Source organism: Ruegeria sp. SCSIO 43209, from assembly GCF_019904295.1.
GTDB lineage: Bacteria > Pseudomonadota > Alphaproteobacteria > Rhodobacterales > Rhodobacteraceae > Ruegeria.
The window spans coordinates 115,343-173,013 of record NZ_CP065362.1 but is presented as its reverse complement, the minus strand read 5'-3'; the positions used below and the strand labels follow the sequence as shown (position 1 = coordinate 173,013).

Here is a 57,671-nt window from a genome sequence, read left to right as displayed (position 1 = left end):
ACACTCTGGTTGAGTACGAGCGTTCTACCGTAGTCTTCGCCCGCCTGAACATTCAGCATGGCCCAAATACCGAGCAGGTTCTGCGCGAACTTGATCTTTCAACACCTGCGGCGACTGTAGATTTTGATCTGGCCCATCTGAACGTGAATGAGCGTCGAATTGAAAAACTCTGGCTGGATCTGATCATTGATCAACCCGCGATGAACCGTGTGGTGTTTCGTGACCTGACATTCTGCCGTTACCACCGGGCTGATCTGTAAAGGGTACTCAATGTCTCATACCACCCTGACACCAATCCGCTTCGAAAACGGCCTGTGGGAAGGCCATTTGACCAGCGAAAGCCCCCCTCAGATCAAGGTGCTGTTTCTTGGTGAGCCTTTGACTGATGTTGAGTTGGAACCAGCAACAGATGGCTGGGCCTTGCGCATCCCTGTGCCGCCCGCCGCCCTGTCGGAAGGTGTCCATACTGTCGTGATTCACGATGGAACAACAGGCCATAAGCTGGGGGATTTCACCATCATCGCCGGTTCACCCGCCGCAGATGACTTGAGGGCCGAAGTCGCTTTGTTGCGCGCCGAGTTGGACATGTTAAAGCGCGCGTTCCGCCGCTCTCAGGCATCTCAAAGCGAAACCTGACCACAGTACCGATAGGATTGTCCCTATCTTTTCAGGTCCATACGTGCATCATTGGATTGGCCTATGGATCGCAACAGCATCATAAAGGTCATCGCGCTGATGGTGACGGGTTTCGGGATCGGGATCGATTTTACCGGTGCCCTCATGCTGGTCCCGGCAATCGAAAACAGCTTTGACGCCGACATCACCAGCACCCAGTGGGTTCTGAATATTTACGCTCTGTTCTTTGCCATGACGATGGTGGCCGGAGGTCGCCTGGGTGACATGTATGGTCATCGCAAGATGATGATCATCGGTCTTTCGATCTTTCTGTTTGCGTCGGTTTTATGCTTTGTCTCACCCGGATTGGACTACCTGATCGGCGCACGCGCCTTGCAGGGGATCGGGGCGGGATGCGTGTGGCCCTGCACACTGGCATTTGGAGCCACCAAAGTGTCGAAAGAAGAACACCGCGCATTGGTGATGGGGCTGATACTGGCGGGTGTCACCACGGGTAATGTCTTTGGACCGATGATTAGCGGCGCGGTGGTCAATCTGGGTGATTGGCGGTTGTTTTTCCTCGCCAATGTGGTGTTTTCCAGCATTTCGATGACGACTGCGATCCTGCTGATGGAGCGTGAGACCGAGCATAAGAAAGGTGAACACATCGACTTTGCCGGGATGGGCATCCTTTCTTTTGCAGTTTTGCTCTTGCTTTACGGTTTGGATGTTGGTGCCGATTGGGGCTGGACTTCGCTGCCGCTTTTGCTGCTGTTTTTTGTCAGCGCCGTTTTGTTCTTCCTGTTTCCGAAAGTCGAAAAGAGGGTCAAGGAACCCTTGCTAATGCCTCAGTTGATGCAGAACCGAGAGTTTCTGATTACCTTGGGTCTGAATATGTTCAACGTCTCGGCAGCTTTTGTCGGGCTGCTATATTTTCCGCAGTATATGCAAAAAGTCTTGGGATGGTCTGTGTTCCAATCGGCGCTGGGTTTGGCACCGCTGACGGTGTTGCTAGCGGTCGGATCAATCGTCTCGGGTACGCTGTATAACGATTTTGGGCCCAAGCGACTGCTGTTTTGGGGATATATTTGCGCCACAGTCGGGGCGGCAAGCGTTGTCATCATGCCTTCCGGGACCGGATATTTTCAGATTCTGCCCGGAATGGCGCTGATTGGTTTGGGCGCAACGCTGACGGTCGGGCCTTCGGGAACAGCCGCTGTATGCGCGGTCAAGCCGGAACGCGCCGGACTGGTTGGCGGCCTGAGTTTCATGACCCATCTCGTCTATGGGGCAATCGCGGTCGCCTGTGCGACGGCGGTCATGTATGTGACAAGCCTGTCCAGCCTGAAAACCCGATTGACCGCGTCAGGCATCAAAATGTCCGAGGCTGATCAGAAAGCGATCAATGGTGGAACGCTGAACACAGACTCGGCAAAAGCAGTGCTTGAAAAGTTGAATTCAGGTGAAACTGAAAAGGTTCAGGCCGCCATTGCGGCGGCCTTTGATACCGGAATGAATATGGCTTTTGTATTCGCCACGATCTCAGTCGCTGCTGGAATCGTCCTAGCGCTGATGCTGGATGAGAAAAAGCTGCACAAGGTCGAAGGGTAACCCGTACAGGTGTAAGTATGGGGCCGCTGGTGGCGGCCCCTATCCTTTATTGTGAAGGTCCAGTCGGATTGAATGCGGACAGGCCCTTGAGAATATCGATGGCATAGGCCAGTTGATAATCCTCTTCCCGCAGCTCCGCGGTGGCTTCGGCCTTGGCGCGATCCTCTTCGATCTGGCGAATCTCGTCCTCGCTGAGGCTGTCATTGTTCAGGCTGCCACGCAGATCGGCCTCGGACCGGGTGCGGGTGTTTGTATCTTCCTCTTCCTCGTCAACCGGGTTGTTGCGTGGTTGTTCGACGATGATGTCCGGGCTGACGCCAAGCGCCTGAATCGAACGACCCGAGGGCGTGTAGTAGCGAGAGGTTGTCAGACGCATAGCCCCGTCACCCCGAAGCGGCATGACCGTCTGCACCGATCCCTTGCCGAAGCTCTTAGTACCAACCACGATGGCGCGATTGTGATCCTGCAAGGCGCCCGCGACAATTTCCGACGCCGAGGCCGAACCACCGTTGATCAGCACAACGATGGGCTTGCCTCCGGTCAGATCGCCGGGTGTTGCGTTGAATCGCTCACCATCTTCGAGATTGCGACCCCGGGTCGAGACGATTTCGCCCTCATCCAGGAACGCGTCAGAGACCTTAATGGCCTGTGTCAATAGCCCGCCCGGATTGTTACGCAGATCCAGAACGATGCCATTGACGTTTTCGATGCCTCCGGCCTCTTCGATCTGTTCTTCCAGTCCTTCCTTGAGGTTCGGATAGGTTTGGTCATTGAAGGTCGTGACACGCAACACGACACTTGTACCTTCGGTACGTGCACGAACTGCGGTCAGCTTGATCGTGTCGCGAACGATCGTTACGTCGAATGGCTCCTGCTCGCCTTCACGCACGACTGTGATCACGATTTCCGATCCCACCGGGCCGCGCATCAGGTCCACGGCTTTATCCAGCGTCAGCCCCAAAATGCTCTCGCCATCCACATGAGTGATGAAATCGCCCGCTTCGATACCAGCAGCATCCGCTGGGGTGTCATCGATGGGCGATACAACTTTGACAAAGCCTTCTTCCTGCGTGACTTCGATACCGAGCCCGCCAAACTCGCCACGTGTCTGCACGCGCATCTGCTCGGCATCATCAGGCGACAGGTAGCTGGAATGTGGGTCTAGCGAGGTCAGCATCCCATCAATCGCAGCCTCGATCAGCTCGTCGGTTTCTACCTCTTCGACATACTGGGCGCGAATACGTTCGAAAATGTCACCGAACAGATCAAGTTGTTCGTAAACACTTGCCTTGTTCTCGGCCTCTTGCGCAAGCAGAGGGCCTGCGATCTGTGTTGTTGCGACTATCCCTGCCACGGTGCCGGCCAGTCCGGCCATCACAAATTTCTTCATACTCGTTTATCCATCCTTGTCCGTCCGGAACCATGATTCCGGGTCCACTGGGCTGTTATCCTGTCTTACTTCTATATAGAGCGTTTCTGACCAGTCAGTTCCAGTGCCATCACCGCTTGTTGACATAATAGCGCCGATTTCCGGAGTTTCACCCGGCATCAAACCTACCGGAGTACCCTCGGGTATCACTTCCCCGGTCAGACCATATACCTCTTGCAGACCTGAGAACACGAATAGCAATCCGGGCTGGGGTTCAAGGATCACAAGATTCCCGAGATCCAGCAAGGGCCCGCGGTAACGGATCGTGGCAGCCGTTGGCGCGGTGACCAATGCGCGGGGTCGCGTGCCCAGCACCAGCCCAGGGCGCCTTACCCCCGCTGCGTCCGTTTCACCCGCCCGGTGCAGCATGACCCCTTGTGCGGGCAACGCGATTTGACCTTTCCGGCCCGAGACATCTGCATTTGTATCTTCAATCTCACCATCGGTGATCTCGGATAACCCACTGGCAAACCCATCCAGCGTTTCGGTCGAGGATATCAGGATCGCTGTACGCACAGGATCTTCTACGAAACGGCGCGGCAGATCGGTCCGGTCCGCTATCGCCTCACTAAGCTGCGTGCGGGCATCCTGAACACCCTCCAACCCTTCGGTCAGCGTATTGGCAGCGTTTTGTTGAAGCTGTCGCAGTGTCTGTACCTCTTGCAATTCGTTTGCAAGCGCCTGAGCCTGCGCGTTCAACCCAGGCGTGACTTCGGACAACATCATACCAGTGCGCGCGGCCCCAAGTGGGCCGGACGGGTGCAGCATAAGTACTGGAGGCGCGGTGGTTTCGATCGTCTGCAGAACACCTAACAGCTGCGCTACCTCCTGCTCTTGTACCTGCAATTCTGCAGTCAATTGCGCCTCGCGCAAGGCCGCGCGGCGCAGGCCGTCGCGCATAGCGCTCAGACCAGCCTCGTAGGCTTTTATGGTTTCGGTCAGAGCTTTGACCCGGTCGCGGGCAGATTCGGCCTCAGTCAACGCGATCGAGGCTTGCTCCAGCATCTCGGCCGCTTCTAGTGCCGCCTTTGACGGGCTGGTTTGGGCGACGACAGGGGTGGCCCAAATCAGCGCTGCAGCAACGATCGGGCGCAATCTCATGTCAGCAAGCTTTCCCCTGTCATTTCAACGGGTTTCGGCAATTCCATAAGCTGCAACAAAGTTGGAGCAAGATCGGCCAAGCGCCCATCGCGCAGGCTTGCCCCTTCGGGGCCGCCGACCAGAACAACAGGCACGGGATTCAGCGTATGCGCCGTATGTGGACCGCCCGTTTCCGGGTCAACCATCATTTCACAATTACCGTGATCTGCGGTCAAAATCATCGCACCCCCGACCTGCTTCAGCGCTGCAACCACCTGCCCCAGCCCTTGATCAACAGCTTCACAGGCTTCAATCGCAGCTTGCAGATCACCGGTATGACCAACCATATCTGGATTGGCGTAGTTGGTGACGATCAGATCATATCCGCCGTGGATCGCCTCGACGAACTTTTCTGTCACTTCGGCCGAGGACATCTCGGGCTGCAAATCATATGTCGCCACTTTGGGCGATTTGGGCATGAAGCGATCCTCGCCACCCTCGGGCTGCTCTTTGCCACCGTTCAGGAAGAAAGTGACATGAGGGTACTTCTCGGTTTCGGCCAGCCGGAACTGGCGCAGGCCTTGCTTAGCAACCCATTCGCCCAGCGTGTTCACGATATCCCGCTTGGGAAATACGGTCGTCATATAATCGCTGTGGCCATCGGAATACTCAACCATGCCCAGTAACGCCGACAACTGCGGGCGCGGACCGTTGTCGAACTCAGCAAAACCGGGCTCCCCAATTGCCCGCAGGATTTCTCGGGCACGGTCGGCGCGGAAGTTCAGGCAAAAGAACCCATCACCGTCCTTAATACCGGAATAACCAGCAAGAACCGTGGGCGCGATAAACTCGTCGGTTTCGGATTGGGCGTAGGCATGGTCGACGGCCTCATGGGCCGAGGCCACGGTGCGCCCCTGACCTTTGACTATTGCGTCATAGGCCTCGGAAACGCGTACCCAGCGATTATCGCGGTCCATGGCAAAGTAGCGCCCACAGACGGTGACGACCTTTGCGCCATCGGGCAACCGGTCTTCGAGTTCGGCGATGTAGGTAAAGGCCGATTTCGGGGCCACATCGCGCCCGTCGGTGATCGCATGTAGCGCCACAGGCACACCCGCATCGGTAGCCGCTTTGGCGGCAGCTACGATGTGATCCAGGTGCCCGTGCACGCCCCCATCCGATACCAGCCCCATCAGATGCGCTGTCCCGCCTGCAGCTTTCACCTTAGCGATGAAGCTCTGCAGCGCCTCATTGTGAAAGAAAGAACCGTCTTCTATGGCTAGGTCAATCTGCCCCAGATCCATCGCAACCACGCGCCCAGCCCCGATATTGGTGTGACCAACCTCGGAATTACCCATCTGACCACTAGGTAGACCCACATCCGGCCCGTGCGTTATCAGTTGCGCATGAGGACCTTCAGCCATGAGAGCATCAAAGGTTGGCGTATTTGCCAGATAAGGCGCATTGGCCTTGGTGTCGTCGGATAGGCCCCAACCATCAAGGATACAAAGGACAACGGGCTTTGGGGCGGTCATGAAAGCTCTCCGATTGAGGCGGCGTTGCTGTCTTCTACCCCCTGCCCGCTCAAGGTTGAACCGTCATTAGGGCCGCGAATGAAGAATTAATCTGTCTTGTAGTCCCCAAAGGGTCGCGCTTTGCGGTTGCGGTATTTAACGGTCAGCTCAAGCGGCATCTCGTTTTCGTCGTAAATACCGATCACCACGCCTGTTCCTCGGCTTGATCCACGCATGTTTAGCAGTTGTTCTTCCGACCGGGTCGTGCGCTGCGACTGGCGCCGCGTCCAGGTGAACAGGTGATCATACATCTCGGCGATGATGTCTGCATGCTCATCGCTTACGCCAAGGTCCGTCAGCTCATTCGGATCATTCTCCAGATCAAACAAAAGCGGGCGATAGCCCCCTTCACAATGGATCAGCTTCCATTTCTCGTTTGCAACCATGAACATGACCGCATCCCGAACCGAGGCGTTCAGTGTCTGCGCAATGGGGGATGCGGAGTAGTCGTACTCACAAATCACCACATCGCGCGGAGTGCTTTCGGCCTGACCGTGCAGGATGGGCAGCAACGAATGCCCCTCCAAAATGTGCCCTGCGGGTTCACCGCCTGCAATCTCCAGAAACGTGGGCGCTAGATCGATGGATTCGACCAATGCATCGCATGTGGTGCCGCGTGTGGCATCAGCCTCGGGCGATGGATCAAAGATGATCAGCGGCATTTTGGTCGAGGCGTCATGGAAGAAGGTCTTCTCTCCCATCCAGTGATCGCCCAGGAAATCCCCGTGATCCGAGGTCAGCACGATCATCGTGTCCTGCATTCGTCCGGTCTGATCCATCCAGTCAAACAGCCGCCCCATTTGGTCGTCAGCCTGCTTGATCAGGCCCATATAGGCTGGGATCACGGCCTCGCGTACATCCTGACGCGAGAAGGTCTGGCCGATTTTCGTATCCATGAACGCTTTCAGCACCGGATGAGCGTTCTGCCGTTCAGCTTCGGACCGAATGACAGGCAGAATATGTTCGGGACCATACATCGAGGCGTAGGGTTCCGGCACAATATAGGGCCAATGCGGTTTGATATAGCTAAGGTGGCAGCACCACGGCCCGTCATGGTTTTCCATGAACTCCATGGCGCGAGAGGTGAGATAAGGCGTTTCGCTGTCTTCCTCGGCGATATTCGCGGCCTCTGACGAATTCTTCAGGAACCAACCCGAAAGTACATTGCCCTCTTCATCCAGCCCCGAATTGGCGAAGTCGTGCCAGGGGTTGTCACTCTCATAGCCTTTGTCTTTCAGATACTCGTTGTACCTTTTGGCGCCATCCGGGTCATAAAACCCATCCGGCCCTTCGGGGCGCATCCCGTCATCGCGCTCAAAGACATCAAACCCGCATTCAGCGACGCGTGCCCCGATCAGGCTGTCGGGCTCAAGCCCCAAACGAGCCATGCCCTCGGCGTCTGCGCGCATATGAGTCTTGCCAACCAACCAGCAATCCATCCCTGCCTTGCGCAAGTGATCGCCCATGGTGACCTCACCAACTTTCAGCGGGATTCCGTTCCATGACGCGCCGTGCGAATGCACATAGCGGCCGGTATAGGTCGACATACGGGAACTGCCGCAGATCGGAGACTGGATGTAGGCCCGCGTGAACCGCACACCCATCGAGGCGAGACGGTCAATATTTGGCGTATGCAGATGTGGATGCCCGTAGCAGCTGAGATAGTCCCAGCGCAATTGGTCGAACATGATGAAGAGGACGTTCTTGGCTTTGTTCATGCCAAGAGGGTTATCCTAGCCTTCCATCTGTTGCAGCATCTTTTTCGCACGCTTGCACTGCAACTGGTCGCGCAGAGGGCTGTCGGGATCGATATCCTTTTGGCAGACCACACATTTATCGGCACCCGAGATCGCGTTCAGGCCACCGCAGCTGCCTTTGATGGTTTTGCCCATCAACATCACACCCAGCGCCATGCCAACCATGACGATCAGCAACAGGAAAAAGGCCAGAATAAAGGTGCTCATAGCGGTTCCTACCGGTCAGTTGGTCCCCAGCGCATCCTTGAAGGCGCTGCTTTGTACGGTGATATAGGCTTCTTCTCCGCTTGTCACATCCCGCGAGATGAAGAACACGGCAAGTTTATGCTCTTCGGCCAGTTCCAGACCCTTTTCCAGACCCAATGCCAGCATCGCCGTTGCCCACGCATCCGCCATCATGGCGTTGTCTGCTATAACAGTAACCGAAGTGGTGCGATGAGTAATCGGGCGGCCCGTCGTCGGGTCAATGATATGCGAATAGCGCACCCCGTCCTGTTCGAAGAAGTTCTTGTAATCACCCGAGGTCGCCATTCCCAGATTGTCGAGCGGCACGATCAACTGGATTGATTGCGCGCCAGTCTCGGGTTTTTCGATCCCGATCCGCCAGCTTTCGCCTTTATCATTCTCGCCCATGGTCACCAAATCACCACCGATCTCGACCATATAGTTCTCGATCCCGGCCTCGCGCAGCTGTGCGGCAACCGCATCGATGCCATAGCCTTTGGCAATCGCAGACAGGTTGATTCCGACTCCGGCCTCTGACTTGGTCAAAGTGCCCGCTCCGCGATCCAATTCTAACAACCGCGCTTGTCCCACTTGCCCAAGCGCTGTCGCGATCTCGTCATCTGCCGGAATTGGGTCTTCAGGTTTTCGCGGTCCAAACCCCCACAATTCGATCAGCGGACCAAGGGTAACATCAAACGTACCACCGGATTTCTCGTGAACCTCATTTGCGGCCTCGATGACGAAGGCAAATTCGTCTGACACTTGCATGGGGTCCGTGCTGCCTGAGGCCGAGAAGGTCGAGACCTCGGATTTCGGGTCCCAGTTGGACATCTTGGCATTGACCTGCGCCAGGGTCTCCTGAACCGCTTGCCCCAGCGCTGCTTCGTCCAAATCATCGCCGATTGCGGTGATGTTGAACGTGGTGCCCATCGTCTCGCCGGACAGGCGTACCACGTCAGGCTCTTTGCCAAACAAGCAGGCCGAAACAGTCAAAAGTAAGGCCAGTGCGATCAGTGGGCGCATGGTGCAATCTCCCGGGAGTGTTCTTGCCCGGCATATGCCAGTGAGCCTGTTCAGAGTCAAACCGGCCTCAAATCTTGAGCGGCAAAAACGCCAATGTAAAAAGCCCGATTGCTGCCGGGACGCCAAACAGCCAAGCGCGCTTTTGCCAACCTTCCGGTTGCTGTTTCCAAGCCATGCGAAAATTATGGCCGCAGACCACCACGATAAAGAATATCAGCGCGGCAACTGGTGGCGTCAGATACAGGTTGCTCACAAGCAATTTCCTTTTGAAGTGGCCAAGTTACGCCGGTTTTCGAAATTGCACCCTATACAGGGCCGGTCCCTGCGGTAAGGTAGGTTGTAAGGACAATACCGGTGAAAGAGGAGACCGCCCATGGCCCCAAGCTCTTACCAGCCTCCGACACGCGGCGACAAGGCCGCGGCGACAACCCGCAGTCAATCAGTTGAGACCAATCTGTCGCATACCCAGACAACGGTTGCGAAACTGATGGAAGGCAAAGGGGATGCCGTTTTTTCGGTGCGGCCCAACGACACGATTCACTCGGTCGTGGATATCTTGCGCGAAAAACGCATCGGGGCCGTTGTTGTGACGGATCAAAATGGTGCCCTGCAGGGTATCCTGTCCGAACGTGACATCGTGCGCCGTATGGCGGAAACGCCCGGCCAGACCCTACCCCAATCAGTGGCCGATCTGATGACGACCGAGGTCAAAACCTGCAGCCCCGAAGATTATCTGAACGATGTGCTGAAAACCATGACCGAAGGCCGGTTCCGGCATATGCCCGTGCTGAGTGATGGAAATCTGCGCGGGGTGATCACCATTGGCGATGTGGTTCATTTCCGCTTGAAAGAACTGGAATACGAAGCACTTAGAATGAAGCAAATGATCGTCGGCTAGCGACTTACGCTGATACGCGCGCGATTCCGGTGTGCGTTGTCGAGATAAATCGGACAGAACCAGGCGAGATTTCCGCAGCCGTCAACTGATCGGTGATGAACGCACCTGTATCGATCGAAATGACATCATGCTCGACCCGAGCTTCGTCGACGATGGTATGGCCATGCACCACCCATTGCTCGTCTTTCCTGCGTTTCTTGCGGAACTGAGGATGCCCCCAAAGGCAAGTTCTGTCCTGTTGCCGATCGACCGGCTGCGAAGGATCAAGCGCGGCATGAACAACCGTTACATTCCCGCTCGTCCAGGTCAGCGGCCGATCTTGTAACCAGTCCAGAAGCGGTTGTCCCATCGCTTGCTGCAGTTGTTCGGCAACGGCTTGCGGGTTGGACTGGTCAATATCCGCAAGCCCAAACGAAGCCAAAGTCTGAGCACCGCCATTATACAGCCAGACACGCTCCATCCGGGTTGGATCAGACAAAAACCCAAGCAGCATATCTTCGTGATTGCCTTTCAGGCAGATCGCCCGGGTTTCGGGGTTCGTGTCGAGGTGATGTAGCTGACGCAACACCTGCGCGCTGTATCCGCCCCGGTCAACATAGTCGCCTACAAACACCACCGGACAGTCGTTATCCAGCGCAGGCAGGAGCCGTTGTAAAAGATCCAACCTCCCATGTATGTCTCCGATTGCGTAGAATTTTTCTGTAGGCGCCAATGAATGCAGATTCACCGTCTGATCAGGCGGTGTTTGAGATGCGATAAGCCTTTTGATCCATCCGGTTAACATAAGACCTGCTGCCCAATGCGGCAAAATATGAAGCGGAATTCGCCAAATGCAGACGTTGATATTGGCAGCCTGCCCAACATCAGACCCAAAATGAAAATGGTCGGTCCCAAGGGTTGGAACCGACCGATTCTGTTTATCCGCCGAAATCGTCGAGCATGATGTCTTCGCGGTCCACGCCCAGATCCAGCAGCATGTTGATGACCGACTGGTTCATGATTGGCGGACCACACATGTAGTATTCGCAATCCTCGGGTGCGGGGTGGTTCTTCAGATATTCCTCAAACAAAACGTTGTGGATAAAGCCAGTGTAGCCTTTCCAGTCATCCTCGGGCTGGGCGTCCGACAACGCAACGTGCCATTCGAAATTGTCGAATTCCTTGGCCAGCGTGTCGAAATCTTCGACAAAGAACATCTCTTTCTTCGACCGCGCTCCATACCAGAAGCTGATCTTGCGGTTGCGGTTTTCAAGGCGTTTGAGCTGGTCAAAGATATGGCTGCGCATTGGGGCCATACCAGCACCACCACCGATGAAGACCATCTCTTTTTCTGTCTCGCGAGCAAAGAACTCGCCAAAGGGACCTGAGATCGTGACCTTGTCGCCCGGTTTCAGGTTGAAAATATACGACGACATCTGACCCGGAGGGATACCTTCGGACCCAGGAGGGGGCGAAGCTACGCGGACGTTCAGCATGATCATGCCTTTTTCATCCGGATAGTTTGCCATGGAATAGGCGCGTTCGATCGGTTCGGCGACGACGGATTTGTACTGCCATAGATTGAAGCGATCCCAATCCTCGCGATATTCTTCTTCTACGTCGAAATCCGTATAGGCGAGTTGGTGTGCAGGCGCTTCGATTTGGATGTAACCACCAGCGCGGAAATTCACATCCTCACCTTCCGGGAGGTCCAGCGTCAGGGCTTTGATAAAGGTCGCCACATTCTCGTTCGAGCGAACTGTGCATTCCCATTTCTTGACGCCGAAGACCTCTTCGGGAACTTCGATGTCCATATCCTGCTTGACTGCAACTTGACAGGATAGCCGGTCACCACAAGACGCCTCTCGCTTGGTGATATGGCTTTCCTCGGTCGGCAGGATCGAGCCACCGCCGGAATGCACGCGCACGCGACATTGCGCGCAGGTGCCACCGCCACCACAAGCGGAGGGCACGAATAGCTTCTCTGCGGCAAGCGTCTGCAGCAGCTTGCCACCCGCCGGAACCGAGATTGTTTTCTCACCATTGATGGTGATGTTCACGTTACCGGTTGAAACCAGCTTGGACCGCGCCGCCATGATGATGGCAACCAGACCAAGAACGATAACGGTGAAAAGGGCTACACCTAAGCCAAAGGTTTCCATTCCGCCCTCCTTACAGTTTCACGCCCGAGAAGGACATGAAGGCCATCGCCATCAGTCCAGCGGTGATGAAAGTGATGCCCAGGCCTTGCAGACCATCGGGAATGTCCGAATACTTCAGCTTTTCCCGAACACCCGCCATCGCGGTAATCGCCAGAGCCCAGCCAAAGCCAGAGGACAGACCGTAAGTCGCCGCTTCGGCAAAATCGTAGTCACGTTCCACCATGAACAGTGAACCACCCAAAATGGCGCAGTTCACTGTGATCAGCGGCAGGAAAATCCCCAGCGCGTTGTAGAGTGGGGGGAAATACTTATCCAGCACCATCTCTAGGATCTGAACCATCGCTGCGATCACGCCGATATACGAGATCAGTCCAAGGAACGTCAGGTCCACATCCGGGAAACCTGCCCAGGCCAGCGCACCTGGTTTCAGCAGATAATTCAGCAGTAGATTGTTGGCCGGCACAGTGATGGCCTGAACAACCATGACCGAGATGCCCAGACCAAGCGCGGTCGAGATCTTCTTCGAAACAGCGATGAAGGTACACATCCCCAGAAAGAAGCTGAGCGCAAGGTTTTCGACAAAGATGGCCTTTACGGCCAGTGAAATCAGACCTTCCATCAGTGGGCCTCTACCTGCTGTATTTTGTATTCACGCTCTTCCACCTGGTTCGGCTTCCATGTGCGGAAGGCCCAGATGATCAGACCGATGATGAAGAAAGCCGACGGCGGCAGCAGCAGCATGCCGTTGGGCACATACCAGCCGCCGTTGTTGACGGTCTCCAGAATGGTGACACCGAACAGTGACCCGGCGCCAAACAGCTCACGAATGAAGCCGACCAGCAGCAGGATCAGACCATAGCCCATGCCGTTGCCCATACCGTCGATAAAGGACGCGACCGGGGGGTTCTTCATGGCAAACGCTTCGGCCCGGCCCATCACGATACAGTTGGTGATGATCAAGCCGACAAAGACCGACAGTGTTTTGGAAATCTCGAACGCATAAGCCTTGAGGATCTGGTCCACCAGGATCACCAGCGAGGCGATGATCACCATCTGCACGATGATCCGGATTGAGCCGGGGATCTGGTTGCGCAGGCACGAGATGAAGAAAGACGAGAACGAGGTCACGAAGATCACCGCCAGCGCCATCACCATAGAAACCTGCAGTGACGAGGTCACCGCCAGCGCCGAACAGATGCCCAGCACCTGCAGCGTGATCGGGTTGTTGTCGACAAGCGGGTCGACCAGCATCTCTTTCTTGGTCTGAGACATCAGAGCTCTCCTGCTTGCAGTTTGGCCAGGAACGGGGCGTAGCCCGCGTCGCCCATCCAGAATTTCACCAGGTTATCGACACCAACCGACGTCAGCGTGGCACCAGCCAGCGCATCGACATAGAAATCGGGGCCTGCCGCAGGCTGCGACTTGGCAACGGTGATTTGCAGATCGCCTGCATCATCGCGCAGCTTTTTGCCATTCCACAGCGCCTTCCAGCGAGGATTGTCCACCTCGGCGCCAAGGCCCGGTGTCTCACCGTGCTGATAGAACTGCAGGCCGTAGATATCGTTGCCGTTGTTTTCCAGCGCGATGAAACCATAAAGCGTGGACCACAGGCCATAACCGTGAAGCGGCAGGATTACCTTGTCGAGCGCGCCTGCATCATCACGCAGCAGATAGATCACGCGGTACTTGGACTTGCGCCCGATCCCAGCCGGGTCATCGTCCAAAGCGACGCTCAGATCTGGATCGCTGGCAGCAGCGATATCATCAAAGGTGCTCGCGTCGAACTGATCGTCAACGAATTCACCTGTAGACAATTCCAGTACATGCGGCTCAAAGGCAGCGAATGCCTCGGTCACATCAATGCCTGGTTCGTAGATGCCGGCAACTTGCAGAACGTTGACTTGCTTATCCTTCAAACGGTTGATTTCCTGCACCGGGCGCAGGCTGACCGCAGCAGCAGACACGACCATCGAGGCTACAAGGCAGACGGCAACGGCAACAAAGATAGTCTTGCCTACCGAATCCGGCGAAGCAGCCAGAAACTTGGCAATCGCTCCCTTGGGTTCATTGGATTGCGTATCAGACATGGCGACGCGCCCTCCGTTTGATGTTTGCCTGGACGACGAAATAGTCGATCAGCGGCGCAAAAACGTTTCCGAACAAGATTGCCAGCATCATACCTTCTGGGAAAGCGGGGTTAATGACGCGGATCATCACAACCATGATACCAATCAGCGCGCCATAGATGTAGCGGCCCATATTGGTGTGGCTGGCCGAAACGGGCTCAGTTACCATGAACGCCAGACCAAAGGCGTAGCCCCCAAGCACGATATGCCAGTACCAAGGCATCGCGAACATCGGATTTGTGTCCGATCCGATCAGATTCAGCAGAAGCGTGAAGCCTATCGTGCCCGCAAGACAGCCCACAATCAGGCGATAATTGGCAATCTTGGTCGTCAGCAGGAAGGCCAGGCCGATCATGCAAGCCAGCGTCGATGTCTCTCCAAAGCTACCCTGAATTTGCCCGAAGAACGCATTGGCCCAGGTGATCCCGTCGGCCGCCAGTGCCTGAACGCCTTCAGCGGCGGAGATGCCCAATGCAGTCGCACCGGAAAATCCATCCACCGGGGTCCAGACTGAATCCCCCGACATTTGCGCGGGATAGGCGAAATATAGGAAAGCACGCCCGACCAGCGCCGGGTTGAGGAAGTTCTTGCCCGTGCCGCCAAATACTTCCTTACCGATCACGACACCGAAAATGATGCCTAACGCGACCTGCCACAATGGCGCTGTCGCAGGCATAATCAGTGTGTAAAGCATGGAGGTTACTAGAAAACCCTCATTGACCTCATGGCCGCGCACAGTGGCGAAGATGACCTCAAAAATACCGCCCGCAACCAGTGTGGTGATGTAGATCGGAAGGAAATACATCAATCCATGCATCACATTGGCGAAAATGCTGTCAGGGTTCAGCGAGATGCCGAACACCTGCAGGATCGCAATCCGCCAGCCTGTTGCCGAATCCGGTCCCAACGTAGCAATGGCCGAGTTTGCCTGATAGCCGGTGTTATACATCCCCCAGAGGATTGCGGGGATCGTAGCAATCACGACGTAGGTCATGATCCGCTTCATATCCACGTAAGAGCGCGCATGCGGCGCGACGGTCGTGACGGTTTTCGGAGTGTAGATAAAACTTTCCACCATCTCGTAGATGGGGAAATATTTCTCGTACTTGCCGCCCTTGGTAAAGTTCGGCTCGATCCGATCGAAGAAGCTGCGCAAACCCATGTGGATCAGCCCTCCTTTTCAATCTTGGTGAGGCAGTCGCGCAGCGCCAGCCCATATTCATATTTCGCAGGGCAGGCAAAGCCCACAAGGCCCAGGTCTTCTTCGTCCAGTTCCAGTGCACCCAGCGCCTGCGCGGTGTCGGTGTCCATCACCAATAGCGCCCGCAGCAATTGCGTCGGCAGATAATCCTGGGGCATAAGCTCTTCGAATACACCCGTCGGCACCATCGCGCGGCGACCACCATTCAGGTTAGACGTGAATGAATAGAGCTTCTTGGCAAAAGCCGATCCCAAAACAGGCTGTACCGCATATTTCGAAGGCATAGGAAGAATCCAGCCCAGTGTGTGCTGATCATGATCTTCGCGAATAATGCTGATCTGGCGCGCAAAACGGCCCAGATAGGCGGTCGGACCATCGGCATGCTGCCCCGACAAGATCGACCCCGAGATGATCCGCGCGATTCCGTCGACGTTCACTTCATCCCGGGTCAGGTCATCCGTCGACGCGCCCATCACGGTGCGGATCAGGCGCGGTTGGCGCGCGCCCGGTCCAGACAGAGCAATCACGATGTTTGTATCCAGATGACCGGTCTGCATCAGACGACCGATCGCGATCACGTCCTGGTAGCCAATGGTCCAAACCTGCTTGTCCCCTCCCAGCGGCTCAAGGAAGTGAATATGAGTTCCAGCAAGGCCCGAGGGGTGTGGGCCGGAAAACGCAGCCGCTTCTATACCTGGCAGATCGGAACCGGGGATGGATGCCCCCTCTTGCTGGCACAGATAAGTCTTGCCATCGGTCAGGTTTGAGACAGCTGCGAGACCAGCCGCAAATGCCTCGCCCGCATCCGCAATAACCAATGCCGCATCACCTGCCAGTGGATCGCTGTCCATGGCTGTCACGAAGATTGCTGTAGGCTTGGAGCCTGGTACGGGCATCTTTGAATAAGGACGTGTCCGGAAAGAAGTCCACAGCCCGGCCGCGCATAGCTTGGCCGTAACACCTTCGGCAGTCTCGGCATCGCCGATGCCCGAGAAGTCTATGCCGGCGTCATTGGCATCCGAGACCTCTATCACCACGCTTTGCAATACGCGTCGCGCCCCGCGATTAATTGCCACGACCTTGCCGGTCAGCGGCGCGACCATCATCGCGTCGGGCGCATCCTTGTGGCAGAACAACGGCGTTCCTCGCTGGACCGCGTCGCCCTCTTGCACCAGCATCTTGGGCTTTAATCCGATATAATCACTGCCCAGAACGGCAACCGACGAGAATTCAGGCCCCGGCTGGATTTTCTGTTCGGGCGCGCCTTCAACCGGCAAATCCAACCCTTTTTTTAGTTTGAAAGTTTGCATGTTGCTACGTTCTTCCAAGCCTTTGTCCTGCGCCTGCTGCGCGCCATCTTACAATGATGCCAGGAAATAACACGAAATTTCCCGTCTGTCCGGTCGCGAAAGCGCCATTATCCGACCAGAATCCGCAGGCGTATTTCCGATCACGGCTCCTTTACGCGGGGATGAGTGCAAACGCAAACCTGTTACCGCCCAAAATCGAAAAGGAATGTCACATTCTTTTGAGCTTACGGTCGTTCAGAACAATTTGCCCATTTAATTTGCGTGTCGCACAGGCTGATCAACCGGTGTAAGCAACCACAATGGACAACAATGATAAATTCGAGATTTTTCTGATTGCCACTCCGGGGCTCGAAACGCCTTTGTGTGCCGAGGCCATCGAGCGCGGATTCTCGGGCGCCAGGATCGTTCCAGGTGGTGTCGTGTGCCGTGGCGATTGGCCGGAAGTCTGGCGCGCCAATCTGGAATTGCGCGGTGCCAACAAGGTTCTGGTGCGACTGGGCAGTTTCCCCGCCGTGCATTTGGCGCAATTGGACAAGCGCGCCCGAAAATTCCCGTGGGCGAGTTATCTCAGGCCAGACATTCCCGTGAAGGTCGAAGCAACCTGCCGTAAATCTCGTATCTATCATGCAGGAGCGGCGCGACAGCGCATCGAACAAGCCATATCCGAGGGGCTCGGCACCTCAATCTCACTCGATGGCAAAGTCCGCGTGCTGCTACGAATCGAAAAAGACATATGCACGATCTCCGTCGACACATCCGGCGAGCTCTTGCACAAGCGCGGTCATAAGCCTGCAGTCGCCAAGGCCCCGATGCGGGAAACAATGGCTTCGATGTTCCTGCGTGAGTGTGGGTTTGACGGGTCTGAACCGGTTCTGGACCCGATGTGTGGCTCTGGAACATTCGTTATCGAAGCGGCTGAAATTGCACTTGGTCTGCCCCCAGGCCGCTCACGTCAGTTCGCATTCGAAGATTTGGCAAGCTTCGATCCAGTTGTCTGGCAAAAAATGCGCACTCGTACCGGTCAACCCGAAACAGAGCTGAGATTCTTTGGCTCAGATCGCAATACAGGCGCAGTCGAGGCTTCACGCTCTAACGCCCGACAGGCACAAGTGGATCATGCCACCCGATTTCAGCACTGTTCGGTCAGTGATATCAAGCCGCCAGAAGGCCCAGCTGGGCTGGTCATCGTCAATCCGCCCTATGGGGCACGCATCGGTGATGAAAAGCGCCTGCGGTCGCTCTATGGCAGTTTAGGCAAGGTATTATCCAGTCGTTTCCAGCGATGGCGTGTCGGCATCATCACCACCACACCCGGACTTGCCCGCGCAACGCGATTGCCAATGCTTCCCCCCGGCCCAATCGTTGATCACGGCGGAACAAAAATCCGACTGTATCGAACCGATCCGTTGCAGTGACTCAGCGAATTCGCAGATCGGGCGAAGGGTTAAAACCACCCCTCGAATCCAGCGACGACATATGTGTGTACGCCCAAAATCCCTCTTGCACATCGATATGACGAGGTATAGATCACGCGCCACGGTCGGAGTGTAGCTCAGCCTGGTAGAGCACTGTCTTCGGGAGGCAGGGGTCGGAGGTTCGAATCCTCTCACTCCGACCATTATTATTAATAATTACAACATCTTAAGGGCTGCTTGGCGAGCAATCTGGTTTGTCTGTCAATGCGGGGCAGCACCGGGGCAGCACCACAAAGTTGAATGCCATTGTGGATTCTTCGTTCGATTGTTTCGCGTCAGGTCACATTGCACACGGAGTTGGCAATCCGTAGGTTGCAGCTAATCGACTAAATTAGACTAAGGGCTTATTCATGCCGGTTTTTCTTCGGGGCGCAAGCGTTCAATACTATCGAGGCATCGGTCCCGAGACCCAATACATCTGCCCCTTCTCTAAGATAAACTTCTTTGTGGGAGAGAATAACTCTGGCAAATCGATCATTCTGAATTTTCTGAACGAATGTCTACCGTTTTCAGAAGGGTTGACTGCCAGTGAACCTGACTCCACCTCGGCAAATACATACCGCGGAGAAAAAACTGGTCACTTAGCAAGCGCAATCGGAATCCCTCTCGATAGTGCTTTGGACGTATTTAAAGAACGCCTGATATCTGCGCCATGGGGGATGACTAGCCCTGTTAAAACTTTAAAGGCCATTTTAGAACGGGTGAGTCTCCATGGGCATATATGGGTACAACCCGAAGGCGCTAACGCGTGCCCAGCGGCGCTAAACGAAGTCCAGGTGGACAACGCAGTTGGTTGGGTAAATCAGCGTAATTGGTACGAACTATGGACTATTCTCGCAAATAAAACAGGGGGCGATCCAACACTTCATTGGGTTCCAGAAACTATCGGTCTAATCGTCGCCGGATTGAAGCAAAATCTTCCTGAAAGCATGCTTATACCCGCCAAACGCCAGTTGGGACCCAAAGATGAAACCTTCGATGATCTCTCGGGCAAAGGTCTGATTGATCATCTCGCCGGAATTCAAAACCCTGATCACCATGAACGCGACTTGAAGGCGGCATTCGACCAGATTAACGCATTCGTTCGAACGGTAATAGGCAAACCTGATGCAGTGTTGGAAGTACCCAGTAGCAGACAGCATTTACTTGTTCACATCGACAACAAGGTTCTCCCTCTCTCTTCGCTTGGCACTGGTATCCACGAAGTAATTTTGATCGCTGCATTTTGTACGATTCACCAACACAAGATCATGTGTATTGAGGAACCTGAGATACACTTACATCCCTTGTTGCAGCGCAAGTTAATTAGCTATCTTCAAGAAAACACTTCTAACCAGTACTTTATTGCCACTCACTCGGCTGCATTTATCGATACACCGGGTGCTTCGGTTTTTCATGTAGAAAACGACGGCACTCAAACCTACGTTAAAGAAGCAGTAAGCCAGTCACAAAAACGAGGTATCGTTGATAAACTTGGTTATCGCGCCTCAGATATTTTGCAAGCCAATGCTGTGATATGGGTAGAGGGGCCTTCAGACCGTATCTACATCCGCCATTGGTTGACGAGCGTTGCACCCGAGCTCGCGGAAGGCACACATTATTGTATCCTCTTCTACGGCGGTGGTTTGATTAGCCACCTAAGCGCAGATGATGATGCGCTTGAAGAGTTTATTCGTTTGAAAGAGCTCAATCGAAACATCGCTATTGTCATTGACAGCGACAAAAACAGCGCGCGTGCCCATCTCAAACCAGCCGCTCAACGCATCAAAAACGAAATGAATGACGACGGAGTTGTTTGGATCACGAAAGGCCGAGAGATCGAAAACTATGTAGAGCCTGATGCTCTGCACAACGCGCTAAAAGATTGCCATCCGTCGATCTATCTAGAGAAGAGCGATGTTGGCCCCTACGATCATGCATTCTACTTTTTAAGACGAAAACCCAAAAACCCAGATTCCAAACTATACACCAAAGGCGACAAAGTCGGGGCCGCGCTTCGTGTGTGTCAACAACCTGCGGACATCAGTCGGCTCGACCTAAAGGCTCGACTTAACGAACTTGCTGCCTTGATCCGTGCAGCGAACGGCCTTCCCCATGATGCATCACAGATATGATAGTGAGCGGTGACTTAGACTCACGTCATATCAGCAGCCTCTGATCAGGATCGTGTGTCGGAGAGATTTGTGCCGATGATGGTTTTCCAAGTGCTCGATCGAGGTCCAAGAGGCCGTACCGCGAACCTACAAAGATATTGTGCAGAATATTCTGAAAGAAGTGTGACACTGCCAGCGCCGTTGTCTTGGTTCCGCTCCTTGGCTGGGCCTCCACATTTCCAGTGAACTCAAAAAGCTCTTCCAGCGCATTGAACCCTTCATTGACAATTCGTTCGTTCAACAGGCGCGGATATCGAGCCAAAACGTTTCTCCGCGCCCGCGAAACTTCTCGTCTAAGCAACCAGTCATGCGGAACTGTGTCAGGGCCTTTCGCCATCATCGTGCGAATTCTAAAGAACGCATACCCCAAGTTGTAGAGATCGAAGATGTAATCCGAAGCCTCGCAACGCTCATCCGATTCACTTCGGTTGAACGTCTCAAGGAGTACCAGAGCTCCATCGGCATATTCTTTGGCCGATCGATTTAAGCACTTCTCCGTTGATACATACATCTGCTCGCCCCTTTAGGCTGTTTGCTCTTGGCGAATCATTCGCAGATGAAAACTTGGAGAAAAATAGGGAATTTCGAGGGGGTTTCTCGAAAGTTATTCTCAGTTTCGGGCTGATTCAGCCGAACAGTTTCAGAGGCGTTGAGGATTAAGCAATCTCTCAATTCTATTTGATGATCATCTGAAAGCCTAAAGGCCATGCCGCACTGCCGCAAGTCTGCCACGAACCCATATCTGACCTGAATGCTGCGGAACGGCGAACTTCCGATTTGCCAAAGGTGGGCAAATGAAGCCGAGTTGCTTTTTCGATCAATCGTTCTGCCGCTCAACGTCTAGGTTAAGCATCTTCTCCAAAAAGCCTGGTTGGGCGGCCTGCATCATGCATGCAGCGCCCGCTGGCAACACTGGCTTGCCGTAACGTCCCTGTTTGGCTTCCCGCACAAGATTTTCAGGAGACAAAGGCACCGGGTGAACCGTACCACCTTCGTAGTTTTGCTCGATACTCTTGATAAAGTTGCCTTTCGACAGAGCCGGACGCGCGCGAGTGATGGCTTTCCAGTCGATGATGATCGAGACTAGTACTTCCGGCTTTGTGGTTAGGGGGTCGAAGCCCATTCCAAGATAGTAGATTTCAGCGCAGCCGGGTGTTTTAAAGATTGTGCGCACATACGGAGCGACATCGGGATGCTTTAAGAAATCTATCCCGCTGGTATTAATCCCGGATAGCTCTTCCTTGTTGAACAACTCTTCGATGAATTCGCGCACGGCCGTGCGCCAGATCGACCGTGTTATCGGAGTACCGTAGTTTTGCCTGTGAGGCTGGTGTCCCCCGGCAGGTATTACGTGCATGGTGTTTTGCGCTTCCATCGTATTCTGGGTTCTTTCGTGAAGAATGAACTGAGTCGTTGTGGACTCACGGTCGCCTTCAAAGTTCTTCACGATGAGCAGACAGTTAACCCCCGGAAACGCGGAGCGCTGATTCAGGTGGAAGATTTGTTCTGGCGATCCGCGCTTCCCTAGGGTGTTTGGCGAGCGCTGGTGGAGAGCGAACTCGGCCGCCAGAACCTCCAAGGTGTTCACGTAATTGTAGTAGTAGCCCTCAGAGAACGTGAATTCTGGCATGCCTTCCTTCGCCTCGAAATCGATAAGCCTGAAAGTTATGCCGTTTGTGATCTCTGCTTTCATCCCTTTCCGGATCTTGATCGCTTTAGTCTTAAGTGCCATGTAGTCCGGTCCGCCTGGCCAAAGCGGAGAGCCGACTACGTCAGCAACTTCGCCTGCAAGGCTCGGAAGGGCCTGTTCGTCTGCCTTGGGCTCCTTGAGCCTGATCGGACATTCGAGCAACCACCCTTTCTTCGCGACTAAAGGAATTCCTTCCGGCGCTTCATCGACGGACTGATAGTACTCCTTGGCGGCGCGAGCCAAACGCCCCCGCTCCGAGGCCACGTCGTCGGTCGCGAGCAACCATGGAGCAACCTTTGACTCATACTCTGCTGTCAGATCATGAAAATCCGACAGGTGCTTCGTCGTGAACATTTCTTTCTCAGCAGAAGGGAAGATTTCTAGCAGGGCGTCTACTAGCAGCCAGGGCACCGGTTCCCGTCCACCCCAGATGTCGTAGAATAATGTCTCTGACGGAACCGATCCCTTCATTACGTACTCCAAAGCGCTGTAGAATTCCTTTGTCTTAGACAAACGAAACAGGTCTAGATCATTGAGAATGTCGCTGGCAGCACCCAAGTTCATCATCGCCCATTGAACTCGCGCCTTGAAACCTTCAATTCTATAGCTCTGCATCTCTGTTCCAGCCTCCTTTTACACGCCGGTCCATTTCAGATTACCCAACTCTCCCGTCAACTCCGGATCACTCCATTTTCTGAAGCGGTGACGGAGCTTACTCGCAAACTTGCCCATGCAAAAAAGGCTTATCGGAAGGCAATGACGCCTCCGAACAAATTAACCCAGGAGGAGAAAATGGGTCTATTTTCAAAGGGAAGTAAGTCGGTAGCAAAGGCTGCCGTAAGTTTGGCGACGGCTGCGACCACAAGCCTCGGCGGGAACTATGCGAAGCACTATGCGCAGAGTAAGCAAGTGCAATCGCACCGCTCCAACAACCCAGTGTCTCGGGTTGTGCGCTCTTCTTCGGCGCATGTCCACAAAAAGTAAGTGCCTTTTGCACGGGCGGTTACGGCCGCCCGTCGCATCCTGACTATGGACAAACTTAGCTGCTGGTTTCAGGGCCTCGGCGATGCTGGGCCCCTAAGTTTTGCCCGGAGTTTATGACCAAGGCCAAATCGACCGATTTTGCCTTGCCAATCTGAAAGCCGACATCGGAGCAGCGGCAGTTAAAGTCCGCGTTTCTGACCTTTATTGGGGCGTGACGAAAGTCTGAACTAGCACTCAAGAACACGGCGTTATTTGCTCGGCGAACTAAACGGTCGAATTGAGCTTGGGTGGAATTTCGCAATGCGGTTGAGCAAGCTGCTTCCTTTTCCCCGGTTTTTGCTGCAGTTTTTTTTCTTAGCCCGCTCTAATAGGGACCCTGATAGTTCGCGACTGGAAAAATACCCCATTTCGGAGGATGCTATGTTGAGAGCCTTGTCTATCTTAATCCTTTTACCATTCACAGCCTGTACGGGCACAAACGAACGGCTGACGAGGGAATACCAGATCGGCGAAGAGCTAATGATAGACTGTCGCGATAACGGCAAACGCTGTTCCGAATATCTTGATTTCAAGAAGCGCTTTGAGGAAAGCGTAAACAACATAACCACGTTTGAAAACAGCCTCGCGGTACACAAGGCGAGGGTCGCTAAAGGCGGTGCAGTCTGAAGAGCTTTGAAAGTTCCAGATCCATACATTTTTCTACGCGGCCGGTGCGCAGGCTTTCGGCGCAAAATTGGTCTATACCCCAGGGGTCGGGGTCCGAATTTCCCGGGCCCCGCACGCTGTAAGAGAAGCCGGAGCCTCCTAGACCTTGGTCAATTCGAGCGCTAATTCGAGCGCCTCTTTCGCCTTCGCACTGATCTCTTCGTTCTCAGATTTTGCAAGCCTGTCTAGCTCTCTGAGGGATTTGATCATGTACTCGTGACTTCCGTTGATCGCGATACCTTCTAGATCGTCGATCCACTCTAGCGACGATTCCGTCTCTTCGGTTTCTTTGAAGGCGCGTGCTCCAGCAACCGCCTGGCGGAAATAAGTCTCTTCATTTTCTGGCATTCGGTTCTCCTAATTTTGTTGCTGTGTGTGAATCTTAGACAGATGAGAACCTTCAAGTCATGTAGTTTGTTGTTTGTTGGCAATAGCTTACAGCGACATACAAAGCAGACATTGTATTGCGTTTGTATCCCACCAAACGGATACGCTACTGAAATTTGTACTTCGAACTGACCGACAGACCGGACAACTAAATACAAACCGGCAGACAACGCCGTACACATGGGCAGAAAGTTTTTTGAAAAAAGTTGCTACGCACTGGTCTCGTTTGGGTACACCCCACCAAAACGGAGCGGTGAGACACTAAAAATGTATCATATAAATGTCTTGTAATTATCGAAGTGATTCTTACATCGAGTCTAGAACCAAACGGGACACGGTGTGGAAATGAAAATCGGTTATCGCAGAGTAAGCACAACAGATCAGAACTTGGACCGGCAAGAGTTGGAGGGGTGCGAGAAGATCTTTGAAGAGAAACTGAGTGGAGCGAACAGGGATCGGCCAGCGCTTCGAGACTTGATCGACTTTGCCCGGGAAGGCGATGAGGTGATTGTTCACAGCCTCGATCGCTTGGCCCGGGATCTGCGCGACCTTAAGAGCATTGTTGACGAACTAAACGACAAGGGCGTCACGGTTGAATTCATGCAAGAGCGGCTGCGCTTCTCACCCGATGCGGACGATCCGCTCTCAAAGCTGCAGCTGCATCTGATGGGCGCCTTTGCCGAATTCGAACGATCCATGATCCGCAAACGGCAGGCCGAAGGTATCGCGCGTGCAAAGGCCAAGGGCGTCTACAAGGGGCGTAGAGCAACGATAGACCGTGAACAGGTCGCTGAGATGCATGCACAGGGCTTGGGCGCGACGGAGATAGCCAAGTCGCTTGGGATTGGGCGGGCTTCGGTTTATCGGGTTTTGCGAAACGAATAGCCTTATTTCGTAGAAGACAGATATAGCCAAATAACCGTCTTGCGCAGTGGTCGCAGTACAAGTCGCCACCAATGATTGCTGTGCGCAGCAAACAAACATTGCAAAGTTTCGCGAACGACCTACCGCGGATACCATTTTTTTTCATCGCTGCATCGCGGCCCAACTTAAGCCGTCGTTGACGCACAAGTTACCGCGATACAAAATAATCAACTATTAGCAGTGTTTATTCAAGGACGGGGGCACTCGGAATGAAGAGACCTCTAGGCGATGCAATTAAGTTTCGCGATCACGACATCAAAGACTTTCGCTACGAAATTTGCCCGCAAGTAAGAAGCGGTGATCGCACAATTGCCGACAACCTCGCGGATCGGGTAATCTACTGCGCAAACCGGCGTGTCCGATGAGCTGGAAGGTTTATTTCGACGAAAGCATCTGCAATCGAAAATTCGTCCTAGCGGGGGTTATTTTCAATGACCAGACAAATGCGGAGTGCGACGCAGTAGCTAACTGGAATAAACTTCTTCCCCTTATACCAAGTGATCGGGGGGAAGTTTTTAAAGCGAGTGAGATTATGCGCTCGGAGGCTCAGGTCGACTTGTTCGTTAGCTTCTATCATGCGTTCGAAAGTGCCGATTGCTTCACTTGCGCATTGTCGTTCAATCTGGAAGATCACAAGACGGCCGTGGAAGCGATCAAGTGGCCTATGAGCCACATAAAGCATGCGAAGAAGTTCAAGAGACTAATTCGCAACCCATACTCCTTTGCATTCCAAAGATCACTGGCTGGGATCGTTGTTATGGGTGAGCAACTTGGGGTTACAGGTCCGTTAACACCCGTTTTTGACGATAGGACTGAGGCGAAGAAGCTACTCGAAAATTGGAACGCACTTGAAGGCTGGTATTCATCCTATGACTCCGGCTTCTCATGCAGCCTTCCCGAGTTTGCTTCCGATAACGACTATCCGGCTCTTCAAATGGCAGACATGTTGGCTTGGTTGATCCGAAAGTGGGAACTGAAAAACGATGATTCGTGGACGCGAGGTGCAGACCCAGTTCTTGATCCACTTCCCATAGGAAGCAAATTGCACCCTGGCGTTGTCCATAGGCTCGAAAAGGCTGAGATCCACGCTGAATATCAAACCCTTTACGACCGAATTATGGAAGAGCTCCAATAGCCGGATTTCATCGGCCTCGACATCGCCTCATTGGATGCTCCGCCTTGATGCTGAGTTCTGAGGTGGACTGATAGTCCTTTCCTCCCATGCAGAAATTCAAGGCACCACTTTCAATGAGCTATGCTCAAAGAGTAGTTGTTGGCGCTTCGTGCAGCAAACGACTTATTCCTAAGCAAGTGCGAACTGACAAGGTTTGGTTCAGAGCCCTAGCTGTCCAGTGCGCTAGTATCATCCTAATTCGACCGTAATGGCGGCATTGGGTTCATTCGACCAATCAGAGGCATCGCAGGGTATGGCCGCATCTAGCCCGCTGCGATCATTCAGCTTATTCGCTCCTTGCCCACTCCGACAGCTTCATTTGAAAAGTTCGCTCACCGATTGTTGTTCCTCGGTTGTGGCTTGACGGGTTTTCTGGTTGCTTGATCGAGGCAAAGGAGAGGCCATGACTGCGATTGCCATTTGGCGTAACGATGAAATTGACAATAATCCATCTCTCTGGGCCGCTGCCGACAGCTGCGTGTCCGGGGAACGCGGTCGTCAGCTCATTACCGATGCGGTGAAAATCTTATCGCTTCCGATAATCTGCCGACGGCCTGAAACGGATGGATTTTTTAGTGAGACCTATTTCGTTCATACGCTTGGCTACTGCTTTGCAGGCAGCACGCTTATGGGGCAAAACGCCTATCTTGGTTTGTCGATGTTACTATCAAATCTCACATCGGAAACGTCCTATATTCCCTCAATCGAGGACATCGCCCGTCAGGTTTTAGCGTATTTGAAACTGACATTCCGAGAATACAGTTTGGTAGCAGAGCATAAATCGCTTTTTGAAGTGGCGTTGTTTGGCTATTGCCACAACAAGCGGCGATTGGAGATTTTCGTTTTGCGCCCAGAACTAATTCAGGGTGTGTTTGAGTTTCGGCTAACAGGTCACCAAGACTTAAAAGTTCACGACTTTGTATATCTTGGGGACGATAGAGCAGCGCTAATGCATGAAATTTCGGACGCCTTTGCCGGTGAGGCAGTACCGGGCCGCCCTATTGCACGTGCACCTCGCTACGTAATTGAAGATCGCATATCAAATAAAGAAAGCCGTACAATCGACGGCGATATTCAACTCGCCATAGCCGATGGCTTTGGCTTGCGACCGCTTGCATTGACAAAACCCCGAACCTTGGGGAAACCTGATGGCTACCGGAGCTATCTTGGCCGGGAACTAACGAGAGATTTGACATCGGTCGGGGAAGCGCAGTCGATGCCCACCGCGATAGTATAATGGCTCAGCGTCCCTAAGGCTTCGAGACCAGATGAGCGGCAGGCGCAAAGACTGCTTCGGCCGCTCACCTGCCAATTACCGCTTGGTTTTGAACGCCCCGAATATGCGGTTCGTGAGTGACCGTACGAGCGAAAGGCCGCAGTAAGCTAGTTGTCTGCTGAGGGTTCATTCCGCTTGAGCTACGAAAACACTCCATCAGCGCCAGTCGCCGCGGTCCGTAATGACCGCTCCATGTTGCGAATATGCCGTTGAAGCTGTTCAGGCGTCATCTCATGAGGCTCTGGCTGTGTTTCGTCATCTGTGCGGCCAAAGAGGCCCGATGCGCGGTATATGGCGTTGATCGTGGCGCTCTTGGCCTGTGCGGGTGCTTTCGGGTCTCTCAGGAGCTGTAAGGCGGCGTCTGTAGCCGCTTCAAGGCCCTCTGTCTTGATCCGCACCTGCGTCCGGGTCAGCGCCTCCTCGGGCGTGATATCGTCTCTGTCGGTCATTTAAACACCTCTGGCAGTTCGTCTTCGTCGTATTGGTCGAGTTTCAGTTTTTGAGCCTGGCCTTCCAGCTTTCGGATATGTGCCTCCAACTTGCTGATCTCACCACTGTCGGGTTTTTTGTTTTGCCGGAGATCATCAATCAGCTTTTTGGCTTTTCGGCCGTCTCGGGCTTGTTGCCGTTCCGTCGGCGTTCCTGGTCGGTTCGCTTTGCGCCTCTTTTCATGCGTAGCGCGTTCCTCCGGCGACATCGCGGCCCGGCGTTCTTCGGCTTTCCCGTCCCGTCTTTTCAATTCGCTGAGTTTCTTTTGTAGCTTCGAGAGCGGGGCGCCCTTTTTCGGGAACTGCCGGCGATGCCAGTTTTTACCCTTGGGCGTTGCGCCACCATGAAGGCGGCACCGTTGCCCTTCCTCGGCAACCGGCTTTCTGCAAGGTGCACCATCTGCGCGAGTCTTCGCTCCGCACTTGGGACCGTTAGCTTGTTTCGCCCATGCGTTCTTCAAGCCCCGCATTCGAGCTTCCTTGAAATGCGCGCTGTTTAGAAAATCTCGCTGTTTCTTCGTTAGCGACATTTTAAGTACCCCCGCATGGAGTAGCGAAAACCGGACATTTTGTCTTGTTGTTCACGAAACACCCGGGTTGGGGGCCGGGCAATTTACATGCCCGTTCCCCCCGTAGGGGGTAAATTGCGTCAATTGTGTAGTTGGCTGTTTTTAAACGAAAAAATGACACCAATTTACAACTAACATCGCGGATCAACGTCAATTGGCATACAATTTCGGCCAACATATTGAAATATATAGTAAAAAGCAATCTACGTTCAGGACTACCATTGACGTAAATTGCTACAACCCGATTAGCGCGCATCGGCACAAAGTATCGAACTCGCTTGGTCTCAAACCCTATATCACCCATGCGCGCCGCCCTCATCTGCGGACAGAACGTCCGGAGTCCAAGTCAAGCAGAGGGAGGGCTTTCCACCTCGACGGGTCTTTTGCTCTTCGAGCTGCAACACGCCGTTCAGCCCGTCACGGACGGTTCGCACGCCCCCAGCTATCGCTATCCTCAACTTAGGATCGACTGCACGACGGCTCGCAGATTGTGTTATGCCATCCGATAGAAACCGCTCTCCGAGATATCCGGCGACCTGTGAAACCGTTACGACATCGCTGCCCTGCAGAGCTTCTAGCGCTATCTCGCGAACTCGTACTTGAATTGCGTCGTCTTCATTAGATCTCTTGATCGCGGCAGCGGCTTTCAATTTGCTTAGATCAACAGCTTCAAGAACCGGGGCATAGTCACCTTCGATGCGATGCCTCTCCTGATGCGGCAGCTTCATAAACTCATCAATCGGCAGAGCATCGCCCTCCGCATAACCTTCGCCGTTTCCAACCAAAATTGATGCTCGTTTGAATACCTGCGGTTTTGTGGGCTTGCGCGAGTGAGACACCTTTGCGTAGTCGAGGCGAATTAACTGGTCTTCTTCCGTGACACCCCAATCTTTTTCGTCTCCTGTGCCGGTGACATTGACCAGAGTAAAGGCGCTACGTACCTTCGCAACAGCCGCGAAAGAGCCGCGACCGGCGCCCATATCACCCTTCGCGTCGCGCGTATGTTTGGCTGTATGGTGGATGACAACAATGGTGATCTTGCAGTCGGACGCGATCTCTGCGAGCGTCTGAAACACAGCATCCATGTCTTCGCTGTGATTTTCATGGGCCCCGGACGCCAAACCAACTTGGGGGTCAAGGTAAACCAGCTTCACGTTGTGTTCTCGGATAATCTGCTTCAACTCGTCTACATCAGGTGAAGGCACGAGCGGCCCTCGATCTCTGGGCCGGTGTAGAAGCTTTAAGCTCCCATGATCCAATCCGGACCAAAGAATAATATCGTGTTGAGTTTCTTCGATTCTGTGGTGGCGCATTATCGAGGTAAGGCGTCGATCCATCTCATCACGGCTGTCCTCCGCATTATAGATTAGCGCTGGACCCGAAATGTGCACTTCTTCGATCGGGTCGATACCCAACTTCTCAGGGCAACCAGACGCGACCAGAAGAGCGTCTCTCAACGCAAATGCCGATTTGGATACACCCGGTTCACCAATACACTGCACAACATCCGCCAACGGCAATCGGGGTTTAATTAGGTGCTGGCGTCTTGGGATCGGGCCGATGTCACGGATCGTTCGGACCCCCTTTAGATCGGGGAACTTTCTGTGATTAACACGTTGACTCGAAGCGCCCTCGGAGAACATCTCTTGGATCGCCTCATCGCTTGTGAGTTGCTCAATTGGAAGCGGCTCGAAGAAATCGTGCTCTGTACGGACAAGGCGGTAATCAACACCGCCGTGTGCCTGGCTCCAGACCCGGGCAGGATGATCCGTGTACAAAATAGCTATGTTGTTCCCTCCGCCATAGTCTGGCTCCATAGGATCGGCACATGTCCTTTTGTGGAACGCTTTTCTGTTAGCCAGTATCTCCGACACGGTCGCACACGTGCCATCATCGAATTGGATCTCGAATTCACCGGACAGCTCATCGCTCTCGACTGCGCGTTCCATCTCGTTCGCCGCTCTGGCAGAATCAGGACGTTCTCTTGCTGACAAGCGGAGCCTCTCTTCTTTCCATTCCTGACGTACAGCAGCGGCCTCGGCCTTCTTGCTGTCTTTGATCGCGGCTTCGGTTTCTTTGAGCGCTGCTGTCTCTGCGTCGTTCAAACCAGTCAAAGCACTTGTGTCTAACAAACCGCCGTCGGAAACAGTCGCACGGCGGGGTTGCTTATACTCAAGCATGTCGCGAAGGATGGCATCCGCTTCATACACAACCCTGAAAGGGGAAGTGGCCGATCGATCAATCAGCGTCCGCGTCATCACGCGCCCTGACTTCGAAACTTCACCCCATCCCCAACCGGACAATACAAGTCTGTCATGCAGCCTTTGAGCAAAGTCGCTGACGTCGGAGCCATCCGCCGCGACAAAGTATAGGTGTTCGCCAGCTGATCCAGTTTCGTGCCCTGTGAGAGGGTTTTCAATACCAGTGGAAGCGGAAGGTCGGCTAAGGCAACCGGCTCCCTGAAAGCCGGTGAAGACGGACTGTAACACGGCCTTCACGCCGCCCACTTCTGATATTCTCTGGTGAATAGCATCCGGATAAGTCTTTGTGTCCAAATCCAGGCACATGAGCGAAGGGGCGGGCAGTGCGACGAAGCAGTTCGATGAACGGGATATCTCGGCTTCGCCGTTCTCGACATCAGCTTTCGTACCCAAGCGCCATTCGAGCCCATCGAGAATGGGCACGCCGGTGACAATCGCTTCACTGGCTTTGAGATCGATCAGGACGTTTTCAAACTGTTCCAAATGATCGTTTACCGATCCCGAAGAGCTCTCCAAACGAGCGATACCACGTGACAGTGCGCCTCTGTGGGCCGCTCTAGGCGTACCAGTTTCATCAGCCTCATAGGTCTTGGTTAGAGCCCCTTGAGCGTTCTCGACAATGGTATAAGAAATCGGAAACGCGCTTGCTTCTAAGGCGTCGGTATTGTATTGTTCCTGCACGATAAAACCTTTCTGGCGTGCTCGCGGTAACGACGCGACACGCCTTTTCTTTGTTCCCTAGTTGTTTTTGACGACAAGCCTGAAAGAGCGCGTCTTTCTTTGACGCTATGCCTCATTTCGGGCGGTCAGCTGGACGGCCTCGGACCGTTCTACCAGACGAGTTACGCTCTCGACTGAGATTACGATTTGCTGACCACCGGGTAGTCTTTTCGCTTCTAGCTCACCCGCTCGAATCCGGTCATTGAGCGCGCCTTGTCGAAGCCCGAGAATGCGGCTCGCATTTCTTGGTGATACAAACTGGCATTCTTGCCAAGGGATAACTGCGTTTCGCACCTCTGCCATTCGAATCTCCATTCATTGTTCCCACCACTGTTTTCGGCGTCCGGAGTTTTGACAAAAAGCACGATCTTCCCGGTATTTCTCGGAACTCTTGTGCGCGTTCCAGAACTCGTCGAAAAACGTTTCTCTTAGATGGGCGAGCGCGAGAATTGAGGCGTCGTCTTCGCGTCGGTAGAAAGTGGAATAGACATGGAGGCCGCGCTTATACGCGCCCCGTATCGTGTCCGGTTCGATCCCGGGACCTAATAACTGGGCCAGGTTTGTGAAAACGCGATTGTCGCTGGCTCCTGGGTATAGCTTGCGTTCCTCGACGACCAGAAAGACCACGAACAAGCAGAGCGCGATATCGATGCCGCGTTTACGTTTCCGCCGCGGTTTATGGCTTTCCCAAGCGAGCCGGAGGCATTCTCCGATGATCGAGACCAACGCTTCATGGCCGAGTTTGTGTAATGGGCCAAGGTCTGCTGTCGGCTTTGCCCCAGACCTTTCCGCCTCACCCCTCAAAGCTATTTCAGCGAACCCGCGCCAAGTCTCAATGCGTGACGCTTCATCATCTGGGCCAAGCTCAAAACGTTCGACGATCTCGGCCAGTGTTGAGCCGCCAATAACCGGGTATTCCATGGGGGAAATCGATAAATGTCCCATAGTCTTCCTTTCCAATCTGTTACCTGTAGTAAACTCAATCCGCGAGGATGAGATCGAGCAGTTCGTCTTCATCGGAGGCGACGTTGTCCGGGTGCGTCTCGTTGATCTGCCGAAGCACTTCGAGAACCTGAGACGCCCGCACACCGTATCTCTGTGTGATCAAGCGGCTCGAATATGCCATCTCTGCAGGGTTGAATTCTTCCAGGATGTTGGCGAGCAGATCCGGGTCGTTGGCGACTGATGCCGTGAGCTTTTCAAGCGCGATACGACGTGTTTTCACACTCAAATTGCGCAAGCCGTCGGCAACCCATCCAGTGAGTGCGACAGGCACCGCCATACGTCCCTGACCAACCGCCCGGATATCTGCAGACGCTCGTCTCGCTGTGGTCGCAGCGCCCCTCTGAGCCTCTAACCGCGCCATAGACTGAGCTGTGCCAGATCGGCCGGCTGCGGCTGTTCGACCGGGTGTTGCGGCCTCCAGTTGCCGGAAAATGTCTTCAATCACTTCGAAAGAGCGGAATTCCTCGCCGGGCCAAAGTTCTTTGGCAACTTCTCTCACCTTCGGGTCATTGAGATTGTTGACCATCGCCTTCGCGTTCCAGCGCGGTTCGCCTTCAAGAGTCGCTGAGAAGCGTCCTTTTCCGGAGCCCCCGCCGCTACTGTCGATCCACTGCCAGAAACCCGCTCTGAGGTCCTGACGCGCTTTCTCGGTGCCTCCGGCACGTTGGATCAGCTGGCGCGTTCGATCGGCGACACCGCCGCTGTCAGAGCCGCGGACCAGGTTGTTGATACTGCCGACGGCATCTTCTGGTGCAAATCGGGTATATTGGCCTTCCGGAGCCTTGCCCCCGGGTGTGATATCTCGCCGAAGCGTTTCGGCATTCTTTGTGGCTTTATCCAACATATTGCTCGACGCGCCTGCCTCTTCGAGTGCTCGGCGTGTTTCCGGGAATTGCTCAAGCTGTACATTGTAGTCGGCCAAGAACCGAGACAGAGCCTCTGGAGATTTCAATGCACCACGCCGCTGCGCTTCTGCGACGAGTTGATCTTGAAGCGCTCGACGTACTTCCGGCGCATCACCGGCTTCTGCCATCAAACGCTGAAAGTCCGTATCGCCCGCATTGGCGCGTACAAACCGGCCGGGCACTGCCTCATCCGGAAGCTGGTAGCCCCGCAGATCCGTTGCGCTCGTGCCGCGGCCTGTTTCCGCCAGTGTGCGCCCGATCGCATCCGGTTCTTCAAAACGGCGCCCAGCATCGGCCCGCAAACGCCTGGCTTCGTCGAGCGCCTCCATGCTCTCGCCGCTAAGCTCATCCCGCAGGAAATTCTCTGCTTCGTTCTCATAGGTAGAGAGCATGCGCCTTTGCTGGGGGGTCGTGGATGGGCTGCGCCTTGCTTCGGCCAATCCTGATCGGACGCTGCCAACCTGAGAGGCCGGTCCCATGACCGGCGATCCGTCCGCACCGTCTGACATGATCAACCCGACCAATTCATCGGTTTCATCAGCGGAGGGCGGTGCCAGTTCGTGAACCGTTTGCACCTCATCCGGCATGAAACGGCGAGCCGCGTTCAATTCTTCGCTTTCTAGCCGCGCTGTCAGATCATCAAATCGTTGCCGCAGCTTCGAAAGGTTCACCAGTTCGCCGGAACTCTCGGCCCTTTGCATCAGATCAGAAACTTCCTGCAATGCGGCGTCACGGGCATTTTGAAGTTCACCCCGGATAGCAGCGCCACGCCCCGCAGCGGTCATTTCTGGCGTGACGGCTTGCAACGCTTCGTCGAAACGGCGCTGTGCATTTTCGGCGGCTTGCATGGAATCTGTTAGTGCTGCCTCGATGCCTTGGTCCAAATTGGTTCGGAAGCGCGCGGGATCGCCGGATGGTGCCAGTTCATCGACACGGGCGTTCACGGCTGCGTTGTTGTCTCTAAGACGCCGGTTCTGAGCTCCGGCATAGTTCGCGGACGTATCCTCCGCGAAAGTCTGGAGGCCGATATCACCAGTGCGCTCCCCGATACTTGCCTGATAGCCCGGAACGGTCTTTTCCAGCTCGGTCTTGGTTCGCAGCTTATCGGCTAGATCTGACGTATCGACGGGTTGACCAGTATGATTGACGGATGTTGAGGCGTCTATCACGTCTTCGGCTATCATTTGGCGCGCTGCATCGTCTGCAACCCGTGGGCTGGTTACACTGGCGGCAATTCTCCGGAGTGGCCTGGTTAAGGCGTTGGCCAACGGAACTCCCGCAGAACCGGCAACGGAACCAGCTAAGTCAGACACCGATGTGCCCTTTCCATCCGAAGTGGCAATCTCGTTTGCAGTCTGCGCGCCGGTACCCGCTGTCGCAGCCATCGCGACTTCCTTGTTCGCCACTTTTGAAGCGGCACGGCTGATCGCGCCGGTTCCACGTTTCGCAAGGTATGTGCCGAGTGCTAGAGGACCAACGGACGTACCGATTTCCTCGAATACCCTGCGGGTGTAGCGCTCTCCGCGATTACGCGGTTCAAGTGGACCGTTACGATCGATTTCAAAGAGTGATCCAAGCGCAGTATCGACGGTTTCTCCTGCCACATGATTGATATTCTGACCACCACCACGGGGCACGATTGTACCCTCGTCTGTCTCCACTGGATCGGTCAGATAATCAATCGCGTCCCCAATTCCAGGCAGAGAAGTTATGCTGCTGGCAAATCCTTGCTCGAATGCGGACGCATTCGGGTCACTCTTGATTTGCGATACTGGACGACTGCCTTGGGTCCCCGGCAAGAGATTGGGCAACATTGAAGAAGCGTTTAGCGCATCCCCGAATACCCCGGCGAGATTGCCAGCACCTTCCGCCGCCCCTTCAATAGCTAGGGTCGGGTAGCGCACAATTGGTTCGACATAATCGACCATGATCGCTTCGAGTGTGTCTCGGTCGATCCCGGCAGCTTGCCCATCAAGGATTTCGTCAATTTTCACCGGATCTATGGTCGAATAACCGGGCGATGTGTATCCACGGTTCCCGTTTGGCGTCTCGTAGACGACACCTCCCTTGTCATCTTCCATGAGGACACTGCTGCCCTCTGGAAGGCGTCGCTTTGGCGGTGCTGATTGCGGTAATACGGGTGTTGCGTCGCTTGATCCGAGCATCGAACCAGCGATTTCAAGGAACCTTCTCGCTCCTGCACTGTCCCCGGCCGCATCTGCTTGACGGGCCGCTTGCATCAGCTGCTCATAGGTAGCCATATCTCACTCCAAACCGTATTTTCGGAATAGATCGGCGTCACTCAAAGACTGAGGTGAACCCGTGTCGGCTGCTGCTGTTGGAGCCGTTTCACCGCGTAGCTGCGCGCCGTATGCCATCCGGTCATGCAATTGCGGCTCCAGAGCATCCAGCACTGCAAGAACTTTTGAGTTGCCCGCGATGCCGCCGTCATAAAGGCCAATTTGCCGCTCCAATTCGCGGACGTTAACCTCGCCGCCCGGGTCTTGGGCCTTGGCCTGTAGATATGCCATCTCCAACGCATAAGCGGCTGCCTGTGCGAAGGCCGGATCGTAGTCACCCGAAGCCCCAATTCGAGCGGCCAGCGCTCGGGCCTCGTCGACGGAATCGATCGTTCCAAACGCTGCACCGGCCTCGTCCGCCGCGGCGACCACATCCTGTGCAAGACCACGGATCATACCCGGGATTCCCATAATGCCGGGGTTCTGTTCCAAGAGTTCGCGGAACGCACTAACTCTTTCGAGCCCATATTGGGCCTCTGCAATGATCGCATTCCCTCGCGTGACGTTCGAAGTTGTCGCTCCGAAACCTTCTGACGTATCGCTGATTTTGCCGGTGACGGTACCCTCTGGCAGAACTCTTCGAGTCTGCGTATCGACCCAACGTCGTTGTTCAACATCAAACTCGGCCGTACCGGTCTGACCGTCCGGGGTGCGATAAGTCTCCAGTTCCGGAGCGGCTTGGGTGCCTCGATTTATGTGTGGGGCTTGGCCGATCGCATCTGCTCGGGTTGCGATGCGAGGCCCGTCTGGCGTCTCGATCGTTTCGACATTGACGTCGCTCCGGCGTTCTTCCAGCAAGTCTTGGGTATCAAACAGACCGTCGCGAATGGCTTCCTCAAACAACCGCGCCTCGACTTCGTCTTCTGACGGCAAGGGAGCTGGGGCGCCGAGCGCTTCGCCAGTTTGGGATGGGAAAGCCGGAATATTCAAGGCTTCGGCGACCTCCGGAGATATGCCTACCATCGCTTCGCCGTGTTCCAATACTGTATCGCCGAGGCCAATCAAAGCGGCCAGCTTTGCTTCTTCTAGCGCCGCAACATTGTCAGCGTCGTTATTCATACGAGAAGTCTCGGCGGCAATGTCTTGACCGCGGCGCGTCGTCGCGTCAGCGGTGTCCACAGCGTAGTAAGACTGGTTCGGGTTCCATTGACCCACTGCCGCGCCTTGCTTGTCAAAATCGTCGCCCGCAGCGGCCCACAAATCTGCCAGTCGCTGCCCTTCGGCACGCTCATTGCTCGCCCGGGCCCATGCGTATTGCTCGTTGGCCGTTGGCGGGGCGAATACCTCAGCAAGCGACGAAACCGAAGCCGCCAGTGTAGGGTCGTTGAAGTAACGACCGGCGAGAGGATTGAGACGAGTATTCATTTCCGCCCCTCCTCAATCCATGCCAAAACGTCACTGACACGGTACCGGGGCCGGTTCTCCAGATAAGTGATACGCGGCCCCTTTCCTTCGCTTGCCCATCTATTCAAAGTCGGCAGCGAGAAGCCCAAAAACGGAGCCAATTGCGCTCTCGTAACGAACGCTGAGATCGGCAGTGATTGTAGATCAAGAATTTCAGGTGACGAATTGCAGTCAAGCATGCGGTCTTTCCTCTTCGCTCGCACTTTGTGCGCTCGTTTCAGGTAAGACCTTGCTGCCGCATCCCATCCGTTACACCGTTCCGACCGTTCCATTGCGGCGGGGGCAAGGTTATCTACTATTTAATAGCTTTTGCGTGCTTATGCGTCAATGTAAAAACAATTTTTATCGTTTATTTTCAACGATGTATGTCAGATGTATGTCAGTTTAAGATGCTAAGTTGCTGAAGTTAATTACCAAGCGTCACGATGCGGTCCACGTGTTGCCCCCAAGTTTGAAACGCGCTTCGCAAACCCGCCTCACAGTCATCCCGGTTGTAACGTGCCTCCAGATCAGACCGGGCGTGCCCCAGCGCTAACTCGGCGATTTCCGTATCGACATTGAGGCGGGACAATCCTGTTCTAAATGTGCGTCGCAAGTCGTGAAAAGTGAATTGAACTCCGCAACGAATTACAAAGCCTGGCGCACCGGGTTTTGATCCGCCGGCAGTTCGCTTGTCACCGGGATCCATAATTTTACTCCAACCGGACATCGGGCCGCCGGTTCGTGGAGAAGGAAACACGAAATCGGACACGACTCTGTTTTCCTTGAGCGGAACCAGCATTTTTGCCAACTCGTCGGATACGTAAACCGTGTGTCCTCTCGCCTGCTTGGTGAAAGTCGCCGGCATTTCTATCCGACATTCATCCAGATCAACCATGTCCCAAAGAAGCTTCGCGCCTTCGTTTCGACGGCACCCGGTCAATATCAGAAACCGCACTAATCGACCGAAAGACATTTTCGTGTCCGCAGTTTGCCAGATCGTGCAAATCTCCGCGTCGGAGAGTGCTCGCCCCATCTCGGACTTCTTTACGCGCTCTGATCGGGTGTCGCGACGGCGGCGATATCCAGCTAAGGGGTTAACTTCCAATACCCGAGCATCGAATGTACACCAGTTCAAGAAAGTCGAGCAACGAGTCCGGAAAGTGCCGCCTGCAGTGCCTCCGCTTTTCTTATCGAGACGTTCGATGATCTCCGCATACTCCCATGCTTTGATTTCCGATATTTCGCGGCCAAGCATTGGCCTTAACCGTCGCCTGAGTAGGCTGATGACATCGGTGCGGGTCACGTAATCCCGGCGTTCAAGGTGTTCGTCGTAGCGGTCCAGCATTTCTTTCACTGTTGAGCGCGTACGACGCTTTTCTTCTGCACGTTCAGCGTTCGGGTCCACTCCGGTAGCAACCCGGCCTAGAACAGCGAGGGCCATGCGCCGGGCCTCTTTGACATTCGTTATTGAATTGGGCGAACCGATCTTAAACCGTTTCATGTTGGCGGCACGCCCTTGCCCTACAGGACGGTATGCCACGACGTAGGACATGCTCTTGCCCCGAACTCTAAGCGCAAAACCAGTTACGTCAGTATCCCAAATGACAAACTCCGAGCGAGTTTCCGTTGGGTTGATAGAGCGGACCAAAGCATCGGTTAATCTTCGCTTTTCGGTTTTCATGTTTCTCCCTCGGGGCAGCACCGGGGCAGCACCGTTCATGATATCCCCTAATCACCCTTGAGAACCAATGAAGTATAAAATGTCAAGCTTTCCATAGTGTTACCGAACAATCTGATATCGAATGCATGCTCCTGATAACTTAGAGCACTGTCTTCGGGAGGCAGGGGTCGGAGGTTCGAATCCTCTCACTCCGACCAAAAACAAAGTTCCTGAAGGGCCTCTTTGTTTTTCTGCGATATCCAGCTTAGCAAAAGTCGCTAGTCATCCCAGTTCAGTTCAAACTCTTCGCGAAAGGCAAACCGTTTTAGGTGATCGGAAATCACTGTCTTCCAACTGTCCAGGTCATCGCGTGGCTGCGCCGAGGCGCGAACTTCCAGTGCTACTGGCGTCGCCTTTAGTTCGACGGCATTGCCACTGTCAAAAAAAACGGTTCCAGTATTTGCATCGAACTCGACCTGTCCCTTATGTGACCAATGTTTGCACAATTGCTGTAAGTACTTGCTAGCATTTTCTGTTGTCGCCGATCCGATAGCGTTTTGTCGCGGCAAAAGCGCGAGGCCGTTTTGCGCTTTTGCGCGCATGCTTTTTGCGAAAAGGGTGACGTCAATTTCAGTGGCCAGAAAGGTCACGCCGATCTCAAGACACCTACGCTGCGTTGCTGGGTCCAGTGTTAGGATACCCGCGGCTTTACCTACCGCGACGATGCGGGTCAGCGCGTCTTCAATGGCCTCCACAACATCTGGATGCCCGGCGTTGCCGATATGACCCATGTCGGCGGCCAGATCTGCAGGTCCGATAAAAACTCCGTCTACTCCATCAACCGTCAGAATGTCGTCCAGAGCGGCCATGCCCGCGTTGTTCTCTACCTGTACCAGCAGACAAATCTGCTCATCCGCCGTATCGAGGTAGTCCGGGATTTTGGCAAATTGCGAAGCCCGCGCAAGGGATGATCCCACACCTCGGACGCCGCGTGGGGGGTATTGCACCGCTCGCACCAGTTCGCGCGCCTGATCAGCGCTTTCGACCATCGGCACCAGAATACTCTGAACACCCGCGTCGAGATATTGCTTGATCATCCATGTCTCACCAATCGGTAGACGTGCGACTGGCGCGCTGCCCGAACTTTCGATCACTCGCACCTGTTCAAGGGTCGAGCGCAGGTCGTTTGGTGCGTGTTCGCCATCGACCAACAACCAATCGAACCCTGCGGTCGCGGAAATTTCTGCTGCATATGCGTCGGCCATTCCGATCCAGCACCCGACCTGAGGCTTTCCAGCCTTTAATGCGGCCTTAAAGGTGTTCTTTGGTGCGGGCATGTCGCTGCTCCTTTAGGCAAAATTGATGTCGACGGATCCGAACGATCCGAAATCGGCGTGGATTTCCGCACCCGATGGGCATTCGATCGGGCGAATGAAGCTGCCGGACAGGATCACGTGGCCGGGTTCAATGCTCTGGCCGTATTGCGCCATGCGACGGGCCAACCAGACCACACTTTCGACCGGATCATTCAATACGCCCGCACCCAGGCCGGTTTCCTCGATTTCACCGTTGCGGAAGGTTAGGGCCCCTACCCATCGCAGGTCAAACGCATCCGCTGGGTGGCGTTCCGCCCCTAGTACAATGCCGGCATTTGCGGCATTGTCGCTGATCGTGTCGAATACAGTGCGTGACTTTCCAGTCCCAGGGTCTGCCCGCTTTATACGAGTGTCGAGGATTTCAATGGACGGAGTAACATAGTCGGTCGCTTGCAAAACCTGATCGCGATTCACATCCGCGCCACCAATGTCCTCCTTCATGACAAAGGCGATCTCGGCTTCGATCCGGGGTTGGATGAAACGACCTGCGGGAACGGTCCCGCCATTTTCAAAGGCCATGTTGTCAAACAGGATACCACTATCAGGAATGTCGATATTCAACGCATATTGCATCGCTTTCGAGGTCAGCCCGATCTTCCAGCCGATGACCTTGCGCCCTTCCGCCAATTTGGCACGATAGATGGCATTCTGCACTTCATAAGCGTCATCCATCGCCATTTCGGGATACCCCAATGTCAGTAGACCGATCTGCTGTCGCGTCCTTTCCGCGTTCAGCAGATCGGCGGCAGCGCGCGCATGGTCTTCAGGGGTCATATCTGCTCATCCTCGATGGTGTTGCGCAGGGTGCCTATCCCATCGACGGATATCTCAACCACATCGCCGGGAGCCAAGTATTTTGGCGGATCAAATCGTGCACCTGCGCCGGTTGGGGTGCCGGTAACGATGATATCGCCCGGTTGAAGCGTCATAAAGGTTGATATGTATTCAATCTCGCGCCGGATCGGAAACATCATTCGGTTCAACGTATCGTCCTGACGCAACTCACCATTCACGTGGGTCTGAATGTGGGCGCCATCCAGTTGCGCGGCATCAGTGAACGGGACCAGCCAAGGGCCGATGGCACCCGAATTGTCCCAGTTCTTGCCTTGCGTGACGTTGAACTTGGCGTGCCGAACCCAATCGCGGATTGTCCCTTCGTTGCACAGGGTCAAGGCTGCGATATGGCCATAAGCATCGTCCTGCGAAATCCGGCGGCCTGCTTTGCCGATCACGATGGCCACTTCACCCTCGTAATCCAGCGTGTGATTTTCGGGCGGGCGGATCAGAGGGCGATTATGGCCGGTAAATCCACTGGCGAAGCGCGGAAACAGCGACATGTATTTCGGCTGGGCACTGCCATCTTTGTATTCCGCGTTGCGATCTGGAAAGTTCACACCAACGCACAGAATGCGACGGACATCCGGCATCACCATCTCAAAGGTAAAATCCGTATGGGTTACCGGCTTTCCCTCAGCAGCCTTGATCAATTGGCCAAACGCCCCTGCGGCGACAACCTCGTAGAGGCTTTTGAACTCGGCAAACTCGCTGTTTAGTGCGACCGCGCCTTCATCAGTGATCGCACCAAAAAATGTTTCACCGTTGGCAGTGTAGGTTGCAATGCGCATCAGGCCTCCTCGGCGTTATGGAACCCGCCCATACTAAGATGTTTTAAATCAAGCATACTTTGCTTACGGTGCGATGATGGGAGACGCAGACAGGTCTGGCTCGTTTACATCCACACCGACAAAGGATGTGCCGTGTTCAAACCAACTGCGCGGCGCCGGAGCGCCCCAGAGCGTCTGACGCTGCGGGTCCTTCAGGTCCCATTTGATCGGCTCCAGATCGGGATCAACGGTCTGATAATCCGAGCAATAAATCTCAATCCGGTGTCCGTCCGGATCGAGAATATACAGGAAGAAAGCATTCGAAATACCATGTCGCCCCGGGCCGCGTTCGATGTTGTCCACATAGCCGGTGGTGGCCATTAGATCGAGCAGATCGATGATGTTCAGCGGTGTTGGCACCCAGAAGGCCACGTGGTGCATCCGTGGGCCTTTGCCATTGGTGAAGGCCATATCATGCACCCCACCCTTGCGGTGCATCCACGCGGCCCACAGTTTCTTGCTGTCTTCGTCTTCCGTATACTCGGTCACGCGGAACCCGAAATCACTGTAGAATGCGACACTGTCATCGACATTGGTTGAGAAGCAGTTGAAGTGATCGATCCGCAGCGGTTTCACACCACGATAGAGCGCGTATTTCTGATGGATCGGCTCCAGGCGATCCATCTTGTGATAGAACTCCAGCGGTATGCCCAAATTGTCCGAGGTTAACAGAGTCCGGCCCTGATAGGGGCGATCAACCCATGAGGTCGGTCGGCCTTTGGATTGAAAATACGCCTCGGCCCGATCCAGATCCTCTTCGTCGAAGGTTTTGAAACCCATGACTTCAACGGTGCCCGGCTGATCGGATTTCTGCAGGATCACACAGTGATGTCCACGTTCCTCCATAGCGCGCAGGTAGACATGTGTGTCGCTTTCGTCCGAGACCTGCAAACCCAGAATCTCCGAGTAGAATTTGCGCGAAGCAACAAGATCGCTGACGTTCAGGCAAACATGGCTCAGCCGGATCGTGTTGAAGTCGGGGTACAGGTTGGGGGCTGGAACGGGCATTGAAACCTCCTGTTAAACGGGGAAGATGACGTTGGTCTGACCAGTGCCGGAACTTGGGAAATACTCGGTCACAACCTCGCATTTTTTGTCATAGGCGTCCCAACCCAACGCTCCGTAGAGCATCGACGTGTCATGCATCGAGCCTTCGCCGCAGCAGAAATAGGCATAGTCGCCCAGCATTTTCAGGAACGTGGCGTGGTCGCCGTTCTTCCACATCTCAAGCACATGCAAGTCCATCTGACGGTTGAATTCCGAGCTGATGGTGAAAGTGCCGTTATTGGCGGCATAATCCTTGTTCGCCCAGATCTTGTGCGACAACGAGCCTGACGCGACCAACAGCACCTTTTCATTGCTAGCCTCAACCGCTTCACGAATGGCCTCACCAATTACCCGGCTTTCGTCATGGCTATGCACCGTGGCCCAGGCCGCGACTGAGACGACTTTCATATCATGCTCGCGGCTCATGAAGCGCATCGGGACCAGCGTACCGTATTCCAGTTCGAGACTGTCCAAGTGATGCGCTAAAGTGTAGACGCCTTTGTCCGACGCGATCTTTGCGATGGCATCACCCATTTCAGGATTGCCCTCATAGGAATAGGGCAGGTCCTGAATGAATTGCGGGAACTCGTTCGACGTGAACAGGCCTTCGAACTTCTCATTGGCGTTGATGTGGAACCCGGCATTGATCACCCAATGGGTGTCACAGATGATCACCGTGGTCGCCCCCAGTGCTTTGGCGCGGCGCGCGATCTCGCGGTGGCCATCAATGGCGGGCTGACGTTTGCCTTTAACCGGGCCTTCCTGCTCGGACATGAGCAGAGTCGGCACATGGGTCATTTTGGCGGCAAGAACGATTTCTCCCATGGTCTCCTCCTGGAGTTAAGGTTTTTCGCGCGATTGTCGTCTGAGGGGCCGCTATAGCTTACCCAACTGCATGATCTTGTGCTGGCCTGTGGCAAAGCCGACATGCTTTTGTTCCATGTAGAACTCAAAGCTCCAGTCGCCGCCGTCGCGCCCGATACCGGATGCTTTGACCCCGCCAAACGGTGTGGGCAGATGGCGCACGTTTTCCGAGTTCACCCAGATCATTCCGGCCTCAAGCTTGTCCGTGAAACGTAACGCACGGGTCAGATCGTTGGTCCAGACATAGCCGGTCAGACCATATTGCGTGTCATTTGCGATCTGCAGCGCCTCCTCCTCAGTCGAGAACGGGATCACGGTCAGGACAGGGCCAAAGATTTCCTCGCGTGCGATGCGCATTTGATTGTTAGCGTTAGTAAACAGGGTGGGCCGTACGAAGTACCCCTCTTCGCCCACCTTGACGCCACCGGCCGCGACGGTCGCGCCGTCTTCCTTGGCGATGCCGAAGTATGAAGTGACCTTGTTGTAATGTTCTTCCGTTACAAGAGGGCCAATCTCGGTTGCAGGGTCCAACGGGTGGCCGACTTTGATATTGTTCACGCGCTCGATCAGCTTGGCTTCGAACTCTTCCTTGATTGTATCTTGTACCAGCAACCGCGAAGAAGACGTGCAACGTTCGCCGTTGATCGAATAGATCATGAAGATCACCGCATCCAGCGCGCGATCCATGTCGGCGTCGTCAAAGACGATGACCGGGTTCTTACCGCCCAACTCCAGATGCATCCGTTTCAGCGTATCTGCGCCTTGCTTGGTAATGATGCTGCCCGTACGGCTTTCACCGACAAAGGCAATGGCTTTGATCAATTGATGTTCGGTCAGCCGCTTACCTGCGTCTGGACCAAAACCGTTGACAGTGTTCAGCACACCCTTGGGCAGACCGGCTTCTTCCGCGATTTCTACCAATAGCCGCGCAGACAGCGGTGAATCTTCAGCCGGTTTGTGGACGACCGTACAGCCAGCGGCCAGTGCCGGAGCGATCTTCCATGTCGACAGCATGAACGGGGTGTTCCACGGCGTGATGACACCAACGGGCCCGATTGGGACGCGGGTGGTTATGTTCATCAGTGTCGGTGATTTCAGGTGTTGACCATCCCGCGCCTGAACCACCTGATCGGCGAAATAGCGGAAATTCTCAGCCCCTCGCAGGGCGGCTTTGGACATAAAGCGCAGGGTCTGGCCGGTATCCCAGCATTCGCACAGCGCGATCTCTTCGGCTCTTGCCTCAATGCCATCTGCAACTTTAAGCAATATCCGGCGGCGCTCCGTAGCGGGCATGTCGCGCCAGTCTGCAAAGGCATTATGCGCGGCCTGTGCCGCCGTATCGATATCTTCCGCCGTGCCATGGGCAACGTCGCAGATCACCGATTTATCCACCGGAGAGATCGACTGAAACACCCCTGCTGACCCATCTTGATCTTCTCCTGCGATCCGGTTCTTTATCCCAGTCCTCTTGAAACGGGCAAGGAAACCATCAAGCCGTTCAATATTCTTGCGCAGGTCACTCATGGTCAGGCCTCCAGATGGTCGCGGATCGTGCCGGTTTTGGGGGAGAGGTCGGGATCGATGTCGCGCATCTCAAGCGACAGCGCGATGGAATGCTGGCTCATGGCGGGCTCCAGATAGGTTCGGGCCGCCTCGAAGATGCGCTGCGTTGCGTCCTTCTTGTCGGCCTGCGAACGACCGGCCCGCAGCCGGATCGAGATATCGATGAACCCATGCTTTGGATTTCCGTCTGCGATGGCATAGTGATCAACACGGATCGCTCGGACGCGAATGCCTGCTAGCGGAAAGGTGTCAACCTCAGCGGCCGTTGCACGGATGCAATCGCACAGACCGCCCATGTCGATCCTGTCTTCCAGATTCCCGGAATATTCGACGTGAAAATGCGGCATGATTCCTCCGTTATTAATTAACATGTTTACCTTTATGAGCTTATGTCGTCAAGAAGTTGCGTTGTTAATCTTTGCATTTCCTGGGGCAGCACACTAGAAGGCGGCATGAACACTCAAAGCCATACCAAGAGCACCTCAAGGTCGCTTCCCATTGCATTATTGCGCGCCCGCGAAACGATCATGGCCCCCATCAGGGACATGCTGCAGGATATACAGATATCCGAGCAAAAATGGCGCGTCCTGCGCGTACTGGATGAGCTTGGCGAGGTCGAGCAAAGCGCTATCGCCAAAGAAGCTTGTCTGTTGCTGCCCAGCCTGACGCGAATATTGCGCAGCATGGAAGCCGATGGACAGGTCACGCGCCGTCAGGACAGCCAGGATAAAAGGCGGACGATGGTGATGATTACTGATGCGGGTCGGCAGATTTTGAAAGACAACCTGCAAGCGTCATTGGCCATTTCAAATAGTATTGAGGCGCAGATGGGGCGAGAGAAGCTTGATGAGCTACTGGACCTGCTTGAAGAGCTGCAAGCTGTTAAGGTTTGACCCCGCCAGTTGGCAAGCGGGGTCTGCGCGACAACTACAAACTCGACAATCCTGTATCCAGCGCTGACAGGATCTTCGCAACATCGTCGGATGTGACAATCAGAGGTGGCGAAATGATGATGTTGTTGCCAGATACGCGCACCATCACACCATCCTCATAAGCTGCCTTTTGCACCTGTATTGGCAGTTGTTTGGCAATCGGCGCCTTGCTTGCGCGGTCCGAGACCAGCTCCAGCGCGCACATAAGGCCCTCGCCCCCTCGTACGTCACCGATCACCTCGTGCTTTTCAGCCAGTTTCTTCAAGCCCTCGAACAGCTCATCCCCGCGTGCTGCAGCGTTTTCCCAAATCCGCAGACGATTGATTTCTGAAAGAGCCGCCAGTGCCGCCGCCGCGCCGACGGGGTGACCGGAATAGGTGTATCCCTGATCAACGGATGCCAACCCGGTTGTGTCATTTTCAAATACCTCGGCAACTGCCCCCGAGATCATAGCGGCGCCAAACGGGAAATAACCATTGGTGATCGCCTTGGCTGTCGTCATGATGTCAGGCTGGACGCCCCAATGTCTCGCTCCGCTTTCACTACCGGTTCGACCAAACGCCGTGATGATTTCGTCTGAGATCAGCAGAATACCGTTCTTCGAACAAACCTCACGCACCATGGGCATAAAGCTTTTGTGCGGCGGAATTACACCGCCAGCGCCCAAAATCGGCTCCATGATGAAGGCGGCAACCGTGTTGGCCCCTTGGAACGCAATCTCGGCTTCAAGCGCTTTGACGCAAAGCTGAGCCAGGCGTTCAGGGTCGGTTTCGTCAAACGGGTTGCGATAGGTCCAAGGCGCAGGCACATGAAAACAGCCTGGCATCATGGGTTCATACACGGCGCGGAACTTCTGATTGCCGTTAACCGAAGCGGCAGCGAAATGGGTGCCGTGGTATCCTTGCTTAAGGCTGATGAACTTGGTGCGACCAGGCTCACCCCGAACTTTGTGGAACTGACGCGCAAGCTTTAGTGCGATTTCCACAGAATCCGATCCGCCCGAGGTGAAAAAGGCGCGTGTCAGCCCGTCAGGGGCAAAGAACTGCGCCAGTTCGTAAGACAGCTCGATCGCCTTGTCGTTGCTCGTACCCCGGAAGGTCGAATAATACGGCAGCGCATTTAGTTGATCAGTGATCGCCTGTTTCACCGGATCGCAGGAATAGCCCAGATTGACGTTCCAAAGGCCACCCACGGCGTCGATGGCCTTGTGCCCGTCCACATCGATGATGCTAACTCCTTCCCCGCCGGTCAGAATGGTCGGAGGGTTGTTCCGGCTGTCAGCCGGGTGCGCCATCGGATGCCAAAAATGGCGGGCGTTGTTCTCCTTAAGAAAGTTGGAGTCTTTCATGTTGCGGTTCTCCGGGGTTGTCCACTTTCGCTCATGGGTGGAACTCGGTTGGAAAGGCCTCGGGCATTTGGCCGCCGAAATTTGCGGTCAGATCGCGCGAGAGGGATTGAAGGGATTTCAGGATCAAGGGCAGGCGCTCATAAGTGGCTCTAATCTCGGGCACGGCGATCGAAATGGTTCCAAGGGCGATTTGATCGATGCCAAAGATTGGCGTTGCAAAACCAAAAACACCTTCTTCGTAGCTGCCGTTGCTGTTGGCCCAGCCAGCCCGCTGGATCAGAGCAACTTTTTCCTTGATCAGATCCGGGTCTGTCAGGGTGGATTCGGTGAAACGTACCTGCGCTTCCTGATCCAGACGATCCAGCAGGAAAGGTGGGCCAAAGCTGAGCATACATAGACCCGCCGCAGTCGCGTTGACCGGGATTATCTCGCTTGGATCAAGGCTGACGCGAACGCTGTGCTTGGTTGTCTCAACCACGATGGCGGTTTGCAGGCTGCCCTGTTCCAGCAGCGTTAGGTGCAGGCTTTCGCCAACCTCCTGCATGGCCAAGTGCATTTTTTGGCGCGCGCCTTCAAGGCCGGGTTTGGCAATCTCGCGCAGTGCCGCAAGCCGCAGCGCAGCTGGTCCGATGGTATAGGTCTTTGACTGCGGGTTTTGTTCGATCAACCCGAATTCTTCAAGCGCTCGTAGGTGACGCAGGGCTGTCGCCTTATTCAACCCTGACAGGCGCGCGGCCTGACTCAGGCCAATTTCGGCCATCGTGTTTGAGAATAAGTCCAGCATTTTTAGCGCATTAAGTGCGGCACCCATGTGTTTTGCCTCCTTACGTTGATGTTATCCTTGACAGAATGAACTTAACAAAGCAAGATTATTATTGTTAACACGGTTCAAATAATGAACCATACACTGGGAGGTGTAAATGAAAAAGTTTATTGCGGCAGCCGTGATGGCCGCCTCTGCAACGGCCGCTTTGGCAGAATACCCCGAAAAGCCGGTATCCTTTGTGGTTCCTTGGCCTCCGGGTGATCTTGAAGATGTCCTGACCAGAATGATCGCAGATGAATTTCAGGCGATGTACGGGGTACCGGCAGCTGTTGTGAACAAGCCCGGCGGCGGTGGTGGTCCTTTCCCCGGCGCAGTCGAAGTCGCCACAGCACCGGCGGATGGCTATACGATCGGGTCGTTTGTGATTGGTGTTCCGGTCATCGGGCCCGAGATTGGTATTCCTGAATTGAACCCGAACCCGTTTGAACCGATCGGCATCTTCCTGACCTACCCGTTCGTAATCGCGTCGAGCAAAGACGCCCCGTTCCAAAGCTGGGATGAGTTGGTGGAACACGGCAAGTCAAACGACGTGGCACTCGGCCACTTTGGCTCGGTTCTGCCACCCACGCAGGTTACTTTTGCCGCCGCTGTCAGCAGCGGTTTCGACTTTGCCAGCGAAGCCGCGTTCGATGCGCTGGACTGCAACACCTTGGCGTCCGGTGACGTTGATGTCATCAACACCACGCTCCAGCTTATTCTGCCCTGTCTGGATGAAGTGAACGTGCTGGCCAGCATCGGCGGCGACCGGATCGCTCTGGTACCAGATACGCCGACAGTGGTTGAGCTTAACCCAGACCTGCCATTGGCGCTGTGGAACGGATTGTTTGTTCACAAAGACACGCCGCCCGAGGCTCGCGAAAAAATCACCGCCGCAGCCCAAAAAGCACTGCAATCGGACAAGGCTAAAAAGCTTGCCGAAGAAACCGGTGCGCTGATCTATTGGCAGGATCCCGATGCTTCGAATGCCCAGATCGAGCAAGATAAAGCGTCATTCGCCAAAATAGAAGAGATTCTAGGCGAGTAACACCCCGGATCGAGGCGCGGGCAGTGATTTCCGCGCCTTCTTCATAGGGCTGGGAGGATGAAATGATCGCAAGAACGCTTCAGGACATGTTCAAACGGTATCGCCGTCCGGGTGATATTGTCTTTGCCGTATTGTTCCTGGCTTTCTCGGTGTTTCTGCTGTCTCAGCTTGGGGAGCAGACGCAGGTCGTCAAGCGGACCAAATGGTTTGCTCAACCCGGTCTGTGGCCCACCGTTGCCGTGTGGTGCATGGTCTTGTTCAGCTTTTTACATTGGCTCAGCTCTGCCTTATCCGATCGGATCGATGGTCGTTGGGCCGAGGTCGGGTTTTGGGTCCGGTCTCTGGAATATGTGGCTTATTTCCTGATTTATGTCCTACTGGTGCCACAGCTTGGCTATCTGCCGTCCACCATGTTGTTCGCGGTGTTTCTGACGCTGCGCTCAGGGTTTCGAGGCTCGGGCGCGATCGGCATCGCAGCCCTGTTCGGCTTCGTCGTCACCATCGTGTTCCGAGCGTTTCTGCAAGTCAAAATCCCGGCAGGGGCTGTCTATGAATACCTTCCCGACTCGATCCGCGCCTTTGCGCTGACATATTTGTAGGGAGGCACGTATGGATACCCTTCTGTCCGGTGTTTCAATCCTGCTGCAATGGCAGGTCATCGTGGCCTTGTTCATCGGCTCGATCGGTGGTGTCATCATCGGCGCGCTGCCCGGTGTGGGCGCTGCCGTTGCCATCGCCATCCTGTTGCCCGCAACCTTTGCCTTTGAGCCCATCGTCGGTCTGACCTTGTTGTTGGGGATTTACGGATCATCCATGTATGGCGGCGCGATCCCGGCCATCCTGATCAACACGCCCGGCACGGCGGTCAATGCGCTGACGACCTATGATGGCTATCCAATGACCAAGCGCGGCCAAGGCCACAGGGCGTTATCGCTGGCTTATTCAGCTTCATTCTTCGGGGGGGTCTTTGCCATCATCTGCCTGATGGTCCTCTCGCCCGTGTTGGCCATGATCGCCCCGCATTTTGGCAGCCGCGAGATTTTTTTGGCCGCGTTGCTAGGTATTGTTCTGGTCGTTTTAGCCCATCGAGGACAGATCTTTGCAGCAGGTATGCTTGCTGCATTTGGCGTCTTTTTGAACACGGTCGGACTGGAACCCGTCAAATATACGCGCCGCTATACATTCGATCAAAGTTGGCTGGCGTCAGGCGTTGACCTGATCGTGGTTGTGCTGGGCCTGTTTGCGCTCAGCCAGGCTTTTCTTTTGCTGTTGGAAAAGAACCACGCTCCAGAGAACACCCATGTCAGCGGGAATATCTTTGCAGGTTTGAAGGAACTGTTGGGCCTGAAACGGATCGCTACCGTTTCTTCAAGCATCGGGGTATTCATGGGCATGGTGCCGGGAACGGGTGAGTTCACTTCGCAGTTTCTGTCCTACACCTATGCTCAGAAAAGCTCGAAAAATCCCGACAAATTCGGCGATGGCTCGCCCGAAGGGTTGGTGGCATCCGAAGCCGCGAACAACGCCGTGCCGGGGGCAGCGATGATCCCCCTACTCGCCCTCGGTATACCCGGCGAAGCGCTTACGGCGATGATGCTGTCGGTCTTCTATGTTCACAACGTGATCCCCGGCCCGCAACTGTTTGAGAACCAGATGGATTTCGTCATGGCCCTATATATGGCGCTGATCCTGCTGAATGTGATCGTTCTGGTCTTTCTGCTGTTTTCGACAAACCTGTTGTTAAAGATCATTCAGATTCCCACACGCTTCCTGGGTGTGATGATCCTGATCTTAGCCTTTGTCGGGGTTTATAGTTTACGCAACTCGATCACCGACTGCGCGATCGCTGCTGGGTTTGGTGTCTTTGGCCTAATCCTCAAACGGCTTGATCTGCCGATCGTCCCGATCATCCTGGGCATGGTATTGGGCGGAATCATGGAAACCAAGCTTCGCAGCGCAATGGCACGGGTCAAGACGCCACTGGACTTCATCGACCGGCCCATCGCAGCCATCCTGTTCTGCCTGATCGTGCTGATCCTGATCCTGCATTTCCGCACACTGTACTACGAGTTCAAAAACAAGCTGCGCCCCGAACCCCATGTCCCAGCCGTGGATTCCGACCACCCGAACCAACAAGGATAGCTTTCATGGATCAGTCTTCCATCGATGCCTTGCGCGTGCAGGAGATTGCCCCACGCGGACACTTTATCAATGGCGATTTCCGTGCCGGTGAAACTGGCGCCCTGCATGAGGTGCTGTCGCCCATCGACGGCCAGCCTCTCGCTCAAATCGCCGAGGGCAACCCGGCGGATATTAATGCAGCGGTACATGCCGCGCGGGCAGCGTTTGAGGATGGCCGGTGGTCGCGCATGGCTCCAGCAGGACGCAAGAAGGTTCTGCTGAAACTGGCGGATCTAATCGAATCCCGCGCGCTTGAAATCGCGGTACTGGGTGTGCGTGACAATGGCACAGAGATTAACATGGCGTACAAGGCCGAAGCGTTCTCGGCTGCCGCCACCTTCCGGTATTATGCCGAAGCCATCGACAAGGTTTACGGTCAGGTTGCCCCGACCAGCCATGACGTTCTGGGCCTCGTGCATCATGCGCCTGTCGGTGTTGTCGGGGCGATTGTGCCCTGGAACTTCCCGCTGATGATCGGCAGCTGGAAAATCGCCCCTGCCCTTGCAGCGGGCAACTCCATCGTCTTGAAACCGGCAGAAAGCGCATCGCTCAGCCTGTTGAAAATCGCTGAACTGGCTGCCGAAGCCGGAGTTCCGGATGGCGCCTTCAACGTGGTGACCGGGCGTGGTTCGGTCGCGGGGGAAGCTTTGGCCTTGTCGATGGATGTGGACATCATGGTCTTCACGGGATCCGGCGCGACAGGTCGGCGACTGCTGGAATACTCGGCGCGGTCCAATCTGAAACGCTGCTATCTGGAATTGGGTGGCAAGTCTCCAAATATTGTTTTCGCTGACGCGCCCGATTTGGCGGAAGCTGCAAAGGTCTCGGCCGCCGGGATTTTCCGCAACTCCGGACAGGTCTGTATCGCGGGCTCGCGCCTGCTGGTGCAGCAGGACATCTACGAGGATTTTGTCGCCGAGATCACGCGCTACGCCGCAGCCTTTCGCGTTGGTGATCCGTTGAACCTGAACAGCCAGATTGGTGCCGTGCACAGCCTGCCCGAGTTAGAGGCCAATTTGGAGTTCGTTACCAAGGCCGAAGCTGAAGGTGCCGAACGTCGTACGGGCGGAAACCGCATTCTGACCGAAACCGGGGGCTACTATATGTCCCCTACAGTTATGGCAGGTGTCAAAGAAACGGATCATCTGTTTCAGAACGAAGTCTTCGGCCCAGTCTTGGCCGTGACCCCCTTCAAAGACGAAGCCGAGGCGATCCGGCTTGCCAATGCCACAGTCTATGGGCTCGCAGGCGCAGTTTGGACCTCGAACCTCAGTCGCGCGCATCGCATGGTGGCCGAAGTGCGGACCGGGGTCATGCATGTGAACACCTATGGCGGCTCGGACCTGACCGTTCCGCTTGGGGGCGTGGGTCAATCCGGGAACGGGCATGACAAATCTTTGCACGCGCTTGAGAAGTACTTTGAATTGAAAACCGCCTGGATAAAGCTCTGACTGCGGGGTGTCTGTACGACATGTCTTCACCGCTTTGTCTGGGGCCCATAGGTCGCATTAATAGGAGGAACCAATGACCACAAAGACAATCCTGCTGATTGGGACCTACGACACGAAAGAACCCGAGATGCGGTTCATCGAACAGGCGATCAAAGCGCAGGGCGCGGATGTGTTGACGATGGATGTCTCGGTATTGGGCGACCCTTTGGAGCCAACCGACATCTCCAAGCACGACGTCGCCCAAGCGGCTGGAATGACCATCGAAGATGTCATCGCACAAGGGGACGAGAACAAAGCCTTTCGCGTGATGTCAGACGGTGCCTCAAAGGCCGTTACCCAAGCCTATGCGGATGGGCGATTTGACGGGATGCTGGCGACCGGGGGCACTATGGGCACCGATCTGGCCCTGGACTGTGCACAGGCCTTGCCCATGGGGGTGCCGAAATACATCGTGTCGACCGTCAGTTTTTCTCCGCTGATCCCGCCGCACCGACTGGCTCCGGACATTCAGATGATCCTGTGGGCCGGGGGGCTCTATGGTATGAATTCGATCTGCCAGTCTTCGCTTGCGCAAGCGGCCGGCGCTGTTGTTGGTGCCACAAAGGCTGCCACAATACCGGATCGCAGCAAACCGCTGATTGGGATGACCAGTCTTGGATCCTCGTGTCTGCGCTATATGAAAACGCTCAAACCGGCGCTGGAAGAGCGTGGATTTGAGGTTGCCGTTTTTCATTCCACCGGAATGGGCGGCATGGCATTCGAAAAACTGGCGGGTGAAGGGGCGTTTGCCTGCGTCATGGACTTCTGCATGCAGGAATTCGGGAACCTGATGGCGGGTTCCGTGGTCTCCAGCGGTGAGGATCGCGTGACAAATGCCGGGCGTGTGGGCACACCACAGCTGGTTGCGCCAGGCGCGCTGGACCTTTTGGACTTTGCCGGATGGCAGGACATCCCTGACCAGTATGCCGACCGTCCATTTCATGAACACAACCGCCTGATAAAAAGCTCGGTCTTCAATGGCGATGAACGCCGTGCCTGGGTGCGGGAGCTTGCCAACCGATTGGAGGCCGCAACTGGCCCGGTTCACTTTTTTCTGCCCGTTCACGGGGTCGAAGCCTGGGACAAGGAGGGTGAAGAGGCGTATGATCCCGAAGCCCTGGCCGAGATGATGGATGAGGCCCGTAAAGTCATGCCCGGGCGCGTTCCTATGACCGAAATAGACGCACATATCAACGATGCCGCGTTTTGCGATCATGTATTGGCCCAGTTCGACGAATGGGTCGCAGAAGGCGTGGTCACAACATAAATTCGGGATTTACGCCCGTCTTTATGATATACACGCAGGTCAAACACAGCCTCGGTGGCGGTGAGTTCGGGCGCATTCTTCCACGTGCGGCCGACTTGCAGCTGGATGCATAACCATCACCGCTTGGATACTTGTCAAAGACTATTTTTCGGCGGAACCGTGTCACCGGTTCAAGGTGGCCAAAGACCTGCGCAGTAAGTGAAGAATTGAACTCGACAAATGCCCAGGATTAGCGACCCGTTCCGCCGGTGACGTTGCCAATATTGAGCGGCAACCAAACCGTTGGACCCGCATTTAGACGATCGGTCCAACCCATGAAAGGAGCGAGGAAATGCTAACCACGATTGCGATTTGGTATCTGAACCCAGAAACCCGGTCCGAAGGTATTGCTGCACTCCGGCGGCTTGCTAGGGACGTCAAGAAAAACGAACCTGATACCTGGGGTTACCTTGTGCACTCAGGTGGCGCTGACTCGGTTCCGCCATGCGATGACGATAAGATTGTGTTCGTGGAAATCTACAAAAACGAAAAGGCATTCAAAAAACACCTGAGCAAAGGATCGGATTTTTCGAAGTTCCTGAAAAAAAGTGGTCACCTTTTTCTTTCTGCCCCAGGGAGCAAGAGCCCATTCTTTCAGGTCATGAACGTTGATCGCATTCAGGGATTCGTACGCCCCGAAGCTGGGTCGAGCAACGGCTAAAGGTAGGTCGGGCGATCCCGGCCGCCCCAAGGAAACCCTGTAATTTTGTTGATCCACGGGGCTTTGCGCAGGGTAAAGTTGCAGCCTGGTTCATCCATCAGGAATTGTTGGGCGACGCATTGTTGATATTATGTTATAAGAAGCCGTGATTTCGTTCTATCGTTTCTAATTTTGACCTGATCTATCTAAACTTACGAAGGCGACCATTTTGGTAAGTCCTGACGTTAATTGCCCAAATTGTGGTTCGGCCAATCCTGCCGGATCGAAGTATTGCCAAAGCTGTGGAAACGCCCTGTCCCTTACGTGTACAGCGTGCGGAGCCCCAGCTTTGCAAAAGGCAAAGTTCTGCACGGCCTGCGGTGCGTCTGTGGTCGGATCAGCGCCGGTCAAAAAGTCAGAGCAAGACAATTCACCGCCACTAACGCCCGCACCTGAAAATGTTGCGGAACGGCGGCAACTGACCGTCATGTTCTGCGATCTGGTTGGTTCTACCGCGTTGTCCGAAAAATTTGATCCCGAAGACTATCGTGAGCTTATCACCCAATATCGCGATCTGGTCGGTAGCACGGTTGCGAAATTTGGCGGTGAGATCGCAAACTATGCAGGTGATGGTGTTGTGGCTGTCTTTGGTTACCCCGTCGCGCAAGAGGCGAGTCACTATTCGGCCGCGCTGTGCGCGCTTGAAATTACCCAGATGGCAGAGGGTATTGAAGTTGGATTTTCCAGCCAGCCGGTTGCGACCAACGTTCGCATCGGAATGCATACCGGACCCGTTGTTGTTGGCACCGCCAACAGCTCGTCATTGGACGAAAAGATGTGGCTGTTCGGAGACACACCGAACGTGGCGGCCCGTATTCAGTCCGTTGCCGAGGTCGGGCAAGTCGTGATCTCCGAGGTGACGCGACGCCTGATTGGTGAACGGCTCGACTTTGTGTCTTTGGGCGCGCCGCAATTGGCAGGGATTAGCGCTCCGCTAGAGCTGTTTGAGGCCCGGCAGAAGGTTTTGGGGTTCGAAACGGGGCGCAAAGACTTTTCACACGACAAAACACCAACCATCGGTCGGACGGCGGAAATTGCCTTGGTCCGATCTCGGTGGGAGGGTGCGCTGGAAGGTGAAGGGCAAGTGCTGTTGCTGACCGGCGATGCGGGTGTCGGAAAATCTAAGATCGCCTTTGGGCTAAGCGATGACCTGGCCGAAGAAGATGCGTCGCAATTCATTCTGTTCGGCTCACCGCTTCATCAAAGCAGCGCATTTCACCCGATAAAAAACGCGCTTACGGCGTTGACCGGAATGACACCTGATGAGACTCCAGAACAGAACCGGGCTAAGATCATCGGGTTTTTGTCTGAACTCGGTCTCGATGATCCTGACTGTGTTATGCCCATTCTGCGCCTAGTGGCGCTGGAAGACACTTCAATCCCGGCTGAACCAATGGCGCCTGAACGGGAAAAGGGTGCGTTGATCGAAGCGTTGCTGCGGCTTTGCGCAGGCTTAGAACAATCTTCACCGCTGATGTTGTTGCTAGACGACGTACATTGGTTCGATGCTTCCACGCTTGAGTTTGTCGACGGATGGGTTGAGCAACTGTCAAGTAGACGCTGCCTGGTCTTGATGACGGCCCGCAGTGAATTCCAGTCACCCTGGCGAAACCAGTCACATGTTACCACCTTGGAGCTGAACCGTCTGGTCCGGCGCGATATCTTCAAACTGGTTGAAAGCATTTCGGGGATCCGGCCTTCGGATGAGGTTCTGACCCAGTTGGCAGACCGAACCGATGGCGTGCCGCTGTTTGTCGAAGAACTGACTAAAATGGCGATGGAATCCGGTCTGCTGGCAAGCCGGGGGCAAAGCAAGGCCGAGTTGTCCATGGCGATTCCGGAGTCTCTGCAGGATTCCTTGATGGCCAGGCTGGACCGATTATCCGCCAGCCGCGAAATCGTGCAGGTCGCTGCCGCAATCGGGCGCAACTTTGAAAGAAACCTGCTTAGCCATGTTTTGAAATGGAGCGACCAGGAAATCACCAGAGCGTTGGAGCAGCTACTTGAAACAGAGCTGATTGTTCCCGCCGGGCTGAGAGGCGTGGAAGACACATATCGGTTCCGTCACGCCTTGGTACAGGATGCGGCGTATCAATCCATGCTGCGTTCGACAGCGTCCAGATGGCACGGTCAAATCGCGGCGGTTCTTGAAGAGAACTACAAGGAAATTGTTAAACACGAGCCAGAGATTCTGGGCCATCACTATTGGCGGGCCGGTGATTATTTGGCGGCCGAGCTCAACCTTATGCGGGCCGCGCGCCAGGCATTGGATCATTCTGCAAATGTTGAGGCCATCAC

The 57,671-nt window shown here is 54.8% G+C and carries 51 protein-coding genes and 1 tRNA gene (2 of these 52 running past the window's edge); 18 read left to right on the top strand and 34 right to left on the bottom strand.

Annotated features, from left to right (window positions below; translation table 11 throughout):
- From I5192_RS20265 to I5192_RS20255, 3 genes are all read left to right on the top strand, one after another.
- On the top strand, positions 1 to 260 hold the 3' end of the coding sequence (locus I5192_RS20265; RefSeq protein ID WP_223118635.1) for a DUF6478 family protein. 502 nt of this gene lie to the left of the window's left edge; only the last 260 of its 762 coding nucleotides appear in the window; its start codon lies off the left edge, out of view; its stop codon occupies positions 258 to 260.
- Between the two features lie 10 nt (positions 261 to 270).
- Positions 271 to 636, top strand: coding sequence for a hypothetical protein (locus I5192_RS20260; RefSeq protein WP_170407248.1), 366 nt, complete (start codon positions 271 to 273; stop codon positions 634 to 636).
- Between the two features lie 63 nt (positions 637 to 699).
- Positions 700 to 2,226 (top strand): MFS transporter, encoded by a 1,527-nt coding sequence (locus tag I5192_RS20255; RefSeq protein ID WP_223118634.1) that lies wholly within the window; start codon positions 700 to 702, stop codon positions 2,224 to 2,226.
- Between the two features lie 46 nt (positions 2,227 to 2,272).
- Here the strand turns inward: I5192_RS20255 and I5192_RS20250 are convergent, their stop codons facing one another.
- From I5192_RS20250 to I5192_RS20220, 7 genes are all read right to left on the bottom strand, one after another.
- Positions 2,273 to 3,616 (bottom strand): S41 family peptidase, encoded by a 1,344-nt coding sequence (locus I5192_RS20250; protein ID WP_170393963.1) that lies wholly within the window; start codon positions 3,614 to 3,616, stop codon positions 2,273 to 2,275.
- Positions 3,617 to 3,622: 6 nt separating this feature from the next.
- Positions 3,623 to 4,756: a murein hydrolase activator EnvC gene (locus I5192_RS20245; RefSeq protein WP_223118633.1), complete on the bottom strand. Its 1,134-nt coding sequence runs from the start codon at positions 4,754 to 4,756 to the stop codon at positions 3,623 to 3,625.
- Entirely contained in the window at positions 4,753 to 6,270 is a 1,518-nt protein-coding gene (gpmI, locus tag I5192_RS20240; protein ID WP_223118632.1) for a 2,3-bisphosphoglycerate-independent phosphoglycerate mutase, read from the bottom strand. Before gpmI ends, I5192_RS20245 begins: the two co-directional genes overlap by 4 nt.
- Positions 6,271 to 6,356: 86 nt before the next feature.
- On the bottom strand, positions 6,357 to 8,027 hold the full coding sequence (locus I5192_RS20235) for a sulfatase-like hydrolase/transferase (RefSeq protein WP_223118631.1): 1,671 nt from the start codon (positions 8,025 to 8,027) through the stop codon (positions 6,357 to 6,359).
- A gap of 15 nt (positions 8,028 to 8,042) precedes the next feature.
- Complete coding sequence (gene nqrM / locus I5192_RS20230) at positions 8,043 to 8,273, bottom strand: (Na+)-NQR maturation NqrM (protein WP_170393970.1); 231 nt, start codon at positions 8,271 to 8,273, stop codon at positions 8,043 to 8,045.
- 15 nt (positions 8,274 to 8,288) lie between these two features.
- Positions 8,289 to 9,314 carry an FAD:protein FMN transferase gene (locus I5192_RS20225; protein ID WP_170732681.1) on the bottom strand — a complete coding sequence of 342 codons (1,026 nt, stop codon included), beginning with the start codon at positions 9,312 to 9,314 and terminating at the stop codon, positions 8,289 to 8,291.
- 67 nt (positions 9,315 to 9,381) lie between these two features.
- Positions 9,382 to 9,567: a hypothetical protein gene (locus I5192_RS20220; protein WP_170393974.1), complete on the bottom strand. Its 186-nt coding sequence runs from the start codon at positions 9,565 to 9,567 to the stop codon at positions 9,382 to 9,384.
- A 120-nt stretch (positions 9,568 to 9,687) separates the two neighbouring features.
- Here I5192_RS20220 and I5192_RS20215 point away from each other — a divergent pair, with 120 nt between their 5' ends.
- Complete coding sequence (locus I5192_RS20215; protein ID WP_170393976.1) at positions 9,688 to 10,212, top strand: CBS domain-containing protein; 525 nt, start codon at positions 9,688 to 9,690, stop codon at positions 10,210 to 10,212.
- 4 nt (positions 10,213 to 10,216) lie between these two features.
- Here I5192_RS20215 and I5192_RS20210 read toward each other — a convergent pair whose 3' ends face one another.
- From I5192_RS20210 to I5192_RS20180, 7 genes are all read right to left on the bottom strand, one after another.
- A complete protein-coding gene (locus tag I5192_RS20210) occupies positions 10,217 to 10,996 on the bottom strand; it encodes a metallophosphoesterase (protein WP_223118630.1) in 780 nt (259 codons plus the stop codon).
- A gap of 133 nt (positions 10,997 to 11,129) precedes the next feature.
- A complete protein-coding gene (gene nqrF / locus I5192_RS20205) occupies positions 11,130 to 12,353 on the bottom strand; it encodes an NADH:ubiquinone reductase (Na(+)-transporting) subunit F (protein ID WP_170393981.1) in 1,224 nt (407 codons plus the stop codon).
- A 10-nt stretch (positions 12,354 to 12,363) separates the two neighbouring features.
- A complete protein-coding gene (gene nqrE / locus I5192_RS20200) occupies positions 12,364 to 12,972 on the bottom strand; it encodes an NADH:ubiquinone reductase (Na(+)-transporting) subunit E (RefSeq protein WP_223118629.1) in 609 nt (202 codons plus the stop codon).
- Positions 12,972 to 13,625, bottom strand: coding sequence for an NADH:ubiquinone reductase (Na(+)-transporting) subunit D (locus tag I5192_RS20195; protein WP_152460184.1), 654 nt, complete (start codon positions 13,623 to 13,625; stop codon positions 12,972 to 12,974). The genes nqrE and I5192_RS20195 overlap by 1 nt, the downstream gene beginning before the upstream one ends.
- Entirely contained in the window at positions 13,625 to 14,440 is an 816-nt protein-coding gene (locus tag I5192_RS20190) for a Na(+)-translocating NADH-quinone reductase subunit C (protein ID WP_170635799.1), read from the bottom strand. The genes I5192_RS20195 and I5192_RS20190 overlap by 1 nt, the downstream gene beginning before the upstream one ends.
- Entirely contained in the window at positions 14,433 to 15,641 is a 1,209-nt protein-coding gene (locus I5192_RS20185) for an NADH:ubiquinone reductase (Na(+)-transporting) subunit B (RefSeq protein ID WP_170393985.1), read from the bottom strand. The genes I5192_RS20190 and I5192_RS20185 overlap by 8 nt, the downstream gene beginning before the upstream one ends.
- 5 nt (positions 15,642 to 15,646) lie before the next feature.
- Positions 15,647 to 16,990, bottom strand: coding sequence for a Na(+)-translocating NADH-quinone reductase subunit A (locus I5192_RS20180; RefSeq protein WP_223118628.1), 1,344 nt, complete (start codon positions 16,988 to 16,990; stop codon positions 15,647 to 15,649).
- Positions 16,991 to 17,289: 299 nt separating this feature from the next.
- On the opposite strand from I5192_RS20180, the gene I5192_RS20175 reads away from it, so the two are divergent.
- From I5192_RS20175 to I5192_RS20165, 3 genes are all read left to right on the top strand, one after another.
- On the top strand, positions 17,290 to 18,405 hold the full coding sequence (locus I5192_RS20175; RefSeq protein ID WP_223118627.1) for a class I SAM-dependent RNA methyltransferase: 1,116 nt from the start codon (positions 17,290 to 17,292) through the stop codon (positions 18,403 to 18,405).
- A 126-nt stretch (positions 18,406 to 18,531) separates the two neighbouring features.
- A tRNA-Pro gene (locus I5192_RS20170) sits at positions 18,532 to 18,608 on the top strand.
- Positions 18,609 to 18,815: 207 nt separating this feature from the next.
- A complete protein-coding gene (locus I5192_RS20165; RefSeq protein WP_223118626.1) occupies positions 18,816 to 20,579 on the top strand; it encodes an AAA family ATPase in 1,764 nt (587 codons plus the stop codon).
- Positions 20,580 to 20,604: 25 nt separating this feature from the next.
- Here I5192_RS20165 and I5192_RS20160 read toward each other — a convergent pair whose 3' ends face one another.
- The 3 genes from I5192_RS20160 to I5192_RS20150 form a co-directional block, all read right to left on the bottom strand.
- A complete protein-coding gene (locus I5192_RS20160) occupies positions 20,605 to 21,129 on the bottom strand; it encodes a hypothetical protein (RefSeq protein ID WP_223118625.1) in 525 nt (174 codons plus the stop codon).
- Positions 21,130 to 21,435: 306 nt separating this feature from the next.
- Positions 21,436 to 22,923 (bottom strand): hypothetical protein, encoded by a 1,488-nt coding sequence (locus I5192_RS20155; RefSeq protein ID WP_223118624.1) that lies wholly within the window; start codon positions 22,921 to 22,923, stop codon positions 21,436 to 21,438.
- A gap of 1,173 nt (positions 22,924 to 24,096) precedes the next feature.
- A complete protein-coding gene (locus I5192_RS20150) occupies positions 24,097 to 24,345 on the bottom strand; it encodes a hypothetical protein (RefSeq protein WP_223118623.1) in 249 nt (82 codons plus the stop codon).
- A 384-nt stretch (positions 24,346 to 24,729) separates the two neighbouring features.
- On the opposite strand from I5192_RS20150, the gene I5192_RS20145 reads away from it, so the two are divergent.
- The 3 genes from I5192_RS20145 to I5192_RS20135 all read left to right on the top strand — a co-directional run bounded on the left by I5192_RS20145 (position 24,730) and on the right by I5192_RS20135 (position 27,719).
- Entirely contained in the window at positions 24,730 to 25,269 is a 540-nt protein-coding gene (locus tag I5192_RS20145; protein ID WP_223118622.1) for a recombinase family protein, read from the top strand.
- Positions 25,270 to 25,669: 400 nt separating this feature from the next.
- The gene (locus I5192_RS20140) at positions 25,670 to 26,443 is read left to right on the top strand and encodes a DUF3800 domain-containing protein (RefSeq protein ID WP_223118621.1); all 774 of its coding nucleotides are present in this window, start codon (positions 25,670 to 25,672) and stop codon (positions 26,441 to 26,443) included.
- Positions 26,444 to 26,885: 442 nt separating this feature from the next.
- Entirely contained in the window at positions 26,886 to 27,719 is an 834-nt protein-coding gene (locus I5192_RS20135; protein ID WP_223118620.1) for a hypothetical protein, read from the top strand.
- Between the two features lie 179 nt (positions 27,720 to 27,898).
- Here the strand turns inward: I5192_RS20135 and I5192_RS20130 are convergent, their stop codons facing one another.
- From I5192_RS20130 to I5192_RS20065, 15 genes are all read right to left on the bottom strand, one after another.
- Complete coding sequence (locus tag I5192_RS20130) at positions 27,899 to 28,207, bottom strand: hypothetical protein (RefSeq protein WP_223118619.1); 309 nt, start codon at positions 28,205 to 28,207, stop codon at positions 27,899 to 27,901.
- Positions 28,204 to 28,776, bottom strand: a complete 573-nt coding sequence (locus tag I5192_RS20125; RefSeq protein ID WP_223118618.1) for an HGGxSTG domain-containing protein — start codon at positions 28,774 to 28,776, stop codon at positions 28,204 to 28,206. The genes I5192_RS20130 and I5192_RS20125 overlap by 4 nt, the downstream gene beginning before the upstream one ends.
- A 335-nt stretch (positions 28,777 to 29,111) precedes the next feature.
- Positions 29,112 to 31,757 carry an AAA family ATPase gene (locus I5192_RS20120; RefSeq protein ID WP_223118617.1) on the bottom strand — a complete coding sequence of 882 codons (2,646 nt, stop codon included), beginning with the start codon at positions 31,755 to 31,757 and terminating at the stop codon, positions 29,112 to 29,114.
- Between the two features lie 354 nt (positions 31,758 to 32,111).
- Positions 32,112 to 32,717, bottom strand: coding sequence for a hypothetical protein (locus I5192_RS20115; RefSeq protein WP_223118616.1), 606 nt, complete (start codon positions 32,715 to 32,717; stop codon positions 32,112 to 32,114).
- Positions 32,718 to 32,775: 58 nt separating this feature from the next.
- Entirely contained in the window at positions 32,776 to 35,967 is a 3,192-nt protein-coding gene (locus I5192_RS20110; RefSeq protein WP_223118615.1) for a hypothetical protein, read from the bottom strand.
- Positions 35,968 to 35,970: 3 nt separating this feature from the next.
- Complete coding sequence (locus I5192_RS20105) at positions 35,971 to 37,371, bottom strand: hypothetical protein (RefSeq protein ID WP_223118614.1); 1,401 nt, start codon at positions 37,369 to 37,371, stop codon at positions 35,971 to 35,973.
- Complete coding sequence (locus I5192_RS22810; RefSeq protein ID WP_370644478.1) at positions 37,368 to 37,589, bottom strand: helix-turn-helix transcriptional regulator; 222 nt, start codon at positions 37,587 to 37,589, stop codon at positions 37,368 to 37,370. The genes I5192_RS20105 and I5192_RS22810 overlap by 4 nt, the downstream gene beginning before the upstream one ends.
- 227 nt (positions 37,590 to 37,816) lie before the next feature.
- The gene (locus I5192_RS20100) at positions 37,817 to 39,112 is read right to left on the bottom strand and encodes a tyrosine-type recombinase/integrase (RefSeq protein ID WP_223118613.1); all 1,296 of its coding nucleotides are present in this window, start codon (positions 39,110 to 39,112) and stop codon (positions 37,817 to 37,819) included.
- 218 nt (positions 39,113 to 39,330) lie between these two features.
- A complete protein-coding gene (locus I5192_RS20095; RefSeq protein ID WP_223118612.1) occupies positions 39,331 to 40,389 on the bottom strand; it encodes an aldolase/citrate lyase family protein in 1,059 nt (352 codons plus the stop codon).
- A gap of 12 nt (positions 40,390 to 40,401) precedes the next feature.
- Positions 40,402 to 41,202 (bottom strand): 2-oxo-hept-4-ene-1,7-dioate hydratase, encoded by an 801-nt coding sequence (hpaH, locus tag I5192_RS20090; protein ID WP_223118611.1) that lies wholly within the window; start codon positions 41,200 to 41,202, stop codon positions 40,402 to 40,404.
- Entirely contained in the window at positions 41,199 to 42,053 is an 855-nt protein-coding gene (locus I5192_RS20085; RefSeq protein WP_223118610.1) for a fumarylacetoacetate hydrolase family protein, read from the bottom strand. The genes hpaH and I5192_RS20085 overlap by 4 nt, the downstream gene beginning before the upstream one ends.
- A gap of 63 nt (positions 42,054 to 42,116) precedes the next feature.
- Complete coding sequence (gene hpaD / locus I5192_RS20080; RefSeq protein WP_170663433.1) at positions 42,117 to 43,100, bottom strand: 3,4-dihydroxyphenylacetate 2,3-dioxygenase; 984 nt, start codon at positions 43,098 to 43,100, stop codon at positions 42,117 to 42,119.
- 12 nt (positions 43,101 to 43,112) lie between these two features.
- Positions 43,113 to 43,964, bottom strand: a complete 852-nt coding sequence (gene hpaD, locus I5192_RS20075; RefSeq protein WP_223118609.1) for a 3,4-dihydroxyphenylacetate 2,3-dioxygenase — start codon at positions 43,962 to 43,964, stop codon at positions 43,113 to 43,115.
- 51 nt (positions 43,965 to 44,015) lie between these two features.
- Entirely contained in the window at positions 44,016 to 45,527 is a 1,512-nt protein-coding gene (gene hpaE, locus I5192_RS20070; RefSeq protein ID WP_223118608.1) for a 5-carboxymethyl-2-hydroxymuconate semialdehyde dehydrogenase, read from the bottom strand.
- 2 nt (positions 45,528 to 45,529) lie between these two features.
- Positions 45,530 to 45,913 (bottom strand): 5-carboxymethyl-2-hydroxymuconate Delta-isomerase, encoded by a 384-nt coding sequence (locus tag I5192_RS20065; protein WP_170422680.1) that lies wholly within the window; start codon positions 45,911 to 45,913, stop codon positions 45,530 to 45,532.
- A 105-nt stretch (positions 45,914 to 46,018) separates the two neighbouring features.
- Between I5192_RS20065 and hpaR the strand changes: the two genes are divergently transcribed.
- A complete protein-coding gene (hpaR, locus tag I5192_RS20060; RefSeq protein ID WP_170394006.1) occupies positions 46,019 to 46,459 on the top strand; it encodes a homoprotocatechuate degradation operon regulator HpaR in 441 nt (146 codons plus the stop codon).
- Between the two features lie 34 nt (positions 46,460 to 46,493).
- Here the strand turns inward: hpaR and I5192_RS20055 are convergent, their stop codons facing one another.
- Together I5192_RS20055 and I5192_RS20050 are read right to left on the bottom strand one after the other, a co-directional pair.
- Positions 46,494 to 47,846 (bottom strand): aminotransferase class III-fold pyridoxal phosphate-dependent enzyme, encoded by a 1,353-nt coding sequence (locus I5192_RS20055; RefSeq protein ID WP_223118607.1) that lies wholly within the window; start codon positions 47,844 to 47,846, stop codon positions 46,494 to 46,496.
- A 31-nt stretch (positions 47,847 to 47,877) separates the two neighbouring features.
- A complete protein-coding gene (locus I5192_RS20050) occupies positions 47,878 to 48,657 on the bottom strand; it encodes an IclR family transcriptional regulator (protein WP_170596484.1) in 780 nt (259 codons plus the stop codon).
- A gap of 109 nt (positions 48,658 to 48,766) precedes the next feature.
- Between I5192_RS20050 and I5192_RS20045 the strand changes: the two genes are divergently transcribed.
- The 7 genes from I5192_RS20045 to I5192_RS20015 form a co-directional block, all read left to right on the top strand.
- Positions 48,767 to 49,696: a tripartite tricarboxylate transporter substrate binding protein gene (locus I5192_RS20045; RefSeq protein ID WP_170394012.1), complete on the top strand. Its 930-nt coding sequence runs from the start codon at positions 48,767 to 48,769 to the stop codon at positions 49,694 to 49,696.
- 62 nt (positions 49,697 to 49,758) lie between these two features.
- Positions 49,759 to 50,295, top strand: a complete 537-nt coding sequence (locus I5192_RS20040) for a tripartite tricarboxylate transporter TctB family protein (RefSeq protein WP_170394014.1) — start codon at positions 49,759 to 49,761, stop codon at positions 50,293 to 50,295.
- 10 nt (positions 50,296 to 50,305) lie between these two features.
- Positions 50,306 to 51,838 (top strand): tripartite tricarboxylate transporter permease, encoded by a 1,533-nt coding sequence (locus I5192_RS20035; protein ID WP_170635784.1) that lies wholly within the window; start codon positions 50,306 to 50,308, stop codon positions 51,836 to 51,838.
- A gap of 5 nt (positions 51,839 to 51,843) precedes the next feature.
- Entirely contained in the window at positions 51,844 to 53,328 is a 1,485-nt protein-coding gene (locus I5192_RS20030; protein WP_223118606.1) for an aldehyde dehydrogenase family protein, read from the top strand.
- Positions 53,329 to 53,401: 73 nt separating this feature from the next.
- Positions 53,402 to 54,634, top strand: coding sequence for a Tm-1-like ATP-binding domain-containing protein (locus I5192_RS20025; protein ID WP_223118605.1), 1,233 nt, complete (start codon positions 53,402 to 53,404; stop codon positions 54,632 to 54,634).
- A gap of 331 nt (positions 54,635 to 54,965) precedes the next feature.
- Positions 54,966 to 55,334 (top strand): putative quinol monooxygenase, encoded by a 369-nt coding sequence (locus I5192_RS20020; protein ID WP_170561940.1) that lies wholly within the window; start codon positions 54,966 to 54,968, stop codon positions 55,332 to 55,334.
- A gap of 208 nt (positions 55,335 to 55,542) precedes the next feature.
- Positions 55,543 to 57,671, top strand: partial view of an adenylate/guanylate cyclase domain-containing protein gene (locus tag I5192_RS20015; RefSeq protein ID WP_223118604.1) — the 5' portion only. The gene runs 1,189 nt beyond the window's last position; the window shows 2,129 of its 3,318 coding nt (coding positions 1-2,129); its start codon is at positions 55,543 to 55,545; its stop codon lies off the right edge, out of view.

Coding starts and splice junctions, on each gene's coding strand:
- I5192_RS20250 (WP_170393963.1), bottom strand. CDS start 3,616: ATGAAGAAATTTGTGATGGCCGGACTGGCCGGCACCGTGGCAGGGATA.
- hpaR (WP_170394006.1), top strand. CDS start 46,019: ATGAACACTCAAAGCCATACCAAGAGCACCTCAAGGTCGCTTCCCATT.
- I5192_RS20115 (WP_223118616.1), bottom strand. CDS start 32,717: ATGGAATACCCGGTTATTGGCGGCTCAACACTGGCCGAGATCGTCGAA.
- I5192_RS20210 (WP_223118630.1), bottom strand. CDS start 10,996: ATGTTAACCGGATGGATCAAAAGGCTTATCGCATCTCAAACACCGCCT.
- I5192_RS20245 (WP_223118633.1), bottom strand. CDS start 4,756: ATGAGATTGCGCCCGATCGTTGCTGCAGCGCTGATTTGGGCCACCCCT.
- I5192_RS20030 (WP_223118606.1), top strand. CDS start 51,844: ATGGATCAGTCTTCCATCGATGCCTTGCGCGTGCAGGAGATTGCCCCA.
- hpaD (WP_170663433.1), bottom strand. CDS start 43,100: ATGCCCGTTCCAGCCCCCAACCTGTACCCCGACTTCAACACGATCCGG.
- hpaH (WP_223118611.1), bottom strand. CDS start 41,202: ATGACCCCTGAAGACCATGCGCGCGCTGCCGCCGATCTGCTGAACGCG.
- I5192_RS20195 (WP_152460184.1), bottom strand. CDS start 13,625: ATGTCTCAGACCAAGAAAGAGATGCTGGTCGACCCGCTTGTCGACAAC.
- I5192_RS20045 (WP_170394012.1), top strand. CDS start 48,767: ATGAAAAAGTTTATTGCGGCAGCCGTGATGGCCGCCTCTGCAACGGCC.
- I5192_RS20130 (WP_223118619.1), bottom strand. CDS start 28,207: ATGACCGACAGAGACGATATCACGCCCGAGGAGGCGCTGACCCGGACG.
- I5192_RS20255 (WP_223118634.1), top strand. CDS start 700: ATGGATCGCAACAGCATCATAAAGGTCATCGCGCTGATGGTGACGGGT.
- nqrF (WP_170393981.1), bottom strand. CDS start 12,353: ATGGAAACCTTTGGCTTAGGTGTAGCCCTTTTCACCGTTATCGTTCTT.
- I5192_RS20020 (WP_170561940.1), top strand. CDS start 54,966: ATGCTAACCACGATTGCGATTTGGTATCTGAACCCAGAAACCCGGTCC.
- I5192_RS20165 (WP_223118626.1), top strand. CDS start 18,816: ATGCCGGTTTTTCTTCGGGGCGCAAGCGTTCAATACTATCGAGGCATC.
- I5192_RS20135 (WP_223118620.1), top strand. CDS start 26,886: ATGACTGCGATTGCCATTTGGCGTAACGATGAAATTGACAATAATCCA.
- hpaD (WP_223118609.1), bottom strand. CDS start 43,964: ATGGGAGAAATCGTTCTTGCCGCCAAAATGACCCATGTGCCGACTCTG.
- I5192_RS20155 (WP_223118624.1), bottom strand. CDS start 22,923: ATGCAGAGCTATAGAATTGAAGGTTTCAAGGCGCGAGTTCAATGGGCG.
- I5192_RS20095 (WP_223118612.1), bottom strand. CDS start 40,389: ATGCCCGCACCAAAGAACACCTTTAAGGCCGCATTAAAGGCTGGAAAG.
- nqrE (WP_223118629.1), bottom strand. CDS start 12,972: ATGGAAGGTCTGATTTCACTGGCCGTAAAGGCCATCTTTGTCGAAAAC.
- nqrM (WP_170393970.1), bottom strand. CDS start 8,273: ATGAGCACCTTTATTCTGGCCTTTTTCCTGTTGCTGATCGTCATGGTT.
- I5192_RS20140 (WP_223118621.1), top strand. CDS start 25,670: ATGAGCTGGAAGGTTTATTTCGACGAAAGCATCTGCAATCGAAAATTC.
- I5192_RS20125 (WP_223118618.1), bottom strand. CDS start 28,776: ATGTCGCTAACGAAGAAACAGCGAGATTTTCTAAACAGCGCGCATTTC.
- I5192_RS20100 (WP_223118613.1), bottom strand. CDS start 39,112: ATGAACGGTGCTGCCCCGGTGCTGCCCCGAGGGAGAAACATGAAAACC.
- I5192_RS20025 (WP_223118605.1), top strand. CDS start 53,402: ATGACCACAAAGACAATCCTGCTGATTGGGACCTACGACACGAAAGAA.
- I5192_RS20160 (WP_223118625.1), bottom strand. CDS start 21,129: ATGTATGTATCAACGGAGAAGTGCTTAAATCGATCGGCCAAAGAATAT.
- I5192_RS20225 (WP_170732681.1), bottom strand. CDS start 9,314: ATGCGCCCACTGATCGCACTGGCCTTACTTTTGACTGTTTCGGCCTGC.
- I5192_RS20175 (WP_223118627.1), top strand. CDS start 17,290: ATGGACAACAATGATAAATTCGAGATTTTTCTGATTGCCACTCCGGGG.
- I5192_RS20180 (WP_223118628.1), bottom strand. CDS start 16,990: ATGCAAACTTTCAAACTAAAAAAAGGGTTGGATTTGCCGGTTGAAGGC.
- I5192_RS20050 (WP_170596484.1), bottom strand. CDS start 48,657: ATGGGTGCCGCACTTAATGCGCTAAAAATGCTGGACTTATTCTCAAAC.
- I5192_RS20065 (WP_170422680.1), bottom strand. CDS start 45,913: ATGCCGCATTTTCACGTCGAATATTCCGGGAATCTGGAAGACAGGATC.
- gpmI (WP_223118632.1), bottom strand. CDS start 6,270: ATGACCGCCCCAAAGCCCGTTGTCCTTTGTATCCTTGATGGTTGGGGC.
- I5192_RS20040 (WP_170394014.1), top strand. CDS start 49,759: ATGATCGCAAGAACGCTTCAGGACATGTTCAAACGGTATCGCCGTCCG.
- I5192_RS20260 (WP_170407248.1), top strand. CDS start 271: ATGTCTCATACCACCCTGACACCAATCCGCTTCGAAAACGGCCTGTGG.
- I5192_RS20085 (WP_223118610.1), bottom strand. CDS start 42,053: ATGCGCATTGCAACCTACACTGCCAACGGTGAAACATTTTTTGGTGCG.
- I5192_RS20105 (WP_223118614.1), bottom strand. CDS start 37,371: ATGAATACTCGTCTCAATCCTCTCGCCGGTCGTTACTTCAACGACCCT.
- I5192_RS20035 (WP_170635784.1), top strand. CDS start 50,306: ATGGATACCCTTCTGTCCGGTGTTTCAATCCTGCTGCAATGGCAGGTC.
- I5192_RS20150 (WP_223118623.1), bottom strand. CDS start 24,345: ATGCCAGAAAATGAAGAGACTTATTTCCGCCAGGCGGTTGCTGGAGCA.
- I5192_RS20190 (WP_170635799.1), bottom strand. CDS start 14,440: ATGTCTGATACGCAATCCAATGAACCCAAGGGAGCGATTGCCAAGTTT.
- I5192_RS20110 (WP_223118615.1), bottom strand. CDS start 35,967: ATGGCTACCTATGAGCAGCTGATGCAAGCGGCCCGTCAAGCAGATGCG.
- I5192_RS22810 (WP_370644478.1), bottom strand. CDS start 37,589: ATGCTTGACTGCAATTCGTCACCTGAAATTCTTGATCTACAATCACTG.
- I5192_RS20145 (WP_223118622.1), top strand. CDS start 24,730: ATGAAAATCGGTTATCGCAGAGTAAGCACAACAGATCAGAACTTGGAC.
- I5192_RS20055 (WP_223118607.1), bottom strand. CDS start 47,846: ATGAAAGACTCCAACTTTCTTAAGGAGAACAACGCCCGCCATTTTTGG.
- I5192_RS20235 (WP_223118631.1), bottom strand. CDS start 8,027: ATGAACAAAGCCAAGAACGTCCTCTTCATCATGTTCGACCAATTGCGC.
- hpaE (WP_223118608.1), bottom strand. CDS start 45,527: ATGAGTGACCTGCGCAAGAATATTGAACGGCTTGATGGTTTCCTTGCC.
- I5192_RS20185 (WP_170393985.1), bottom strand. CDS start 15,641: ATGGGTTTGCGCAGCTTCTTCGATCGGATCGAGCCGAACTTTACCAAG.
- I5192_RS20215 (WP_170393976.1), top strand. CDS start 9,688: ATGGCCCCAAGCTCTTACCAGCCTCCGACACGCGGCGACAAGGCCGCG.